This window comes from Heliomicrobium sulfidophilum (assembly GCF_057715735.1).
The window spans coordinates 520,001-577,671 of sequence record NZ_JBVTZZ010000005.1 but is presented as its reverse complement, the minus strand read 5'-3'; the positions used below and the strand labels follow the sequence as shown (position 1 = coordinate 577,671).

Sequence of the window (57,671 nt, the reverse complement as noted above, 5' to 3'; positions counted from 1 at the left end):
GGTGACCTCGGACAACACGGACAGCCGCACCGTTGTGGTGGTGAAGGAAAGCAGCGCCGCTAAAGAACAGCCAGTCGTCGTGCGGGAACTGCGCTACCAGGTGGCCGGCGTTCTCGTCGTCGCCGACGGCGCCAAAGACGCCAATGTGCGCCAGAACATCAGCCGGGCCGTTTGCACCCTCCTCGATATACCGGCTCATAAGGTGAGTGTCTTCCCACGGGAGGAAAAGCAATGAAGATCCGGAACATCAAAAAACCGTCCTGGCTGCCCAGTCCGCCCCAGCGGCCGGTCCGCAAGGTCCTCGCCTTGCTGGCGGGCGTCCTGGTCCTGTCCGCCGGTTTCTACAGCGTCTACTCGATGAGCGATCTCGTCTTTTCGGTGGCTTTACAAGAAAGCGATCGGCTCTTCAGCGATCAGGCTTCCTCCAACTCGGCATCGCCGGTTGTCCCGACATCCCCTTCGGCCTCCACGGCAACGGCGGGTCCCGCCCTGCCCAACCCCGGCCAGTTCCAAAACAAGGGGCAGGACTTTTTTTCAGAGTACCGGATGGAGCGGGAGCGCGTCCGCAGCCAGCAGATCGAGATCCTCCAGGAGATCGTCCGCAACGACCAGTCCTCCGGTGAGACGCGCAAGGAAGCGCAAAAAAAACTGCTCCAGATCAGCGAGCAGATCAAAAAAGAGATGGAAACAGAGCGGCTGCTGATCGCCAACAGCTACCGCGACGCCGTCGTCCTGATCCAGCCTAACACCGTCTCGGTGATCGTCGCCGCCAGGGAACTGACGCCGGCCGACAAGGGCAAGATCGCCGAACTGGTGGCCCGTTCGACGGGCCTCAAAACCGGTGGGATATCGGTGATGAACCGCTGACGCTAGGGCACCTCCGGCCCATTTCGACAGAGAGTCGTTTATTTGATGGGGAAAATCGGTTATTCTGTATACATGGAGAATCACGCCTTGCGTCTGAATCGTCCGAACTCTATAATATATGGTAAGTGCCTAGCATTGTCGCTAGCTTATAACTCAGGAGTTGTCACTCCAACAACGCCCTGAGTTTCTATTTTGTCCGGAAGCGGCGGAACCACGACCCGGACGCCGTGCCGCTCGGAGAGACGGAGGGAATCAAGTGCAACAGCAACGTAGGGTAAAGATCACCGAGACGACACTGCGGGACGGCCACCAGAGCCTGTGGGCCACCCGTATGCGCCTGGAAGACATGCTCCCCATCGTCGAAAAAATGGACAAGGTAGGCTACCACTCCGTAGAGGTTTGGGGCGGCGCGACCTTCGATGTCTGCATGCGTTACCTGAACGAGGATCCCTGGGAACGGCTGCGCATCCTGAAAAAACATTTCCGCCGGACACCGTTGCAGATGCTCCTGCGGGGCCAGTCCCTTGTTGGTTACACCCACTACCCGGACGATGTGGTCGAAGCCTTCGTCCACAAAGCCGTCGAAAACGGCATTGACATCATCCGCATTTTTGACGCCCTCAACGATATCCGCAACATGGAAGCGCCCATGCGCTATGCCAAAGAAGCCGGCGCCCATGTGCAGGCGGCCATCGTCTACACGATCAGCCCCGTCCACACGATGGAGCACTATGTGGAAACGGCCGTCCAACTGGCCGAGCTGGGCGCCGACTCCCTCTGCATCAAGGACATGGCCGGTCTGCTCCTGCCTTTCAAGTCGCGGGAACTGGTCACCATGATCAAGGAGAAGGTGAACCTGCCGCTCCAACTGCACACCCACTACATCGGCGGCATGGCCGTCGGCGCCCTCTTAAAAGGTGTCGAAGCCGGCGCTGACATCATCGATTGCGCCTCCCTGCCGCTGGCCTTCGGTCCTTCTCAGCCTCCGGTGGAGACGCTGGTGCGGGCCTTCGAAGATACCCCGTACGATCCGGGCCTCGACATCCACCGCATCTTCGAGATCACCCAGTACTTCGAGGACCTGCGCAAGCGCCTCGGCTACAAGCGGGGGATCACCGGCCTCAACGACATGCTCGTCTTCGACCACCAGGTTCCCGGCGGCATGATCACCAACCTGATCACCCAGTTGGAAGAGCAGAAAGCCCGCCATCGCTTGAACGATGTCTTGAATGAAATGCCCAAGGTGCGGGCCGATTTCGGCTACCCGCCCCTTGTCACCCCCACCAGCCAGATCGTTGGGACCCAGGCTGTGCTGAACGTCCTCACGGGCGAGCGATACAAACTGGTGCCCGGCGAAGTGAAGGGCTATGTGAAAGGTCTCTACGGCAAGCCGCCGGCACCGATCCGGCAGGATATTGTGACCAAGATTCTCAAAGAGGACAAACAGATCGACTGCCGTCCCGCCGACCTGCTGGAGCCGGCCATGGACCGTGTCCGTCGCGAAATGGGCCCCCTGGCCCAGAGCGAAGAAGACGTCCTGTCTTACGCCCTGTTCCCGCAGGTGGCATTAAAGTTCTTTGAATACCGGAAAAACCCGCATGCCCATGTGGTCGCCCCGGTCGTTCAGAATCAGGAAGAACCACTGGCCCCCCAGACTGGGGGGGACCCGTCCGCTCCCGTCAGAGGGAAAGTGCAGAAGGAGGATACGAAGGTGAACGTCCAAGAAATCAAAGAACTCATCCAGGTTCTGAACGGTACAGATATTGCTGAACTGCAAGTGGAGAGCGATGGCGTCAAACTCTCGATCCGCAAGGGATCGGCCATTCATGCTCCTGCCGCCGTCGCCCCCGTTGTGGTCGCCGCACCTGTCGCCGCCGCCCCCGCGCCGACGGCTGAAGCTGCCGCGCCTGCGTCGAAGCCGGACGCTGACCTGGCCAAAAATCCGAACGTTGTCGCCATCACCTCGCCCATGGTGGGCACCTTCTACCGTGCCCCAGCCCCCGATGCCCGCCCCTATGTGGAAAAGGGCAGCAAGGTGGACAACGGCACGACCGTCTGCATCATCGAAGCGATGAAGCTGATGAACGAAATCGAAGCTGAGATCAAGGGTACCATCGTCGACATCCTCGTGGAAAACGGCGCGCCCGTCGAATACGGCCAAACCCTTTTCCTCGTTGAAAAAGCCTAAGGGGGCGCCGTAATGGGATACCACCATAGCCTCTTCAATAAGATCCTGATCGCTAACCGCGGCGAGATCGCCGTCCGCATCATCCGCGCCTGCAAGGAACTGGGCATCCAGACGGTCGCCGTCTACTCCGAGGCCGATAAGGACGCCCTCCATGTGAAACTGGCCGATGAAGCCTACTGTGTCGGACCGGCGCCCTCGAACCGCAGCTATCTGAACATCCCCAACATCATCAGCGCCGCCACCGTATCCGGCGCCGAAGCCATCCACCCCGGCTTCGGCTTCCTCTCGGAAAACGCCTACTTTGCAGAGATCTGCGAAACCTGCAAGATCAAGTTTATCGGCCCCAGTTCCAAGGCCATCGAGTCCATGGGCTCCAAGGCCGTGGCGCGGGAGACGATGATCAAGGCTGGTGTCCGCGTCGTTCCTGGTTCCGAGTCCATCGTCACCTCAGAGGAAGAGGCTGAAAAGATCGCCGAGGAAATCGGCTATCCGGTCATGATCAAGGCCTCAGCTGGCGGTGGCGGTCGAGGCATGCGCATCGCCCACTCGGAAAAAGACCTTTTTAACGCCCTCCAGACGGCCCAGGCAGAGGCGGAAGCCGCCTTCGGCAACAAAGCCGTCTACATCGAAAAATACATCGAAGAGCCGCGCCACATTGAATTTCAGATCATGGCCGACCAGTTTGGCAACACGGTCTACCTGGGCGAGCGCGACTGCTCTATCCAGCGGCGCAACCAAAAGCTGCTGGAAGAAGCTCCGTCGCCGGCCCTCTCGCCGGAACTGCGCAAGGAAATGGGCGAACAGGCCGTCCTGGCCGCCAAGTCTGTCAACTACGTCAACGCCGGCACCGTCGAATTCCTGCTGGACAAGCATGGCCATTATTATTTCATTGAGATGAACACCCGTATCCAGGTTGAGCATCCGGTGACCGAGATGATCACCAGCATCGACCTGATTAAAGAACAGATCCGCATCGCCGCTGGCGAGCCCCTGGGCTACACCCAGGAAGACATCGTCATCAAAGGCCACGCCATCGAATGCCGGATCAACGCCGAAGACCCGGCCCGCAACTTCATGCCGAGCCCCGGCAAGATCACCGCTTATCATCCCCCCGGTGGTCTGGGCGTCCGCCTCGACAGCGCCGCCTACGCTGGCTACACCATCCCGCCCACCTACGACTCCATGATTGGCAAGCTGATCGTCTGGGGCCGGGACCGCAACGAAGCCATCGCCCGTATGCAGCGCGCCCTCGAAGAATTCGTCATCGAAGGCGTCAAGACCACCATCCCCTTCCAGCAAAAAGTGCTGGGCAATGCCTTCTTCCAGAAGGGTGAAGTCTACACGAACTTCATCCAGTCGAGGATGACGGGGGAGTAGGGCAGGCGAGTTGCGCTGACAGGGACAATAAATGAACAAGAAGGAACCCAGCCACGTTTTCTGTGGCTGGGTTCCTTTTTTCCTTCATACCGCGGATGGCCCGCAAGGCGCGTTGGGCCTTGGGATCCGTGCTTTCTGTGCGAAAGGCGCTGACCAGTTGGTCCATGGAGATGAAGCGCACTTTGTATCCCTTGTCTACGGCGGCGCTGCCGATCGCGACGGAGAGATGGGTCTTGCCGGTGCCGGGAGGCCCGAGAAAAAACAGGTTGAAGGCATCATCGATCCACTGCATGGTGGTCAACTGTTGGATATGCCGCTTTGAGATCGCGGCTTGAAAGGCAAAGTCAAAGTCCTCCAGGGTGCGCATGTAGGGAAAGCCGGCTTGGCGAAGGCGGGATTCCATCGCTTTCTCATCTCGGCGGTTCTTGTTACAATGGCATTGCTTTTTTTCTTGGGTACCGGCCGCAAGTGCTCGCGCTCTATTGCGTACACTTCGGCGGGTACTTTTTTTGTTATGCCGTGGATGTTGGCGTTGGCGGTGCGTTCGAGCCAAGCCAGGCATTCCTCATTGACATGATCGATGTCTTTGAACGTGCGGTGGGGGATGAAGTTGTACTTTCCGTACTTGATGAATGCTTCGATCCGGCCCTTGCTTTCCGGGTCGCTTTTTCGACAGAGGTGGACGCTGAATCCAACGGCTTGCCGGTACACCTCAAAGGTTTCCGTCAAGAGAATATCGCCGTTGTTCTCGCTGACGACCATGAGCTTGTCCTGGTCATATCCCTGTATTGCCCTAAAATATTCTCTTCATATACGCATCGATGCTATAATTTCCAAAAAAAACTAGGGGTGAAAAAATGAAACAAATTAGAGAAAAGAGACGCTCCCATTGTGTTTTTCGGATTGGAATAAGTGAAAGCGATGGCAATTTCTTGAACGGCAAAAGAGACATGTTCATTGTGATTGGCATGGCAAGCGCGTTATTAGTCTTGCTAAACCAACCTTTAGGATTATTGACGAAGATGGTTTCGAATAAGCTAACCTCGCCTGAAATAGAAGCAGATAAAAATGTGTCTTTAAAGAACGAATTCCAACGGTTTAACAAAGACTATACATTATTATGACGATCATTGGGGGATGCTATCATTGGAAAAGCATAAAGTATTGACTTTTGAAAATATACTCATAAAACGGTATTATTCAAAAAATGGATATTACAATAAAATCATAAGAACCTGCATAAAAAATGGAGGTGTTAGGCACTCTTGCAGGTGGCATCGCTCATGATTTCAACAACATATTATCTATTATAATCGGCAATGCAGAAATGACGTTGGAAGGTCAATGCTCGGATGAGAAAACCTTGCACTATCAAAAGCGAATCATTCGAATGGGCCTCCATGGTCGGGAATTGATACATCGTCTTTTGGTTTTTAGTCGTCAAGCAGAGTCTCAAAAAAAAGTTTTGCCCTTATCGAAATTAATCAATGAATGCGTTGAGTTAAGTATTTATTGAAGTTTACAGCTAAGAAATATAATCAGACTTTGATAATCATAACACATGATATAAATGTTGCTTCGATGGCAGATAGAATAATAACTATTACAGATGGCACAATTGTCTCAGATAAATATCTCGTGAAGAGCTAATATAAAGTACACGGAACCAACGAAGTGCAGTGAGGCAATAGACCACCGTCCGGTTATGCTTGTGAATCACGCTCAATGCCTTCCCAACTGACGATCAGCGTTAAAATAGCGGTGTAAATCAGTGATTCAACAACATCCACCGTCATCGAACGAATGTGTTCGAGCTTTCGGTCGCAAATGGCAAAACGGGTTTATTTAGTCCAATACTTATCTAAATGACTTCGAAACAGAGTGTAACATTCCGTTAAAAAACATTTGAGCTAACAAAAAAAGAACGCTTCTTACCATTGTAGGGATTATATTATCCGTAGCACTTATATCAACCACAGGACTTCTATTTAAAGGAATGCAGGCTGCGCAAATCGAACAAGTAAAGAATGCTGAGGGGTCTTTTCACTTAGTGTATACCAATGTAAATGACAGTCTACTCACACAGATAAAGAATAATCCTAAGGTCAGTAGATACGGGCTTCAAAATGTACGTAAAAATATTAAATTGGGAGATAATATATTTGTTGATGAAATAATAGCAACAAATAATGCTTTGGAACTCCTTACCTATAGGGCGATAGAGGGTAAATTGCCAGAAAAACAAAATGAAATTGCTATAGAAAAATGGATACTGGAGCAAATTGATAAAAATGCGAAAATAGGATATAAAATTAATTTCAATAATAATGAATATACTTTAGTAGGAATATTAGCGAATGGGGAAGGAAGTCAAAGGACTAATACCGGTGTGGTTTTATCTATAGATAATAACATTGATAAAGAAAAATCGGCATTACTGGTAGAAATTAGTCAAAAAACAAATTTTAGAACTGCTCTGCAGGAATTAAGACTACTAACGGATGAACGGTTTATACTTGAAAACGGCAGATTAATTATTGTGGAAGGTGGTGGCGATGAAGACGCTGGATCTGGATTTGATGTGCTTAACATAGTTAGTATTATAATCGGAATAGTTGTAACATGCACTGTAGCAGTGATTTACAATACATTTCAAATAAGTATTGTGGAGCGAATTAAGCAGTTTGGCCTTTTGAGAATCGTAGGTGCTACTCGCAAGCAGATTAGGGGAATCGTAGCTAGAGAAGCTACGATCATGGCAATTGTTGGGATTCCCTTAGGGTTGTTATGTAGTATTCTCTTTATTTTTTCAATAGCTATTCTCTTTAGAGTAATAGCTGTCGACTCATCTTTAACGATGAAACCAGTTATAGACTATACCGTATTAGGAATCAGTTCTGCGTTAGGTTTGGTAACTATATACGCATCTGCATTGATGCCCGCAATATTTGCGGGTAAATTATCACCTATAGTTGCGATAAGCAGTAGAGTATCCATTGTAAAGGAAAAAAACATAAGAACAAAAAATATAATTATTGAAAAATTATTTGGTTTTGAAGGAATAATGGCTGCTAAGAATATAAAAAGAAACAAAAATAAGTATAGAATTACCGTATTTTCCATAGCAATTAGTATGGTTTTATTTGTTACCTTTAACTATGCTATAGATCTAGAATCAAAGAGGTCGCTAATTTCTAGTGAAATGGAGAAGATGGATTTTTCCGTGATTCCTTCTATTACTCTTATAAAAGAGGAAAACAAAATTAATAAAGATTTAATAGATAAAATAAAAACGTTAGACTTTGTAGACAAAGTTTATGGGGATTATGGTATATACTTTTTTGATGCTGCAATAAGCAAAGATGCGGAGATTAAAGAGGTTCAGTATATGGGTGACATAAGTGATATATATAAAAAAGCAATCATTGATGGAAGTGAGAAAACAGTCATTCAAAGCATGGTATCTGTTTATGATAGAGAATCCATGGAGATTGCGAGAAAATATGTAAAATCAGGAACAATAGATTTGGAAAAGATAAACAAGGAAAACGGGGTAATTTTAGTTGAAAAAAGTTATCATTTTACAGGGGAAAAGACCTACGTTGGCCCTATGGCTAACCTAAAGCTTGGGGATGAAGTAGATCTCCAAGATAACAATCGTAAGATAGGAGAAAATAAACTTGATTTTGGCAGAGGGCAAATAAAAACGGTAAAGATTATGGCAACAGTTCAAGTTGAACCCTTTGGTTACATGGGAAATATGAGAGGAATACAGTTGATTACAACAGAAGAGGTGGCAAAAAATTTAACTAAAGATATATTGATTCAACCTGTAAGTTTAGGTATTAAGATTCATAATGGAATTATCGAGGCTCAGAGTAAAGTTTCAGAAGGCACGAAGTTTAGTATTACTTTTATTAAGTACTAAATGATGCAAATGTCAGCGACGCCTGTCGGCGGTATCCAGTAATTGAACTATCAGGTACTGAGGTCTTCCCGCATCCATATTAAAGTTTTGATTAAAAAGATTCTCTGCAACAGGAAGTTTATGGTTTGAATTCGTGGTTGCTTTATATTTCCGGGGCCGGATAGATCGAATTCTGTTTTCACGCATCAGAACGGTGTCCACGTTTTTGACTGCAAGGTTGTTCTTCCCGAATGTCTGCTAGGATCTTGTCCACTCCATAAATGCCACCGCTGGCTTGATGTCTCTCTTTAATCGCTTCGACCAATTAATCGTCCAATTGCTTTCTCTGACTGGGCTTTCGGTTTATCCAATTATAGTAATCGCTCCGTGAGACTTCAAATAGTTGGTACATCTTCTTCACCGGATGTTCGGATCTTTGTTCCCGGATAAACCGGTACGGCTTTTGCTTTTTACGATAGCCACAGCGGGAGCGCTAACTTGCTCAATTATGGGAAAGTGTGTAAATTGGAATTTGTTCGATGGAATTTACCGTCTTGAGGTGTGGAACTGGTTACGAGATGGTATGAACGCGATTGAGGAGTAGTTATCGGTTAGTCTTTTTTGCTGTAGCGGCTTACCCCTTATTGACAGAAACGCGCGTACTGTTTTTCCGCCATGTCATACCTTCCGATTACAAAGGGATAGACGCCATGTTATAATGAAAAAATAGAGCTCATCACTTGGGAAGAAGCAGCTAGAAATACAGCTTGACATCGAACGTTCCATTTATTGGAGGGAAGACAATGTCGATACTAGATAATATTATCGAGAAGGCAGAATTTTACCAATTGTTAAATCCACTTGATTCATGCATTTTTATAACAGACGAAGAAGGAACCATTGTTCATTTTGTCCCGCCGAAAACATTTCACCTTCAAGTGGCAGTTGGCTCGAAGGTTGCTCCGGAAGGCTCTGTGGCGAAAGCGCTAAAGACGAAAAGCGAAGTCCGCATGTCTCTGCCAAAAGCGCTTTACGGGGTGCCGATCAAGTCCATTTGCCTGCCCATTTTTGATGAAGGCAAGCTCGTTGGGGCGATTGCGACAGCGACCAGCCTGACAAATCAGGAGATATTAGAAAATGCGGCCCAGTCAATTGCGGCAACGTCTGAGCAGATCAGCGCATCTTCAGAAGAAGTGGCCGCGACAGCGACGGAGCTGGCCAACAATCTGTCTATGTTGTCAAAAAACGGAGACAACATTTTTAACCAAGTAAAAAAGACGGACGAAATCCTTCGATTCGTCAGTGATGTTGCGGCGAACTCGAATTTATTGGGGCTCAATGCTGCCATCGAAGCCGCAAGAGCAGGGGAGCAAGGACGAGGCTTTGCCGTTGTTGCCGAGGAGATCCGAAAAATGGCAGATAATAGCGGCAAGGCAGTGAAAGATATCAATCAAATACTCCTTTCCATTCAGAAGGATATCAAGGACATGGTCGACGTATTATCGAAAACGGCAAATTTAGGAGAACGACAAGCTGCCGCGACAGAAGAAATTGCTGCCTCCATGGAGCAATTAGTCACAACGGCAGATAACATCAAAGAAATCGCCACATTTCTTTAATGTTGAGGTCGCGACTGCCAAGTCGAATCGATTTTCATTCTCTTTTCAGGCAGATAGGGTATAACAGAGATGCCGATAGAAACAGGTTCAATAGCAAAGATTGGGGATGGAGGCGCCAGATGAAAAAAGGAACAGTGAAGGCCGTCGCCTTGTTGGCGACGGCGATTTTGAGCGCCAGCATGATCGCTGGATGTGGACAATCCACCAAAACGCCGGAAACCATAGCGAGTGAAAGCAGCAAAGGCGCACCGGGCAAAGAAAAGGGCAACATGCCAGCCCCGCCTACAGGTGGGGAAATGGAAAAAGCGAATACAGCCCACATCAAACAGAAGTGGCTCGATGTGCCCTATGCGAACCTGTCAGCGGCCCAAAAGCTGGATATCTACCTGCCCAATGAGGGGAAGGGTCCCTTTCCCGTCATTCTATCGATTCATGGCGGCGGATTCATGTTTGGCGATAAGGCCGATGGACAGCTGACGCCCATGTTGGAAGGGCTCAATCGAGGCTATGCAGTCGTCGGTGTGAACTATCGTTTGAGTGGAGAAGCTCAATTTCCAAAACAGATCAATGACATCAAAGCGGCGATTCGCTGGATTCGCGCAAATGCCGAGCGCTATCAACTGAATCCCGATAAGATCGCTGTCTGGGGAGGCTCGGCTGGCGGCAATCTCTCTGCCTTGGCCGGCACCTCTGCCCACGTCAAAGACCTGGAAGACCTTACTTTAGGCAATCCGGAACAGTCGAGCCAGGTGCAAGCCGTTGTCGATTGGTTTGGGCCAGTCGATTTTCTTAAGATGGATGAGCAATTCCGCGTCAGTGGGAAGGGAACGCCCAACCACAACAACGCCGATTCCTTTGAATCCAAGCTGATTGGGAAGCAGATTACAGAAGCGCCCGAGTTGGTGAAGGCGGCTAACCCCGAGACCTATATCACGCCGGACGATCCGCCCTTTTTCATTCAACATGGCACAGAAGACAAGATGGTGCCAACGGAACAGTCGGTGAACTTTGCAAAACGCCTGGAGAGCCTTTTGGGCAAAGAAAAGGTCACCTTGGAATTGATCGAGGGAGCTGGACATGGCGATCCCCTGTTTTCGAAGGAGCAAAATGTGAAAAAGGTTCTCGATTTCCTTGATGCCCAGTTGAAGGGCTAAAATAGGAATCAAAAACCGCCCAAAAAAACAACCCGCCCCCAGCAGCAGCAGGGAGGCGGGTTGTTTCCTGTTCAGATAGGCTCTTCCGATGGGATATCGAAAGAATGTCTTCTTTTTCGCAAATCAAAAAGATGCCTGCCTTGTCAGGGCGAGAAGAATCACGATATGATTAGGGACAAGGCATCCATGCATATTTCGATAAAAGGAGCTCATCATCATGCCGGTCTGTGAAGTTGTACACGTGGACAAGGACAAATGCACCCATTGCCTCGCTTGCATACAGGTGTGCCCGATCAAACTCTGCAATATTGTCCGTCCTGATTCGGTCGACATTGATCATCAACGGTGTATCGGTTGCGGCGAGTGCATTCGCGTCTGTCATGAAAAAGGTCATGATGCACGTACTGGCGTCGATGATATCATATCGAGAATTTTTGTCGTGACCTTGACGCCAAGACGCCCTTGGCCATCTTGTTAGCGCCTGCGGCTGCAGTCAACTATCCGGAAAAAGTACCCCAACTGATCGGCGCACTCAAACAGTTAGGTGTTCAGGCCGTCTTTGATGTAAGCCTTGGTGCCGAAATCACGACGCGGGAATATGCGAAGCTCATCCAATCGGGTGCCAAAGGGCCGATCATCGCCCAGCCTTGTCCGGCGATTGTTGCGTATATCGAAGCTTGTATGCCGGAACTGATCCCTTATCTCGCGCCAACCCAGTCGCCGGCGCTTCACCTAGCCCTTTGGATTCGCGCTCAAGACGCCTTCCGTCATCTCAAGCTGGCTTTTGTCGGTCCGTGTCTTGCTAAGCGAAAAGAGTTTCAAGATCTCCATACCCATGGATCCATTGCGTATAACATCACTTTCACCTCCCTTGATCGCCTCTTGGCGCAAAAGGGACTGTCTCTTACTCAGGCAACTGCGGCAGCTTTCGACAATCCTTCGCCGGAGCGGGCCGTCGTCTTTCCCCAGCCGGGCGGTTTGACCGAGACATTACAGCGTTTCGGCTTATCGATCCCGCCTTATGAGATCGTCCGTGTAGAAGGTTCCCCGGAGGTCTATGCGGAATATCTCCCGGCATTGAAAGAAGAGATCCGCCGTGCAGAGGCGCCGTTGCTTGTCGATATTCTCAACTGCCGTCATGGCTGTTGTGCCGGCCCAGCAGTAACTCATCAACTGGGTTTGTACGAGATGCAAAAAGTGCTCTATCAGCGACGACAGAAGCAGCAAAAGGAGCACAAGCACTCTTTTTTCAGCAAAGAGAAGGATGTTCTCGAACGGTTCTATAAGGAGCTCGATCGAAAACAAATCGACTTCTCTCGCGCGTATGGGGATGGCTCCGAGGATCGTGCGCACCAATCGCCAAGTGACAGTGAAGCGGAAGTCATTTGGATATCGATGAATAAGCTGACCGATGCGGATCGGCGGATCCATTGTGCTTCCTGTGGGTATGGCAACTGTCAGGATATGATGCTTGCCATTCACAACGGCCTGAATGATCGCAAGAACTGCAAGTATTATCTGGACAAGGAGACGGAGCGCCAGATGGCCCTCGTCGCTGAACGAGCGCAAGAAGCGGAGGTATTGGCCCAACGCTCTCAGGAAGACAAGGAACGGGTTCAACAAGTGAACCAACAAATGGTAGCGGTCAACCGGCAGATTGCGCTCACGATCGAAGAGATCACTGGTGCGAACAGCAATCTTTCAGCCAGTTTGCAAGAGATCAGCGCCAGTGCGTCTGAGGTGGCAAAACACATGGCCGATCTTGCGAACCATGCCGAGCACATTCGCGAGCAGACCCGTTTTTCAGAAACCATGATCCAGCAGATTGAGGCGATTTCCAGTCAAACTGATTTGCTCGCCTTAAATGCAGCCATTGAAGCGGCCCGTGCAGGCGAATCGGGCCGAGGTTTCTCGATTGTCGCTTCAGAGGTGCGAAAGCTGGCCGAGCAGTCGGCACAGGGAGCGCAACAGCTTCGGGACTACCTGCTGTCGATCCGCCAGCAATCGGAACAGTTCGATCAGAAAACACTAGCACTACAGGTGATTGCCGATCAGATCGAGCAAGTCATTGCGGCGACGGTTCATGACAGCCTAAACATTACAGAACAGGCGACCCAGTTGCAGGCAGAGACCCAAAAAGTTCTTCTCCGATAGAGGGAAGGATCTGCTTTGTTCATCGGGAGAAGTGATGTATCTGTGGCCGGAGGGAGATTCCCTCCGGTTATTTTTTGGAATCTGTGAGGTGTTGAAGGAGTTTCTTGTTTGTTGTTGAACTTCATATGCATACATCTTGTCGTAACGAGAACTATTTGCAACCGTAGAAGGGAACGGTGAGGTGCAGATGAATGACTCCTCGTTGCTACGGAAGACACTGGTCCTCGTCCTGTTGCCGACGTTGCTCATTTTCATCAGCTTGATCGGCTTTGTTACCTATCGATCACAATCGGTAGCCCAGGCCAATGCGGAGCAGTTGGCAGAGCATCTTGGAAAAGAAAAAGCCAATATTCTCAAAGCAGAAATGGAACTCGCCCTTGATGCGGCCCGGACGATGGCCAACTCTTTTGAGGGAGTTGGCGAAAGCCAAAACCGCATCACCCGCCAGCAAGCTAATGATATCCTTCGTGGTGTGTTGAAGAACAGCTCGAACTTTTTTGGCGTCTGGCTTTGTTTTAAACCGAATGCTTTTGATCAGCAGGACCATCTCTTTCGCAATCAGCCAGGTCATGATGCGACGGGGCGTTTCATCCCCTACTGGTATCGCTCCGAGGGCAGCCTGAAGATGGAGATGCTCGTTGACTACGATAAACCGGACGCAGGCGATTACTACTTATTGGCGAAAAATAGCGGGGAAGAGACGGTTTTGGAACCGTATCCGTATACGGTCGACGGGAAGGCCCATCTGATGACCTCGGCGGTCGTTCCGATCAAGGTGGGAGGAAAGGTTGTTGGGGTCGCTGGTGTCGATTTCTTATTGGCGTCCTTGCAAAGCCTTGTCAAAGATATTCAAGTTCCCGGTGGCGGCCATGTGATGACCTTATCCAACAAGGGGAGTTTTGTCACTTATCCCGATGAGTCTTGGCTAGGGAAAAACATTCGCGATATGGATGATTCAAAAGACGTAGCTGCAATTGTGCAGGCGATTCAATCGGGAAAAACACACAGGGCGATCAGTGAATTTTCAAATCAAAAGGGGGAGATCTTCAAGGTCTTCGTCCCGATTGAAATCGGCAGAACCCACACGCCCTGGTCTTTCGCGCTGGCCTTCCCGATGGAGGCGATTATGGCTGATTCCCGTTCGGCTGCGAAGACGGTCCTTGCTCTAAGTGCCCTAGGGATTCTGTTGATCGTCGGTGCTGTATACTTGGCGATTCGTTCGATTGTCAAACCCATTGAAGCCTGCGTGGCGTTCAATGAAACGGTTGCGGAAGGGGATTTTTCTGCTAATGTGCCAGAAGCGTTCACTGGGCGGAAGGATGAGCTCGGAAAACTGGCTCGTGCCAATCAAAAGGGAGTCGAAAATGTTCGAGCGGTGCTCCAGCAGATTCGCATGACATCTCAAACACTGTCCGAATCGTCGCGCCAACTTTCGGCGCTGGCTCAGAATTACTCTGCCATGACGGAAGAGATCATTGCTTCGACCGGCGAGGTTGCCTCATCCATGGAAGCCATGTCGGCTACGACAGAGGAAGTGGCGGCTTCCAGCGTGGAAACGCAAGGGATCATGCAGAAGATGCGCCAACTTGCCCAAGAAGGGCAGGGGAAGTCGATGGCATTCGACCAAAAAGCGCGAGAGATCGGACAGGATGTGAAGCAAGCCCATCGCAAAGCCCAGGATACCTTTGCTTCGCTCAAGCAAAAACTGGAACATTCGCTTCAGGAAGCGCGTGTGATCACCCAGATATCGGGTTTGGCTGATTCCATATCGAACATTGCCGAGCAAACGAATCTGCTCGCGCTGAATGCGGCCATTGAAGCGGCTCGTGCCGGCGAACAGGGTAGAGGTTTTGCTGTTGTCGCAGAAGAGGTGCGCAAGCTGGCCACAGCGTCAGCGACGGCTGTCGGCGGTATCCAGCAGTTGACCCACCAGGTGCTGCTTGCGATAGAAGCGCTGATCGCCAATGCGAACCAACTGCTGCAGTTTGTGAACAGCGATGTCAATGTGGACTATGAAAAGTTCCTGAACATCAGTCTCCAGTATCAACAAGACGCGCAGGAATTTTTCCAGGTCGTCCAGGCGATCGCCGACGGTTCCCACAAGGCGCAGCACGCGGTGGAAGAGGTTGCGACTGCCATAGAATCGGTGGCGGCTTCCGTTGAAGAAAGCACAGCCAGCACAATGGAAATTGCGCAGGGTTCGGAGCAATCAAAAGATTCGTTGCAAGATGTGGTCCTTGCGGTGGAGCGGTTGAGTCAAGAAGCGGAACAATTGACGATGCTGATGGGGAAATACAGGTTGTGAAGATGACGCTGCCGAAACCATAGCGAGGGAAAGCGGCAAAGGCGCACCGGCATCCAGGAAGCAAACGAGTCCAAAAGAGACACCGCAAAAAAGAAATAGCCCGCCTCCCTATAAGTCAGCAGGGAGGCGGGCTATTTTCTGTCTGCGCTTCTGAATGAAAGACGCACGGTTTCTGATACGATATAATAGATGTAGTCGAAGCAACCAACAGACCTGCCAGTTCTTTGGAGGTGAGTTCGTGAAAGGGATTTTGATTTCTGGGTTGCGCATCTTCCTATCCAGTTCGCTCGCGCTTACGACTTTTCTGGCGACCTATCTGTTGAGCGGATTTGAATTCGTGGCCGCCCTGGCCCTTGGCGGCGTGACCTATTTCGTCACATCCAAGGGGATTCAGCGCCGGTTCGCCTTGCCTCCCGCCCCGCATCCACTGACCGATGGTGCCGATCCCCATTACCTGGAGAAAACCCACAAGGAAGCCCGCCGCAAGTGGAAAATCATCGGGCGATATCGCTTTAAATTCCGATCCCTCTCCATCTGGTTCAAAGTGACCCGTCTGTATAAACTGGCCGAACAGATCCTTGCCATCACGGGGAAAGACCTCAGACAAATCAGCAAAGCGCAGGCTTTTTTCAACCATTATCTCGACGCTACCGTCACGATCTTGGAAAAATATTCGCTCCTGTCTAGTCAACCCATTTCCAACGATGAGATTCGCGGCGCCCTGGAAAAGACACATGCGGGATTGCAAGACCTCATTCACGCCTATGAAGAACAGTTAAACAATCTCCTCGCCAAAGATTTGCTGGAACTGGATGTGGAAGTCGACGTCTTGAAGCAGACCCTTGATTCGAAAGGAGAGAAAAAATGACCAGCGCCAATCCAAAAGATCCCTTTGCCATCCCAGGTCCCTTCGACCAAACCCCTGCGCCGTTGACCCCCGACGTTTTGCTGACCGACCCATTGTTGAGCGCCCCCACACCGCCCACGTCACCCGGCTTGTCCACCGCCCCAGCCTCAACGGGCAACTCGCCCGCCGCGCCTGCAGTGACGGTGGCCGCTCTGCCAGCCGCTCAGCAACAAAAAGCCCTTGCGCTGGCCAAACAGATCGACGCCAAAAATCCGCAAACACTGCTTCAGTACGGCTTGCCAGTCCAGTCCGAGCTATCCCGTTTTGCCGACAACATCCTCGATCATGTTCGGACGAAGGATGCCGGCCCCGTTGGGGAAATCATCGGCAATCTGATGGTGAAGCTCAAAGAAGCCAACCCCGATGACCTAGTGGAGTCGAAAGGCGGCTTCTTAAATAAGTTCTTCGGTTCGGCCAAACGTTCCGCCGAAAAGGTCCTGGCCCGTTATCAGACCTTGAGCGCCGAGATCGACCAGATCAGCCACCAGTTGGACAAAGCGCGCCTTCAACTCCTCCGCGACGTTACCTTGCTCGAAGCCCTGTATCAGAAAAACAGGGAGTACTTCGGCGAACTGAACATCTACATCGCGGCGGCCCAGCATAAGCTGGAGGAACTGCGCAGCCAGACCATCCCTCAACTGCAACAGCGGGCGGCTCTCAGCAACGACACCGCCGTCGTCCAGGAGTTGAATGATCACCTCCAATTTGTCGACCGGCTGGAGAAGAAGGTCCACGACCTGTTGATCAGCCGCGCCGTCACCTTGCAGACAGCGCCGCAAATCCGCCTGATTCAAAACAACGATCACGTGCTGGTGGAAAAAATCCAATCGTCCATCATGACGACGATCCCCCTCTGGAAAAACCAGATCGTGCTCACTTTGACCTTGCAACGGCAGCAGACGGCCCTGGCCATGCAGCGGCAAGTCGCCGACACCACCAACGAACTGCTCCTGCGCAACTCGGAGATGCTCAAGACCAATACCATCGGCGTCGCCCGGGAAAATGAGCGGGCCATCGTCGACATGGAGACGTTGAAAAAAACGCAGGAAAACCTGATGGAGACGCTGGAGGAAACCTTGAAAATCCAGCAGGAAGGCCGCATCAAACGCCGGGAAGCCGAGACGGAACTGGCCCGCTTGGAGCAGGATCTGAAAAACCGCATGGCTGCCATGATCACTGGCGCCCATCGGCCGAAATGACATGGTCGTGCTGCCCTTGTAGGGAAAGGTTCGCCAAAAAGAGCCTATTCGAAGTACACGTTGATGAAACCGAGTGAATGAAAAAGCGACATGAAAGAGTCAACCCGTTGCGGTTGGCTCTTTTTCATGTCGCCTATCGTTCTCATCAGTTCTGCACGATGCTACCGTCGGTGCCGATGACGACGATCTGCCAGGGGATGATTTTGCCGCTGGCGGCGAGGGCTTTTTTCACGGCGTTGACGATCCCGCCGCAACAGGGGACTTGCATCCGGAGCACCGTCAGGCTCTCAATCTCATGGGTCGCCACAATCTCCGTCAGTTTTTCGGCATAGTCGATGTCGTCCAACTTCGGGCAGCCGATCAGGGTGATCTTATTCTTCATGAAGTCCTGGTGAATTCCAGCGTAGGCGAAGGCGGTGCAGTCGGCGGCGATGAGCAGGTGGCAGTTGTCAAAGAAGGGCGCCCGCGGGGAGACGAGCTTGATCTGGCAGGGCCACTGGCGCAGTTGCGATTCGGCGGCGACAGCGGTGCCTGCTCCGGATGCAGTGCTGGCAGGGCTAGACCCAGAACAAGCAGACATGTCCGCCTTCGTTGCTCTCTCAAAAACCCTTGTCTTCATCCCGGGACAGCCGCAGGGAATCGGGACCTCTTCAGCAGGAGCAGCGCCAGACCTGCCGGCCTGTTTCATCTCTGCCAGGCGCTTTTGCACAGCCGCTTCATCAAAAGGTTCCGCCTCCCGCTCGATCAGCGTGATGGCGTCGGTGGGGCATTGGGGGAGGCAGTCGCCGAGGCCGTCACAGTAGACATCTGAGACCAGCTTGGCCTTGCCATTGACGAGTTGCAGAGCGCCTTCATGGCAGGCGGAGATGCAGAGGCCGCAGCCGTTGCATTTTTCCGCATGGATGGTGACGATTTTTCGTTTCATATCATAGATCCTCCTTCGGATTTGGTTTGCCTTTGCCTGTTCACTATAATAGAATTGAACCAAAAAATCGGTAGCCATGGCTACCGAAAACGCGCAAAGGAATGAGCCCATGGACAGGGAAGAGATTGGCCTGCTGGCCGCATGTCCGCTCTTTTACGGCCTCACACCTGAGGTGGTGAAAGAGATGCTGCAATGCCTGGAGCCGAGAATCGTCAAATACAAAAAGAATGACGTCATCGCCATTGCAGGGGAGGCTTTTGACAGCATCGGCATCCTGCTCAAGGGGGAGGCCCAGGTGATCAAGGAAACGGCGGCCGGACACCGGTCGATGATGGCATTGATCCGGCCCGGCGGCCTTTTTGGCGAGATCGTCGTCTTTTCCGGCAATGCCTTCTGGCCGGCGACGGTCATTGCCCAGGAAGAGAGCCAGGTTCTCTTCATCCCCCAGCGCAAGCTGATCGGGCAATGCGAGCGGAGTTGCCCCTGGCACCGGACGCTCATCCAGAACATGTTGCGCATCATCTCCGAGAAGGCGATGATGCTGAACAAAAAGGTGGAGTACTTGTCCATCAAGAGCATGCGGGGAAAGTTGAGCACCTTCTTTCTGGAGCAGTATAAAAAAGCCGGATCCAGCACCTTTCGACTGCCTATGAAGCGAAATGAACTGGCCGACTTTTTGAATGTGTCCCGGCCATCCATGTCCAGGGAGATGGCGCGCATGCGTGAAGAAGGGCTGATCGACTTTCACCTCGAAACGGTGCGGATTATCGATGCGGCGGCATTGCGGGAGACGGCGGAGTAATGCGCTTGCCGCCAGAATCACTCATTCAAATATTTTTTTCTCTTTTTCAAGAAAATCAGAAGGAATTTTCTGAATTTTGAAGAAAATCTATCTCCATCTTGATGGAGGTGATGTCATGTACGAGCAACAGACGATTCCGACGGTGGTGCGGGTGCCCTCGGCCCAACATCCGCCCATTCCCCATGGTCTTGTCGAGGCGGCTTCCTGGGGGCCGGACACGGGCGCATCGAGCCCCACCAATCCGGTGATCCGCTGGGGCGCAACCACCTACTGGGCATTCAACCTGGTTGATCGATACGGCATGGGCATCGTAGCCTATGATGAGGCGGGCAATATCGTGGGGCAATGGGAAAAACCCGGCGTCAGCCACATCTGGCAGATCACCGTGGAAGCCGATGCCCAGCGGGTCGTCTTCTGGGGGCAGAGCAACTATCGGATCGTCATGGGCTGGCATGAGTTGTTTATCGCTCCTATGGCGGCGTCCCCCTCGGCGTCTGCCTTCCTTTCGGCCAACTGACAAGGCAAAAGCCCGAAGCCCGGCGATGATCCGCCGGGTTTATTTTTTGTGTGAGCAAAATCGAGTCGGCAAAACGCCCTTGGAGAATCCCTTTTTTCAAAAAATTTAGATATATATTGGTGGAATTTGTATTATAATAAAACTGAAGTTCCAATATCTTTCATAAAAAAACGACACTGACATTGGAGGGGGGAAGTCGATGCAAGGAGATCCGTCTGAAAAAGGCTGCGATCAGATCCTAAATTGCTGCTTTCGTATTCCTCCACCTTTTGTAGCTGAAGATAAGCCCGCTCAGGATGCTCTCCGGTTTTCCGAGGAGCGTTTCGGCAAAGCCTTCAATCTAAGTCCGAGCATCATGTCGATCAAGGATTTGCGAACCCGTCGCTATGTCGATGTGAACGAGAGCTTCATCGATATCATCGGCTACCGTCGTGAGGAGATCATCGGCCGTACAGCAGAAGATCTGGGCATCTGGCCGGATGAATCGAAGATCATCGATACTCTGCTGAAAAAAGGCGCTCATCGCAATCTAGAAATCGTCTTTCGGACTCAATCCGGCGCTGAACGGATCGGCCTCATCTCAATGGAACCCATCGTCATCGACGGGCGGGAACATCTGTTGACGGTGACCAACGATATCACGGAACAGCGGCGCTTGGAAAAGGAACTGCAGCGTTTGGACCGGTTGAATCTGGTGGGACAATTGGCCAGCGCCTTCGGCCACGAGATCCGCAACCCCTTGCAGACGGTGCGCGGTTTCCTCCAGATCCTGCAGCGAAAAGAACAGTATCATAGGGACGGCGAATACTTTGACCTGATGATATCCGAGCTCGATCGAGCCAATCAGATTATCACTGAGTATTTGAATCTGTCTCGAAAAAAAGCGGTCAGTTTTGCCCGCCACAATATCAACGAAGTCGTTCAAAAGCTGGCGCCTCTTTTGGAAGCGCAAGCCTTCAATGTCCATAAGGACATTGAGTTTGTGCTTGTTCCCGTGCCAGATATTTGGATGGACGAAAAACAGATCCGCCAGTTGATCCTGAACCTGTTGAACAACGGCCTCGAGGCCATGGCGCCGCGCCAGGTGATCACGATCCGCACTGGCATGGAGGGCGGTCGGGTCATGCTATCGGTGGCTGATCAGGGGCCTGGGCTCGCGCCGGAGATCCTCAAGAAGCTGGGAACCCCCTTTGTGAGCAGCAAGAGTGACGGCACTGGTCTAGGTTTAACCGTCTGTTACGGCATTGTGGCGAACCATAAAGCGGTGATGGAGGTCCATTCAAGCGAGCGGGGCGCCGTCTTTTCCGTTCACTTTCCCCCTTTGGAAAGTGAAACTGCTGGTCTTGAAGAGGGATAGACGGTCTGGTTAATTTTTCTTTGCTTTCATTCTTGCAAGGATTGACATTTGCAAAATACGTAATAATATAAGGTTAGGTCAACTTTTGAAGAGGGTGTTTCGAACATGAAAATCACAGACATTCGGATTCGCAAACTGTATGTGGACAGCAAGATAAAAGCCATCTTCTCCGTGACCTTCGATAACGCCTTTGTCGTTCATGACGTGAAGGTGGTTGAAGGGCCGAACGGACTGATTGTCGCCATGCCCAGCCGCAAGCGGCCCGATGGAAAGTACTGCGATATTTTTCACCCGATTTCCTCTGATGCCAGAGAGGTGGTCTCTTTCGCCATCATGACCGCTTACAACGAAGCAGTTTCGCAGAACAGCCAGGATGGCGTTACGGCCTAAGAGGCTTTTTATCTCTACAGGCATTGCGCCTTCCAGCCGAAAGGCAGTTACACCAAAATTGAGTCAACCGTTGCGTCATGTGCAGCGGTTTTTTCTTTTCTAGCCGTCGATGCCGGGAAAGAAGGTGTGCACTCTCTGACAGCCTATGCGTATAAAGATAGAAATGGCCGAGCGTCGCCGATTTCTTCGTTGTCGAATGGCACTTGGAAAGGGCGAACGTGCGATGGCAAGTTATAGGTTGCTGTTTGTGCTGCTGTGATAACGATTGCCGTGGAAGGGTGAGGGAAATGGCGGAGTATTCTGAGATCTTGCAGCCGATCCTGGCAGTGGCCGACGTAATCCATGCCCTTTTCGAAGGGCGCAATTTCCTGGGCATTGCCGACCGGGAAAAGTTCATCTATCTCCGTGACGGCAGCGAAATCCAGTTTCAACTCCAACTCGGCGACCCTTTGAAGCCCGGGATGCTTACATACGATGCATTGCAACAGAGGAAGTCACTCATCCGTTCCATCGACAAGGGGCAGTCCTTGTTTGGTTTTCCCTATCGCGCCATCGCAGTCCCCCTTTTCGAGGGTTCCCAGGTCGTTGGCGTCGTGTCCATGACGACGGCGAGAAAAAAAGAGATCATCATGAATGAGATGGTGGCGGGCCTGGAGGTTTCGACTCATCAACTGACCGAAAAGGGGAAATCGATTGCGGGCTCGGCCAGCGAACTGGCGCGAGAGATCGATACGATCACTAAGGCGAGCCGGCGTCTGACGGAAGGCTTGAAAATCATGGATGACGCCATCGAACTGGTCGACCGTGTGGCTTCCCAGACCCAGTTGCTCGGTTTGAATGCGGCCATCGAAGCGGCCCGCGCCGGCGACCTCGGTCGCGGTTTTTCCATCGTGGCGGATGAGATTCGCTCCCTCGCCCTGACCACGTCACAGAACGCCAAGCTGATCCGGGAAGGTCTGAAGCGGATGGCCGAAGACGTGAAGGTGAGCAATCGCCATCTGGCCGAACTGGAGAACCTGGCCCAGCAACAAGCTGCAGCCACCGTCGATGTTGATGCTGCGCTGACGCAGATGCAGGAGGGTGTTGAGAACCTGAACAACTTTGCCAAAGATGTGTAGCAAAGCGGTGGCCAGCTGCGTCTGATCGGCAGGCGTTTTTTGCGTGGGTTATCATAGAGATGGATATGTTTTCCTTCAAAAGAAAAGGAAAAAGGGATTTGTTGTTTTATGTCGAAGTTAGTTTAATAATCCAAATGGAAATGGAGAGAACTGCTCAAAGATGAAAAGAAAACTCCTGGCTTCCTGTACGGCAGCGATGGTTTTTGTCTGTTCCTGTCTTCCCCCTGCGATGGCCGACGACTTGCCCGGTGAAACCAGCGCTGTGGCGTTGTCTTCCACAACGGAACTCATGACCGAAGAAATGCGTGCGCAACCCCAGCAAGCGCCGGTGATCGAACGAGGGCAGTTCTTTTCCCGGCTGGCTGCAGTCCTGGGCATCCAACCGCTCCTTCCCAGGGCGGCCTCCTTTGCCGATGTCCCGCCCGGTTCTCAAGATTACGGCCCTGTGGAAGCTCTGGCCAGACTGGGCCTGATCGCTGGCGTCTCGCCGGGCCGCTTGGGCGTTGCTGAACCGCTATCGCGGCAAGATGCTGCCCTGATTCTCTGGCGTGTCCTGGGAGACAAGCAGGAATTGCCTATTGGCGAGCCATTTGCCGATGAAGAGCAGATTGCCGGTTACGCCCGGCAGGCCCTTCGCTATGCTGTTCAAAAGGGCTGGTTGTCAGCCCAGGAGGGGCGGTGCCGTCCCCTCGACGGGCTGACCGTCGCGGAGACGGAGCGACTGATCGATCTGTTGAGCCAAGCCCGCAAGTACCAGGCCATGCGGGCCGTCGCGGTTACATCAAAGCGACAGGTTGGCCTGTGGCCCGATGAGACGAAGGCCGTCGAAGTCCCACCGGGCGCCCTGATTGGGTGGAAGCCGGGAGAAGGAAAACCGCTCGGTTTTACGCCTGTCTTTGGCGTTGATGAGCCCTCCTTGGGACGGTTGGACGGCGACGGCGGCTTCACCTTGACGCCCCAATCGCGCCGGAGCGGTCTGGTCACCGTCAATGCCGGTCTCTCGACCTACCCCCTTCAGGTAGACGTTTACACGGCATCCAGGTCGAAAGGGGCCGCACCGGGCAGCAGCGACAAGACGGGCGGGGATAAACCGGCTTCCCAGGAACAGTTGGACCAGGGAATAGACAAGCAGGGGAGCATAGGGCCCATCGCCGGTTCCGAGTTCACCGCCCGGATCAGCCAGTATGCCCCCGATTTGGCCTTTCAACAAAAAGAGGCGGAACTCCATCCCGGCCCACAAGGGGGCTTGGCGTCTCCCGATGAGACTTGGACAGGCTTTCTCCGCCAGGAGGGCCGCCATGTGGTCATCGATTTGCAGCGTTTACGTCCTGTCAGCGGTATTTCCCTGGATTTTCAGCAGGACTTGCAGTTGGGGATCCAGATGCCGCCCTTTTTACAAGGCGCGATCTCCCCTGATGGGCAAAACTGGTATTACCTGGGTGAGGTACGCCACAGCCTTTCCCCATCTGAACCGACGGCGCAAAAGCGTGTCTTGGCCTTACATTTTCCGGCGGTAAACACGCGCTACATAAAACTCAACTTCCCTGTCGACATCTGGGCCTTCGCGCGGCATCTGACCGTTGAGGGCGCTCCGTCGCCGGCGAAGCCGGTCGTGCTGGCCCGGGACGAGCGGGCCGCCAAGTCAGTTGGTGACTTCCTCCAGATTCCCGGCGTCAACGACATCCTGCTCGTCTACTCGGGCCACTACGGACAGGCAGGCACCTGGACGAGCGACGACTTTCTTCCCATGATCGCCTACCGGAATCACCAGGGCTACCAGGACCGCCTCTTTGACACGATCCTCTTTCTCCCCTATGGGGAAACGGGCAGCGTTAAGGAGAAGTGGAGCGCCTACCTGGATGATCTTTTCGCCCCAGGTGTCCAGTTGAACGCGCTCAACGAGTCTGTCGCCCAGATGAACCGCATCCTGGGGACGTCAGACAAGGAGAAGGTGATTCTCACCCTGCCCTACCCGGACAGCCATCAACACAACTTCGGCAGCCTTGAGCCAAAAGGCCCTTCACTCTCCTTTGATCCCGCCCAGGTAGGACGCGATCAGGCCTTGGCCAACCGCTTGGCGGCGCTGAAATGGTACTATGGGGAACTGATCAATCGCTGGAACGCCGCCGGTTTTGAGAATCTGGAACTGGCCGGGATTTACTGGTACGCTGAGGCGATCGACGCTCACATTCCCGGTGAGACGGAACTGGTACAAGGGGCGGCGCGCCTTGTCCGGGCGGACAACCGTGACTTCTACTGGATCCCCTTTTACGGCGCCAACGGCTATGAAAACTGGCGATCGTATGGTTTCGAATATGTGCTGCTGCAGCCCAACTACTACGCCGAAGACAGGAAGCCCGATGAGCGGATGGACCGGACAGTGGCGCTGGCCCACAAGTACCGTCTCGGCATGGAACTGGAGATCAGCGACAAGGTCTTTTACTCGCCTAGCCATTACGACACCTTCTACAAGCAACTCAACAAGGCCCATCAACTCGGCGCTGACGGCGCCATGACCAACGCCTACTACGCCGAGTCGAAGACGCTCGTCCGGGTGAGCAACAGCAGCGATCCGAAGGTCCGGGCCATCTACGATGACCTGTACCGCTGGATCCGGGGGACCTATCGCCCAAAGTAGCGGGAGCTTTTTCTACAACACACCGATGGAATGGAGGAAGACGATGATCAACAGGGCCGGCGTCACATAGCGGATGATGAACCGGAATAGGCCGACGATACCGGCGAGGCCGAGACGGCCCTGGTTGGTCAACTCTTGCCGCCACTGCGACGCATCAATGACATGACCGGCGAAGAGGGCGATGAGGAGCCCGCCTAAGGGCAGGAGGATGTTCGAGGAGATGAAGTCGTAGAGGTCAAAGAAGCTTTTGCCGAAGAGGGTGACGCCGCCAAGCAGACCGGTGCTGTCAGCCGAGAGGGCCGCCGGGATGCCCAGGAGGACGATGACAGCGGCGCAGAGGAGCACCGATGTCTTGCGGGAGAGGCCCCGTTCCTCGCTGAAGTAGGCCACCGGCACCTCAACGAGGGAGAGCATGGCGGTTGTGGCGGCGATGGAGGTCAGGAAGAAAAAGGCGATGAGCAGCACGTTGCCGAAGGGCATCTGGGAGAAGACGAGGGGGAGGGTCATGAAGAGCAGCCCGGGACCCGCCCCCGGTTGCATGCCGAAGGCGAAGACGGCCGGGAAGATAGCGATGCCAGCCAGCATGGAGACGAGGGTGTCGGCGAAGGCCACTTTGACGGCCGTGCCGAGCATGTTGTTATCTTCTGTGAAATAGCTGCTGTAAGTGATCATGGTGCCCATGCCGAGGGAGAGCTTGAAGAAGGCCAGACCCAGGGCCGTCAGGATGACGGCGCCACTCAATTGGCTGAAGTCGACATGGAAGAGGAACTTGAGCCCTTCCGCTGCGCCGGGCAGGGTGACGGCCCGGATGTCGATGATGAGGATGAGAAGGAATAAGAGCGGCATCAGCGTCTTGGTGATCTTCTCGATCCCCTTTTGGACGCCCATAGTCAGGATCAGAGAGACGACAGCCATGACGATGACCTGCCAGAGGATGGGCGAGACGGGGTCGGTGACGACGCTGCCGAACTGGGCTTTCGCCCCGTCAAGGGTGACGCCGGCGAAGTCGCCCCGGATCGCTTTGAACAGGTAGTAGTAGACCCAACCGGCGACACAACTGTAAAAAAACATGATCAGTCCCGAGGCGGCGACGCCCATGGTGCCGATGTGCTTCCAGGGCGAACCTGGCTTCAGTTGCTCGAAAGCGCCGATGGCGTTTTTGCGGGTCTTGCGACCGATGAAAAACTCGCTGGCCATGACCGGCAACCCGACGAAGAGAATGCAGAGAAAGTAGACGAACAGGAAAGCGCCGCCGCCGTTGGCGCCGACGAGGTAGGGGAACTTCCAGATGTTGCCGAGACCGACGGCGGAGCCGAGGGTGGCGAAGAAAACGGCGAGGCCTGACGAAAAGGTCTCACGGCTGTCGCGCTTCGTTGACATGGGAATCACTCCCTGATTGTTTTTGGTGAATACCCGGCGAGATAAATCCTATTGTAATGTGTAGATGTATCGTTTCTTTGCTTTTAAAAGATTGTGAAAATTAACGCGATACCATGTCGAGATTCCCCTATGCCCTAATGGCCCTCACAGGGACCGGATGGGCGCATCATTAATGCTCAAAACCCTAGTCTCCCTTCGTGAGGCCAGGGTTTTGAGCTTTTTTGAGATTATGTAGTTATTCAACCATAGCGCAACGAAGGGCTGGACAGAAGTCTGCGCTTGCGCCAGTCAGGCATCATTTTTCAGCAGAGAATCATTCCGGCCAGTTTCCGCCGGTGAGATGATCGCGCAGGTCGACAAGGACGCCTTCCTTGCGGGGGCTGTCGCCGGATGGACCGGTCGGTTCGCCAGTTCTAGCCGACGCCACGCCGTGGGCGGGAGAAGTGGCAGAGGCCGCCGCGGCCATTTTCGGCACAGTTGGTTCTGACTCAGGCAGGTCGCCGTCGCGGAACTGTCCTTTGTTCATGGCGTAAAGCTGTTTTTCCAGCCGCTCCACCCGGTCGGCCATCTTAAAGACGCTTTCAGTGACCCGGTTGCCAAAGCCTTTCATGGCAGGGGAGACAGCCTCATCAAAGAGCTTGACGGCCACCATCGTCTTTTGGGTGATCGACATCTCGACCACATTGCGCACTGTCGATTTGATCATCGATTCCAGTTCGGGACGAAGCTGTTCTAGGTTGTCGCGGGAGATGGCGTCATCGATCAATCGGTACAAGATCTCAGGAATCGGTTCACCATGTAAATCTGACTGTCCTTCGAGCCAGCGAAGCCGGTCCGGTGAAAGCTCCAAGGTGATCTTCTTTGATCTGGTCAATTGGAAAACCCCTCTCTTGTCTGTTAAGGTTCTCTTTCTCTCGGGTTTCCAGATAACGTGCACTCGTTCCCATTTTACCGGAAACGTTTTGGGATTGTCGAGGGAGATTGCCTCTGCTGAGTCATCGTTTCTTGTCCCAATATCGAAATTATAACAAAGAAATAACTATTGCAACAGATAGTTCGATTTTTCACTGCCGGAAGTCAATTTGGGATGGTAAATAATGGGCATTTGGCAGAACGGCTGATTTGCTTTTCGCAGCCCGAAAAAAGCATGTCCCCGGTCCCTTCGGGGAAAAGCTACTGTAGGGTGAAGCGGCTTGGTCGAAGAAAAGAAGCAAAGCTTTTGGGACACCTACTTATACAAACACCGCAAGGATGAGATGCCCCCGCCAGATGACCTTGCGGGGAAGGTGGAGCAAGCCTTGCCTGCGACGCTGGAAGCGACGCAGAACACCTTGAAACAGGCCCTCGGCGAGCCGAAGGATCTCTTCTTTCGCCCCATTGAAAATCCGGCGCTGGGACGTAAGTTTCTTCTGGCTGCCATCGAGGGCTTGGTCGATAAAAAAGAGCTCGCTCTTCATGTGATTGAACCGCTGCAAAACGCTCCGCCCCAGGACGAATCTTCCGATGTTTTCGAGACGCTCGGTCGGATGGTCATCTCTGTCCCCAACTGGAAAAAGATTAAAACACTCGATCAGGCCAAAAGCCAGCTCCTTGACGGCAATACGCTGCTCTTTGCGGAAGGCTTGTCGTCAGGACTTGTCATTTTCAACCACCAGTACGAACACCGGACGGTCGGCGAACCGATCACGGAACAGGTCATCCGCGGCCCCATCGAGGGGTTTGTGGAATCTATCCGCGTCAATACGGCGCTGCTGCGCAAGCATATCAAAGACGAACGTTTGCGCTTTGAGTCGATGACGATCGGGCGTCGGAGCAAGACGAAGGCGGTAGTGGCTTATGTAGAGGGGATCGCCTATCCGCCCCGGATCGACGCCGTCAAGGAAGATCTGAAGAGCCTTGACATCGATGTGGTCCATGATGTGGCCGAACTGTCGCTGCTGTTGCAGAAGCGTTCCAGCAACATCTTTCCGCTGAGCCTGACGGTTGAGCGGACGGACCGGGTGACGGCGAGTCTGATGGAAGGCCGCATCGCCGTCTTCATCGACAATTCGCCGGCGGCGATGGTGGTGCCAGCCATCTTTATCGATTTCTGGCGCGCACCGGAGGACTACTACTATTCGCCCGTCCTGGCCACCTTCTTCCGTATTTTGCGCATGATCGTCGGCAACCACCTGACCATGATGCTGCCGGCCTTGTACATTTCCTTCACCGAGTTCCCCACAGGGATCATCGGTTCCCAACTGATCATGAACATGGCCGCCTCCCGCGAGGGGATCGCCTTTCCGCCCACGGTGGAGGTGCTGCTCATGCTGCTCATGCTGGACATCATCCTGGAGGCGAGCCAGCGGCTTCCACGCATTGTCGGCGGCGCCGTCACCATCGTCGGCGGCCTGATCCTCGGCCAAGCGGCTGTCCAATCCAAGTTGGCCTCCAACATTATCGTCATCATCGTGGCTGTCACGGCCATCACCAACCTGACCGTGTCCAACCTGTCCATGCTGCAAGCCATGCGGCTCTTAAAGTACTACTTCATGCTCTGGGCTTCTTTTTTTGGCGTCGTTGGCGTCGTCTTCGCTGCCACGACTGTGCTAGCCTATGTCGGTTCCCTGAAATCCTACGGCGTACCTTATCTGAGCCAGATGTCGGCCATCCACCTTCGCGACCTTACCGATACGATTTACGTCTTTTCTCCCAAGTGGCGGACGAATCGCCCGCGCACCTTCAAGGCCGAAGATGGTCAGCACTGGGACACCAAGTCGATGAAATACAACGAAGACAGCCTGGATGATGTGTAACCGAGGGATGGCGAACAGGCCAAGAGAGCAAGCCTCCCTATTTCAAAGAGAATCGCGAGTGCATCTGTGAGATGAACGGTTGGAGAGGGTAACGTGTACAGGGAAGAAATCTCTATGATCCAGATCGGTCTCCTCATGAGTTCCTTTTTTGTCTCCGGGGCCGGTCTCTATTACCACGGCTTTTTGCTACACAGCGTAGCTTACAACCCATGGGCGCCCCTCTTGTCGGGGGTTCTCCTGTCGTTGATTCCCTCGGCCCTCGCCTGGCGTTTTTGCGGCCGCTTTCCCCGGGATAATATCGTAGGAGTCGCGCAAAAACTGGCAGGGCGCTGGTTTGGCATTATCATCACACTGCCGCTCGTTCTCTTTCATCTGGCCTTGCCTTTGCCCGTCTTTCGCATTGCCGCGGAGCTGCTTGCGGACGTACACCTGAACCAGACGCCGCCCATTGTTCTTTCCACGATCCTTTTATCCATCGCCTGCTGGATCGCCTTGATGGGAACGGAGGTGGTCACGCGGACAAACGACGAGCATCTGGTGATCATCTTTCCGTTGACGGTGGTCATGTTTTATCTCTCCATCGCCGACATCCGGCCTGAACTGGCTCTTCCGGTGACCCAGTTTGATTTTTCTTACTGGGGGCGCCTTGATTTTTATGCCTCCATGATGGTCTTTTTTGGCTTTAGCCTGCCCTTGTTCCTCAATGACGCACTGGGTCACAGTAAAAAAATGTACTGGGTGATTCTCGTCGTGACCATCGTCGGGGCCTTTTATCTGTTATTCACCCTCTTTTTGATTATCGGAACCTTGGGGATGGAGATGGCCTCCAGTTTTGAACAGCCCCTGAAAGTAAAGATGACCACCTTGCGCCAGATGGTCTTTTTCGAACGCGTCGACATCTTTTTGGTGTTGCTCTGGATGTTCCCGACGATGACGGCCATGGGGGCCATGATCGTTACCGGGGCGCGTGCCGTCGGGCAGTGGCTAAACCTGGCCAATTACCATCCTGTCATCTATGTTTACTTTGTTCTCGCCCTGCTTGTCCGGCCGTGGTTTGAAGCCTTCCAGCACTCGACACAGTTTCTGCGTTGGCTTGGCCCGTTATGGGGCATTTTTATGATCGCCACGGTAGGGCTCCTGCTGATTTTGGCTCGCTTTCACTGGAAAAGCACGTCCCCATCGGGCGAGACCGGGGGCGTCAAAGATGGGTAAAGGCCGGCCTTTGAAGGCGCTGCTGGCAGTAATGCTCATCCTTTTCCCTGTTCTTTCCGGTTGTTGGGACAAGATGCCGATTGAACGGCGTCTAATGGTGATGAACATCGGCTTTGATCTTGGTGACAAAGAAGCGCTTGCCCTGATTCCGGATATCCATAATCCAAAACAGTCGGAAGCCAACACCCAGCCTACCCCGGAGAAAACGGCCGGTCCGCCCACGCTTTCGCCGCGGCTAGAGGGAGAGACTATTGACGATTGTATCGAATACTCCAAAAGAATCATGCCTCGCCAATTGGATTTCGGCTTGGCCGGCACGATCGTCATCAGCGAACGGGCAGCCAGGGAGGGCATCTTTCCCTTCCTTTCGTGGAGCATGTTCCAGGCGCAGGTGCGCCATAACGCCTATGTGTTGGTGTCGGAATCGGATCTGCAGACCCTGTTTTCCTCGAAGACGATCACCTTGGAGGGAACCCAGGGTGGAAACATATTAGTCAGTCAACTGAACGCGGAAAACCGCTCGGCTGGGATCGCCCGGACCTTTCTATGGGATGCTTACCGGACGTATCTGGACAAGACGGGCTGCATCACCGTCCCTTATATTCAGGCCGAAGGGGGACGCATTATTTACGATGGTTCCGCCGTCTTTCACTACGATAAGATGGTCGGCACATTGAACAACCTAGAAACGGCGCTCCTCACCATGATCAGGGAAGGGCGGACCCCCTATTTGTATACTTATCGCTTTGAAGCGCCGGGGGGAGCCGGTGAGCAAAGCGGCGGCGGCGGCGGTGGGCGGGACCCTCAGACGAAAGGCCAGATGGAACCGCGTGATGACAAGATCAGTGATATCACCGTGCGTATTCAGGAAATTAAAAGATCCTACCGCGTTCGCCGGGAGGGTCCGGGCCAGTATGCGGCGACGATTCGCATCGATATGACGGGGATGCTCTCCGACGCCAACCCGCCTCAAGTCCGCTATACGATGGACGATTTCGACGCCATGGGTGCTCAGGGGAGCCGTGCCATCGTCAGCGATATGAATCGCCTGCTGGAAAAGACGCAAAAAATGAGCGCCGATGTGTTGCACATCGGCCGCTACATCCGGCCTATCAATATCGAGGAATGGCGCGACCTGAACTGGTTTGAGATTTATCCCAAGGTGCCGGTTACCTTTGAAGTGACGCTCCAGGTGCAGGGGGCTACACGTTGATCGATTTGCTTCAGGATGCTGCGAAGTGCCTGGGGCGCCTGTCTCGCTGAGGTTTTGTCATCGGCTGAGACAGGCACCCAGGAGCACGATGGCGGCAAGGCCGTGGCCGGGACGGTCGCCGGCGTGATCGCTCTGCCAGGTGAAGGCCTGCTGGAGGATATGAAGAGTCGATGGAAGGGAGAATAGGAGATAGAGCGTCTTTAACCCGAAAAAGTAGGGGAGGGGGATGAGTACCGCCGATAAGGCGAGGACATTGCGGGTGAAGCGGCGCGCTCTCGCCAGGGAAAGGGCCGGCAATGTCTTCAGGCGTGTCCGGTCGCCCTCGAGATCTCGCTCGTCGCTGATCGTCCGTGTGGCCAGGTGCAACACGCCGATCGCCTCTCCCAGCAGGAACAGGCGGGGGGAGAGGGCGCCCGGCGCCGCCGCTGAACCGAGGAGGAAAGCCGAGAAGACGAAAGCGAAGACGGAGAGCCCCCGGCCGATCCAGTGGCGTTCTGTCAGCTGGTGCGCCTGTGGAATCGCCACAAAGGCGGCTAGCGTGGCCAGCGCCATCGCTCCCGAGCGGTCAGGCAGGGCCGAGGCGATGGCGACGGACAGGATCAGGCAGGCGATGCCGAAGGTGCGTACGGCCGGTACGGTCAGTCGCCCAGAGGGAAGGGGTCGCTCGGGATGGTTGATCCGGTCTTCCGGGAGGTCTTCGATGTCGTCGAAGGCGTAGACGCCGGCCACCAAGAAGGCGCCTGCCAGACCGGCGAGGACGAGGGAGAGGGCGGAGCCCCCTTCAATAAACCCGGCAGCGATGGCAGTCACGCCGTAGCGCAGGGCGACAGGGGGTCGGCTCAGCTTCCAAAAGTCGATCCAATGCATCAGCAAACTCCTTTCATCACCAATAGCCTGCCCTTTGTTGACACCGATTTTTCGCCTCTGCTAATATATAGGAGCCACAGGGCGGGCGAACCAAAACTTCAATGAAGAAGGGGACGCCGCCGTGCTGGAAAAACTGTTTCACTTAAAAGCCAAAGGAACCGACGCCACCACAGAGATCACCGCCGGGATCACCACCTTCATGACCATGGCCTACATCCTGGCCGTCAACCCGGGGATCCTCTCCGCTACCGGAATGAGCAAGGATGCCGTCTTTTTTGCCACCTGTGTCGGCGCCGGGCTCGTCACCATCGCCATGGGGCTTTTCGTTAACTTTCCCGTCGCCCTGGCGCCAGGGATGGGGCTCAACGCCTACTTCGCCGTCGTCGCCTCCCAGCGGGGCGGTATCCCCTGGGACGTAGCCCTTGGGGCCGTCTTTATCTCGGGACTCATCTTCATCGTGCTCACCGTCACCCAGGTGCGCCAACTGCTTATCGAGGCGGTGCCTACCTCCCTGAAAAAGGCGATCACCGCCGGCATCGGGCTCTTCATCACCATCATTGGATTGAAGCTCGCCCATCTGACCGTCGCCAGTCTCCACCTGGGACCGTCGTTCAGCAACGTGACCGGTTCAGGCGGCTACGGCCAACTTCTGTACTTCGAATGGGACCTCACCATCGGCAGTTTCCTGAAACCGGACACCATGCTGGCCCTCTTCGGGTTGCTCCTGACGGCGATCCTGATGGCGATGCGGGTCCGAGGGGCACTCCTGATCGGGATTGTGACGACCACCCTGCTGGGGGTACCGATGGGCGTCACCAAGATCGGCGACTTCGACTTCACCTGGCCCGCCTTCAACGACCTGGCCGTAGGTTCCTTGAACATCGCCGGCGCCCTCGAGTTGGGTCTCATCTCCGTCGTGCTCACCTTCACCTTCGTGGAACTCTTCGATACCTTCGGCACCCTCGTCGGCACGGCTGGGCGGGCGGGACTGCTTGATGAAAAAGGGCGCTCTCCCCAGATCGGCAAAGCCATGCTCGTTGACGCCGGCGGTGTCAGCCTCGGCGCCTTCCTCGGCACCTCAACGATCACCGCCTACGTCGAATCGGCCGCCGGCGTCGGCGAAGGCGGGCGGACCGGCCTTACTGCCGTCACCACCGGCGTCCTCTTCCTGCTGGCCCTCGTCCTGGCGCCCTTCTTTCGTCTCATCCCCGACGCCGCCACCGCACCAGCCTTGATCATCGTTGGCGTCCTCATGATCGGCGTCGTCCGCGACATCGACTTCGATGATTTCAGCGACGCATTCCCCGCCTTCCTCACCTTCACCCTCATGCCCTTTACCTACAACATCGCCAACGGCATCGCCGCCGGCATCGTCTTCTACACGATCCTCAAAGCCGTCACCGGCAAAGCCCGCCAGGTCCACTGGCTCATGTACTTGCTGACGATACTGGTCGTCTGGCGGTATGTGACGCTGGGGGGGCACTAGAGCGGCATTCGTGTGGATTAAAACGGGGGTGATTCGTTGCAAGGCAGCCTGAAATGGTTTGGTTTGCAACAGAATTGAACCCTTTTGAAAAAGTCAGGGGTGGATAGGGTCGGGCGCGGTTTGAGCGGAGCGGCGAAAAGCAAGCGCAGGCGGTGGAGCGTCAAGGGCGCCACGGTTCACATGCAGAAAAGCCCAGAGGTTTGGCGCCCGAGCGGAACCGCCGGAGCGAGCCGCCGCGGAGCTCTTAGCGCCCGGCCCTAGCCACCCCGCGACGAAGCGGATAGAGTTCCTAATATTGCGATAACCAGATCACGAAAGCAGCGACTAACGCCCTAAATCCAGGGCGACAAACATAGGGAGGATAACATGAGCCAGTTAAACAACAAACCCCTCGTCGGCATCATCATGGGCAGCGATTCTGACCTGAAGGTCATGAAAGATGCTGCCGAAGCCCTCGAAGAATTCGGTGTCAAGTCCGAAATGATTGTCGCCTCGGCCCACCGCACGCCCGATCGCGCTGCCCGTTACGCCCAGACGGCGGAAGAGCGCGGCCTGGAGGTGCTCATCGCCGGCGCCGGCATGGCGGCCCACCTGCCTGGTGTCATCGCCGCCTTCACCGTCCTGCCTGTCATCGGCGTTCCCCTGCAATCGGGCGCGCTCCGCGGCTGGGACAGCCTCCTCGCCATCGCCCAGATGCCCCCTGGCGTCCCTGTGGCAACGGTAGCCGTCGATGGCGCCAAAAACGCCGGACTGCTGGCCGTCCAGATCCTCGGCGGCAAACACCCCAACCTGCGGGAGAAATTCAAAGCCTACAAGGAAAAAATGGTCCGCCAAGTGGAAAAGAAAGATGCAAATTTGGGGGAGCCGAGACCGGTTTTTTAGGGTATAATAGAGTTTGGGATTGAACGATTGTTTTTCAAAACTTGAGGGAAGTGCAGCTCAGGGTTCCGCGTGATACGGTCTGGACCGAGCGCTGCAAAAAGGGGTCAACGGACGATGTTTACCCTTTTTACACCGGAGGGAGAAAAGCCCAGGCGGATAGGTTCCTTGCATTGGCAAGGCGGGAATCTATCTGCCCGGGCTTTGCTTTTTGCAAAAATGTAGCGCCAAGCAGGCAGAGACCGTCCTTTCAGAGGAGGACGGCGCAGAAATCAGGAGGGGTACAAGGATGATCGAACGTTATACACTCAAAGAAATGGGCGCCATCTGGGCCGACGAAAACCGCTTTCGCAAATGGCTCGACGTCGAGGTGGCTGCTTGCGAGGCCTTGGCCGTGCTGGGCAAAATCCCCCAGGAGGCTTTTGAAGCCATCCGCGACAAAGCCGACTTTAACGTCCAGCGCATCCTCGAAATCGAAGAAGTGACCAAACACGACGTGCTCGCTTTCCTCACCAACGTGGCCGAGTATGTCGGTGAGGAATCGAAATACATCCACATGGGCATGACCTCTTCCGACGTACTCGACACCTCCCTGTCCTTGCAGATGCGCGAGGCCGGCGAGATCATCCTCCAGAAGCTGAAGAAGCTGCGCGAGGTCATCGGTGAGCGGGCCAAAGAGCACAAGTACACCGTCATGGTTGGCCGCACCCACGGCATCCATGCCGAGCCGGTCACCTTCGGCCTCAAGCTGGCCCTCTGGTATGACGAGGTGGGCCGCTGCATCAAGCGGATGAACCACGCCATCGACACGATCAGCGTCGGCGCCATCTCTGGTGCGGTAGGCACCTTCGCCCAGATCGATCCCTTTGTCGAAGAATACGCCTGCCGCAAGCTGGGTCTTCGCCCCGCCCCCATCTCCACCCAGGTCATCCAGCGGGACCGCCACGCCGAATACATGACCACACTGGCCGTTATCGGTTCGTCGCTGGACAAGTTCGCTACGGAGTTTCGCAACCTGCAGCGCACCGACATCCATGAAGTGGAAGAAGCCTTCTCCAAAGGTCAAAAAGGCTCCTCGGCCATGCCCCACAAGAAAAACCCGATCACCTCGGAGCGCGTCGCCGGCCTGGCCCGGGTGCTTCGCGGCAACGCCTTGGCGGCCATGGAGAACGTGGCCCTCTGGCATGAGCGGGACATCACCCACTCTTCGGTGGAGCGCGTTATTATTCCCGATTCGACGATCCTCCTTGACTACATGCTGGCCAAGATGATCGACATCGTCGCCAACCTAAACGTCTTCCCTGAAAACATGCAAAAGAACCTGGAAAAAACCCTCGGCCTCGTCAACAGCCAGCGGGTCATGCTCGCCCTCGTCGACAAGGGCGCCCTCCGCGAGACGGCCTACCACTGGGTCCAGCGCAACGCCCTCAAGGCCTGGGAAGTCAAGCGGCCCTTCAAAGAACTTGTTCTCGAAGACAGCGAGATCATGGAAAAACTGAGCCCCGCTGAAGTGGAAGGCCTCTTCGATTACGACTACCACATCAAGCATGTGGACACCCTCTTCAAGCGGGTCGGTCTGTAAGTCATACTGATATCGTAACAAGCGGCGAGACAAAGACGACATGAAATGTAACCATACCGTAACCTTAAAATACGCGACAACGGAAAGGTAACCATAGGCAGTGTGGTTGTGCAGAAGCGAAGAAAGGGGAGTCAGGTCCATGTCCGAACGGAGCAAACTGGAGCAGATCTATGAAGGAAAAGCCAAAAAGGTATTCCGGACCGAAAGCCCGGACATCTATTGGATCGAGTACAAGGACTCGGCGACAGCCTTCAACGGCGAGAAGAAGGCGGAGATCGAGAACAAAGGTGTTCTCAACAACCGCATCTCGGCCCTCTTTTTTCAATACCTGGCCAAGCAAGGGGTTCCCTCCCATTTCGTCGAACTGATCAACGACCGGGAGATGCTCGTCAAATCCCTCCAGATCATCCCCGTCGAGGTGGTCGCCCGCAACATTGTCGCCGGCTCTTTGGCCAAGCGTGTTGGTCAGCCGGAAGGCACGCCGCTGGCGAAACCGGTCCTCGAGTTTTACTACAAGGACGACGCCCTCGGCGACCCCATGATCAACGAATACCACATCGACGCCATGGGATGGGCCACATCGGAGCAGATGGATGCCGTCAAGGCCATCGCCCTCAAAGTCAATGACATCCTCAAGGAATTTCTGGCCGGTTTGAACATCGACCTCGTCGACTTTAAGCTCGAGTTTGGCCTCCATAACGGCGAGGTGCTCCTGGGCGACGAAATCTCGCCCGACACCTGCCGCTTCTGGGACAGTCGGACGAAGGAAAAGCTGGATAAGGACCGTTTCCGCCGCGACCTGGGCGGCCTCGAAGAGGCCTACCAGGAGATCCTGAAACGCCTGGAGAGCAAACTGAAAGGGTAACCCATGGTTAAAGCGAAGATCGTTATCACCGTCAAAGTCGGCTTTCGCGATCCCCAGCGCGAGGCGCTTGAAGCGCGGCTCCGGGAGGCGGGCGAGGAATCGGCGGAGCCCACTGTGCCAGCCAAATCGACGCGTCCTGCCAAGTCGGCGTTACCGGCGATATCTGCTGCCCCAACTGCGCAGAACAGACAGACCCCGTCAGCCGCGCCGACCATGCCGTCCGCGCAAGCCGTGCCGACCGGACTCCGAACAGGTCGCTATGTCGAGTTTCTCCTCGATACGGATGATGTGGAGGCGGCTCGGCGACAGGCGGAAGACTTCTGCCGCCAACGGTTGATCAATGAGGTCTTGGAAGCTTTCACCTGTGAGATTGAACCCTTGTCAAACTAAAACCACCGGCGGGAGGCCTATCATGTCATACGAATGCACCCACGAGCTTCCTTGGGACAAGATGGAGGAAGAGTGCGGCGTTCTCGGGATCTATGGGCCCGGCAAAGACGTGGCCCGGTTGGCGTACTTCGGCCTCTTCGCCCTCCAGCACCGCGGGCAGGAGAGCGCCGGCATCGCTGTCGGCAATGACCAGGAGATCCTTTTCCACAAGGGCATGGGCCTGGTCACGGAAGCCTTTGACGAGCGGAAGCTGAAGGAACTGCAAGGGAACGTGGCCATCGGCCATGTGCGCTACTCGACGACCGGTTCGAGCCTGCTCGCCAACGCCCAGCCTCTGATCTTCCGCTACAGCAAGGGCATGATGGCGGTGGCCCACAACGGCAACCTGACCAATGCGGCAGAGATGCGCCACAACCTGGCTGGCACTGGCGCCATCTTTCAGACGACGACCGACACGGAGGTTGTCGTTAACCTGCTGGCCCGCTACGGCCAGTCTTCCCTGGAAGAAGCCTTGATTAAAACGATGATCGACATCAAAGGCTCCTACTCGCTGCTGGTCATGACGGAAAAACGGCTCCTGGCCGTCCGCGACCCCCACGGCGTCCGCCCCCTCTGCCTCGGCCGCCTGGGCGACGCCTATGTGGTCGCCTCCGAGTCCTGCGCCCTGGACACCCTGGGCGCCGACTTTGTCCGTGACATCGAGCCGGGCGAGATCATCTCCATCGACGAAAACGGCCTCGTCTCCCTGAAGGCGTTGACCCAGCCGCGCCGGGCCGCTTGCATTTTTGAATACATCTACTTCGCCCGCCCTGACTCGGTCATCGACGGTATCAGCGTCAACCAGGCCCGCCGGGCCATGGGCCGCCAACTGGCCCGGGAGTGCAAGATCGACGCCGACATCGTTATTGGCGTTCCCGACTCGGGCACAGCGGCCGCCATGGGCTACTCCCTCGAATCAGGCATCCCCTTTGACCAGGGATTGATGAAAAACCGCTATGTGGGCCGCACCTTTATCCAACCCACCCAGGAGATCCGCGCCCAGTCGGTGCGCCTCAAGCTGAACGCCATCGCCAAGGCGGTGGAAGGCAAGCGGGTGATCATGATCGACGACTCCATCGTCCGCGGCACCACGAGCGGCAAGATCGTCCAGATGCTGCGCCACGCCGGGGCGAAAGAGGTGCACATGCTCGTCTCCTCGCCGCCGATCACCCATCCCTGCTACTATGGCATCGACACGTCCGTCCGCAAGGAACTAGTAGCGGCCACCAAAACGATTGACGAGATCCGCCAGATGATCGGCGCCGAAAGCCTGCACTACCTCTCCCAGGAGGGGCTCCTGCGGGCCATGACGGAACAGAACCCCGACATCGCCGATGAAAATTACTGCATGGCTTGTTTCTGCGGCAGTTACCCCATTGAAATCCCCATCGGTTTGGACAAGTATGCTATGGAAGGCTGCGGCTGCTAGGAGGTACCCATGACGGAGCAACAAAAACAGGCAGGCCTGACCTACGCCCAGGCGGGTGTCGATATCACCGCCGGCAACCGGGCTGTCGAACTGATGAAAGGCCAGGTCCGGAGCACCTTCCGGCCTGAGGTACTGACCGACATCGGCGGTTTCGGCGGCCTCTTCGCCCTCAACGCCCGCAAGTATGAAGAACCGGTTCTCGTCTCTGGCACCGACGGTGTGGGCACCAAGTTGCGCGTGGCCATGCTGATGGATCGCCACGACACGATCGGCATCGACTGTGTGGCCATGTGCGCCAATGACATCCTCGTCCAGGGCGCCGAGCCGCTCTTTTTCCTCGACTACCTGGCTGTCGGCAAACTGGTTCCCGAAAAGGTGGCCGCCATCGTCTCCGGCGTCGCCGAGGGCTGCCGCCAGGCCGGCTGTGCCCTCATCGGCGGCGAAACGGCCGAGATGCCCGGTTTTTACGCTGAAGAGGATTATGATGTGGCCGGTTTTTGCGTCGGCGTGGCTGACCGCAAAAAGCTGATCGACGGCTCGGCCATCCGCCCCGGCGATGTGATGCTCGCCATCCCCTCGTCAGGCTTGCACAGCAACGGCTACTCACTGGCCCGCAAGGTCTTTTTCGACCATGCCGGCCACAGCGTTGACACCTTCCTGCCCGAACTCGGCAAAACCGTCGGCGAGGAACTGCTGACGCCGACACGCATCTATGTCAAACCGGTCCTCGCCCTCCTCGAAAAGGTGGCCGTCAAGGGCATGGCCCACATCACCGGCGGTGGTCTGACGGAAAACATACCCCGTGTCCTGCCGGCAGGAACCCAGGCCGCAATTGAAATGGGAAGCTGGCCCGCGCCACCCGTGTTTTCAGTGCTCCAGGCCAAGGGCAATGTGGCTGGCGCTGAGATGCTGCGCACTTTTAACTGCGGCATCGGTTTCGTCCTCGTCGTCTCCCCCGAGGAGGCGGATCAGGCTGTCAATATCTTGACGGCGATGGGGGAAACCTGTCACCGTATCGGCGTCATCGAAGCGAGCGCCCGTGGCGTCGAGGCCGCGCCGGAGGTTGTCTACCATGGCGCGATGGCTTGGGAGCGGGGGGAGGCCGAATGACGCTGAAGCTCGGCGTCCTCGCCTCCGGTCGGGGCTCCAACCTGCAAGCCGTCCTCGACGCCATTGACGCTGGACGCCTTGACGCCCAGGTCGTCATGGTCCTCTCCAACCGCCAGGACGCCTTGGCGCTGGAGCGGGCGGCGTCGCGCGGCATCCCTGCGGTTCACCTGCCGCCGTCAGACTACCCCCGACGGCCCGACTATGACCGCAAGCTGGCCGAACTGCTGAAAAGCGCTGGCGCTGATGCGCTGCTGCTGGCTGGCTACATGCGGCTGATCACGACAGAACTGCTGGAGGCCTTCCCCGGCCGGATCATCAACATCCACCCGGCCCTGTTGCCCGCCTTTCCCGGCCTGCACGCCCAGCGCCAGGCCATCGAGCATGGCGTGCGCTTTTCTGGATGCACCATCCACTTTGTCGATGAAGGCCTTGACTCGGGGCCGATCATCCTCCAGGCGGTCGTCCCCGTCCTCTCTGACGACAATGAAGATACCTTGGCTGCCCGTATTTTAAAGGAAGAGCACCGCATCCTGCCGGAGGCGTTGCAACTGATGGCCGAAGACCGGCTGAAGATCGAAGGTCGGCGGGTCATCATCGAGTAAAGGCTGTTTTCTTTTAGCCGCACAAGATGATCTTTCGCAGTCATCCCGGATTTTACCGGTCCATTCAGCCCTTTCTCTGACCGAAACAAGGGAGGTAAACCATGAACCGTCGCGCCCTCATCAGTGTCTCCGACAAGACCGGCGTCGTGGAATTCGCCCGGGGCTTGGCGGAGCTCGGTTTTGAAATCGTCTCCACCGGCGGTACATACAAGACGATCAAGGCCGCCGGCGTTCCCGTCACCTATGTCACGGAGATCACCGGCTTTCCCGAGATCCTTGACGGCCGTGTCAAGACGCTCCACCCCAAAGTGCACGGCGGCATCTTAGCCCGCCGGACGCCGGAACACCTGGGCCAGCTGGAGACCCACGCCATCGTCCCCATCGATGTGGTGGCCGTGAACCTCTACCCCTTCCGGGAGACCGTCGCCAAACCGGGCGTGACCCGGGAAGAGGCGGTCGAGAACATCGACATCGGCGGACCGGCCATGGTCCGGGCGTCGGCGAAAAACCACGAGTCTGTGGCCATCGTCGTCAACCCCGCCCGCTACGCCGCTGTGCTTTCTGAACTGCAACAGAAGGGCGCTGTCTCCGAAGCGACTCGCCGCGCCCTGGCCCGGGAAGCCTTCGCCCACACGGCCGAGTATGACGCCGCCATCGCCGCTTATCTGGCCGCCGAAGAGGGGGAGGGCGATCCCTTCGCTGGCATCTTCGCTCCTGGCAAGGTGGAAAAGGTGCAAGACCTGCGCTATGGTGAAAACCCGCACCAGAAGGCCGCCTTTTACCGCGAAAGCGATTATCAGGGCGCCGGCGCTGGAACGGCGAAGCAACTCTGGGGCAAGGAACTGTCTTTCAACAACCTTCTCGACCTGAACGCTGCCATGGAATTGGCCCGCGAATTCGACGGGCCCGCTGCTGCCATCATCAAGCACAACAATCCCTGCGGCGTCGCCGTCGCAGCTACTTTAAAAGAAGCCTATGAAAAGGCTTTCGCCGCCGACCCCGTGTCCGCTTTTGGCGGCATCATCGCTTTCAACAGCGCCGTCGACGCCGACACCGCCGCTGAGGTCGTCAAGACCTTCATGGAGGCCGTCATCGCACCCGCCTTCACGGAAGCGGCGCTGGAGATCCTCCAGCAGAAAAAAGGCCTGCGCATCATGGAAGTCGGTCCTCTCGCCAGCAGCGACCCGGCCACAGCCGATGTGAAGAAGATCCGTGGCGGCTTCCTCGTTCAAGAAGCCGACCTGGGCACAGTTTCCGCCGACCAGCTCCAGGTCGTCACCGAACGAGCGCCTGAAGACGGGGAATTGGCTGACCTCCTCTTCGCCTGGAAGGTCGTCAAGCACGTCAAGTCCAACGCCATCGTCATCGCCAAAGACGGCGTGGCCATCGGTGTCGGCGCCGGCCAAATGAACCGCGTCGGCTCGGCTCAGATCGCGCTGGAACAGGCGAAGGCCTCACAAGCGCTCGGCGGCGGCAGCAGCGAGGGCGACAACGATCGCCCGGCCTCGCAAGGCGCCGTACTCGCCTCAGACGCCTTCCTTCCCTTCAAAGACACGGTGGAAACGGCCGCCCAGTACGGGATCCGCGCTGTCATCCAGCCGGGCGGTTCGGTCCGTGACGCCGAATCGATCGAAGCCTGCAACCGTCTCGGCGTCGCCATGGTCTTCACCGGAATGCGCCACTTTAAGCACTAAGGGGGTAGACAGGTGAAGCAATTAAAATCAAAGGGACTGAAAGTCCTCGTCGTCGGCGGCGGCGGCCGTGAACATGCCCTTGTCTGGAAACTGAAGCAGAGCCCTCGCGTCGCCGAAATCTATTGCGCTCCCGGCAACGCCGGCATCGCCCAAATCGCGCACTGTATTGACATCAAAGCCGATGACGTAACGGGACTGCTGACCTTTGCCTGGGAAAAGCGTATCGACCTGACCGTCGTGGGACCGGAAGCGCCCTTGTCGGCAGGAATCGTCGATGTCTTCAACGACCATGAGATCCCCATCTTCGGCCCCACGAAAAAGGCGGCCGAGATCGAGGGCTCCAAAGCCTTCGCCAAGGATCTGATGGAGAAGTACAACATCCCGACAGCCGCCTACGGCGTTTTCACTGAGATCGAGCCGGCTCTCCAGTTCATCGATGAACTTGTCGCCACCCGCCCGGCGAAAACGGGCTGCCCTTGTGTCGTCAAAGCCGACGGCCTGGCCGCCGGCAAGGGCGTCATCGTCGCCGCCGATGTGGCCGAAGCGAAAGACGCCGTCCGGTCCATGCTGGAAGGCAACGCCTTCGGCGACGCCGGACGGCGCGTCGTCATCGAGGAATTCATGGAAGGCGAGGAAGTGAGCATCCTGGCCTTCACCGACGGCGACCATGTAATCCCCATGGTGTCGGCTCAGGACCACAAGCGCATCTTCGACGGCGACCAGGGGCCGAACACGGGGGGCATGGGCGCCTACTCGCCAGCGCCTGTCTATACGGAAGAACTGGCCCACGAGGTTGAAAAGACCATCCTGCTGCCCACCATCCAGGCCATGAATGCAGAAGGACGGCCATATCGGGGTGTCCTCTACGCCGGATTAATGATCACCGCCCAGGGGCCGAAGGTGCTCGAATACAACGCCCGTTTCGGCGACCCCGAGACCCAGCCGGTGCTCATGCGCATGCAGACCGACCTGGTCGACGTCATCGAAGCCATCCTGGCCAAGCGCCTTGATCAGCAGCCTGTTGACTGGATTGGAGACGCCACCGTCTGTGTCGTCATGGCGGCCGGCGGCTATCCGGGGGATTACGAAAAAGGCAAAACCATCTCGGGGCTCACTGAGGTACTGCCTGGCGTCGAGGTCTTTCACGCCGGCACCGTCGCCAAAGACGACCAGATCGTCACAGCCGGCGGCCGCGTCCTCGGCGTAACAGCGAAAGGTCCGACCATCCGGGAAGCCATCGACCTGGCCTACCGGCAGGTGGAGCGGATCCAATTTGAGGGTGTGCAGTTTCGCAGGGACATCGGCCGTCGCGCTCTGGAGCGACTGTAAGAGCTGGCAGGGATGAAAAGGCGCAGAAAGAGCCATCCTAATCTTCGAAAGCAATCGAAGGAGGGATGGCATTGCGTCCTCTGCGCGAGATCATGACCCGCAGCATTTCCGCTGCCCGACCTGACGAAACCGTCATCGAGGCCGCTCGCATCATGTCCAAGCTCAATGTCGGCGCTGTCCCTGTCGTGGAAGGTCAGAAGTGTGTCGGCATTATCACCGACCGGGACATCGTCCTGCGCGTCGTCGCCAAAGGAATGGATCCCCGCGGCACGACCGTTCAGACAGCGATGACCAAAGATCCGCTCACCGGCACGCCTGACATGGATGTCCACGCCGCCGCCGATCTGATGTCAGAGAAACAGATCCGTCGTTTGCCCATCATTGAAAACGACCGGCTTGTCGGCATCGTTTCACTGGGCGACCTGGCCGTGAAGAACATCTATCGCAATGAAGCCGGCGACGCCCTCGGTGAGATCTCCGAACCGTCAAGGCCGATGTGACGCAAGACTGTCTGTGAGACACCTATGCCGTTGATGCGGAACCGACGAATTATAGAAACAAGCAATCGAAGCATATAAAGCACTGAAGGAAAAGCCGGCCAAGCAGCCGGTTTTTTCGCGCAAAAAAACCTCCGTGATACTGCGCGGAGGCTTATCTCAGACCAGAGAGAGCAATTGTGGTCACAATTTTTCGGCCAATTGAGCCAGCTTTCTGCCGGCCTCGTTGAGCACCTCGACCATGCCGGCGATGTCTTGCGTGGCTCTGGCTTGTTCCTCGGCAACAGTGCTGTTTTGCAGAACACCGTCGGAGACCTTTTCAATGTTGCCTTTGAACTGCGACAGCAGGGCGTTGATTTCGCGGGCAGAACCGCCGCTTTCCTCGGCGAGCTTGCGAACCTCATTGGCCACCACTGCGAATCCCCGGCCTTGTTCGCCGGCACGAGCCGCTTCGATAGAGGCGTTGAGGCCGAGCAGTTTTGTCTGGTTGGCGATGCGCTGGATGAAGCCGATGATGTTGGTCGTTGCTTTGACATGTTCCAGCGTCTCTACGGTCACATTGGCCAAGGCCTGGCTGTTAGCGGCCAACTCCTGCGACGAGGCGGTGATCTGTTGAACCGCTGCCATGGCCCGTTCTAACGATTCGGTGATTTCGCCGATGACCGTCAGCAGTGTCCTTTTCATCTCTTCATCATGGATCATACTGGCGAGCAGCCCCGAGGCCACCTTCGCGATAGGCGTCACCAATTCCAGTTTGCCACCGATGCCGAAAGTGCCGATCTTGACGCCGTCTACCTTGACGGCAAGATTAATGCCTACCTTGACAGTGCCGCCCGAGTTGATCTCGTCTTCCTTAGTGATGGCGATGGAATCGATGTCGCTGGTCATGATTTTCTTGGAACCGGCATGGATATTGCCTACTCGGGTATGGCTGGAATCAGCGATGATGCGACCCGTAGTGTCACAGACGATGGAATGGAATCCGGTCTGCCGGTGAATGAATTCAGTAAGTTCGACGGCTGTTTGTTCAGTCAGAACCATCGGTGCACGCTCCTTTTAAAAGCAAACCGGTCTAGACCGGTCCACAAAAAGACCTTTTTACGATATTTCGACAATATAGCGATTGATCCCTCTATCACTATGGGAAAATCGATGATCTTCTCGTATGTATTTGATGCTATCGGTAGGCCTTAATTGCGGAAGGGTAGGACCCGGTTGCCTTCTTTAGGAGAACCGGGTCCTTTTTTCTCAATGAACAGAAGAAATATCACCCTTTGCCTGGAGAAAGCCTTCGCTGGAGAACAGGCATGATGAAGCGGTCCAGGCCGATCGCCCAGGCGACGGGACTGGCGGTGAGCAGGAGAAGCTGCAAGCACGAACAAGCAACCTGAACAGCGCCATGTTCGACCGTCTGAGGATATCCACTTCAGGAAGTCTCCTTTCGTCATATGATCTCTGGGGATGTTCCCGATGAGGAGCAGTGCGTGACGGAACAAGCCATCATGGTTAGAATGCGCTCCCCCGAAAAAAACATGTAAAAAAAATCTGCCGGTTTTCCATCGTGTCTGCCGGCTGCGGCCCCGGTGCCGTGACCATGTCGGCTGGTTCGCCCCGATCATCTTCCTGATGCCCCCATCCAGGCCACAACCATTCCAGGAAGGTCTTCTTCACCGGCGCCTGATGGACGTATTGAACAACACCGTCGGCAATTTTTTGGGCGAGGGCGTTGCGGAAATCATGCTTTACGAAGAGCGCCCGGTCCTGGGGGCTGGTGATAAAACCCATCTCCACGATAACCGACGGCATCTTGACATATTCAAAGACGAAGTAGTCGCCGGCGTAGGGTTGATGGCGGTAGATCTCGCCCCGCTTGGCATAATCGGCGTAAAAGCCGTTCAACTCCTTTTGCAGGATATGGGCCAGTTCCTTGGAGTGGTCAGTATAAGGCGTTTTAGGATGGTAGAGGAGGATGGCGCCGCGCATTTTGGGGTCGCGGGCGGAGTTGATATGCAGGCTCAAGAGCAGATCCGCCTTTTGGTCATTGGCCCAGCGGACCCGGTTGGTCAGATCAGTCCGATAACGCTGGGGGTGATCGGGCGCTAGACCGCTGAGGTCGACATCACTCTCGCGGCTGAGCAGGACTGTAGCCCCTAATTCTTCTAAGCGGGGTTTCAGGGCGAGGGCCATGTCGAGGTTGACCGTCTTTTCCAGGAAGCCTTCCTTGGTGTTCGTGCCGCTGTCGATCCCGCCGTGGCCCACATCGATGAGGAGCTTTTTGCCATCAAGGGGCAGTTTTTCCGGCGATGGTCCAGGCGGCTGCTCGCTGGGGTGAAGGTAGACGTAGGCGCCTGCAGCCGCAATCAAGCAGGCGGCAATGACAAAGAGGAGAAAAAGTGTTCTCCGCCGGACCAGCAAAAATCGAGTCATGCCGAAGAGGCGACTGATCCGACCCATCCGACCCATCCGACCCATCCGACCCATCCCGATGCCTCCCATCGCGCAAACTGGATCGTTTAGGGCGCCAGCTTGAACACGCCTATGGCGGGATTAAATATAAACTCTAAACTCCGCCTAGAAAAAATTACGCCCTACAGGAGTAACAAAGACTAAAAAAACAACAGCCCCCCAAGTGATCGGCTTGGGGGGCATACTTATCGGCTGACCGGTGTGGCGATCCTCCCTTCGTCATCATGATGGCGGCAATGGCCATTCTCTTCATGGCCGTCCGGTTCCCCATCCAACTCGTAGAGGAAACGCCGCAATTCCTCGTCCCAACTGCGTAGAAGGACCTGCTTTCCGATGTAGGCGCCGTCCTTGCCGGTAAACTTCATCACCGTCACCTCCTGGTTACAGGCTTATGTGACGGCGAGACCCTTTAAGGCAGGAAAAAAAGCAAAAAAAAACGCTCCTCCCGCGTAAGCGGAAAGAACGAGTGGGGGAAGCGTTACGAACAGGCAGCCACGCTTTCGTTGTTGTTTTCAGATGCAGGAGCGGAAACAGTGGAAGCGGCGATGGCAACCTTAGCAGCGGCGGCAGACGTCGGGGCAACCTTGGCGCCTCTCGATACACGGGTCACCTTTGCGGCGGCCTTGGCGCTCCGGACGCGCTTCAGGAAGGGCTGCACATTGTGCATATTCGTCTCGTCACTGGACTCTGCCGTGACAGGAGTGACTTTTCGGCGCAGGCGTCCATACTCACGGGAGCCCCATCGGCTCAAGGCGTCATCTTCGTGGACGCTCAAGGTCACGTTGTGGATATTGGGGTAAATCTTCTTCAGGCGACGCTGGATCTCATATTTTACGTCTTCCGCTTCCGCGACAGACATGTCTTCCGGCAGTTCGATCGTGCCGTCCACATCAAGGTACGAGCCTTCCTGGACGACATCCAGTTCATAGAGGTCTTCTACACCCTCGACCTCCATGATCGCTTCGCCGATCTCATCGACAACCTCTTCTGGCGCCGTATAGCCGATGAGGCCTTTGGCATTCTCCCAGGCGATCTTGAGGGCGATCCCGAAGAGCAGAACGCCGATGGCGACGCCGGCCAAACCATCGCCCCAGGGAGCGATGCCCAGATGGGAAAGGGTGATCCCGGAACTGGCAATGACGATGGCCACCGTGGCCAGGAGATCTTCGAAGAAGACGAGGCGCGTTTCCGGCGAGGCGAGGTGGTATTTGGCGAAGGACAGGCGGACGAGGGCGAAGCCCCGGGCATCTGATTCCGCCTCCCGGCCGATGTCTTTCATGGCCTGGTAGAGCACAAAGCCGTCCACTAGCAAAGAGGCGAAAAGGACAGCCTGGTTCCACCAGAAGCCGGAGACAGGGTGGGGGTTCACGATGGCGCCGTAGGCCGACTGAATCGTGCGTAAGGCGTTGAAGGCCATGAAGAGGGCAACGAAGAGAACGATCAGGTTGGACAGGCGGCCGAAGCCGTTGGGGAAAGTGGATGTGGGCTTGCGGGCGGCAAAGACAGATCCGGTGAAGACGGCCGCCTGGGCGGAACCGTCGTTGAAGCTGTGGACCGCTTCCGCTTGCATGGCCGGGGAACCGGTCGCCGTAAAGGCGACCCATTTGAGCAGGGCGAGAAGGTAGTTTCCAAGGGCGCTCTGGAGCGCCGTGAAGTTGGCCTGTTTCAGCAAGGCAACTGCTTGCTTACCCAAGTAGTTTTTTCCTCTCCTTTTACCTGTGGGGAGGACGGACAACGACGGGTGATGCCTGAACCAGGAGGAAGGGAGACGGTTCGTTGTCTGCGCCCGTTGAAAGAACAACAAAAATGACCGGTATGGTATCAATGTATTGATAGCGGTTCACTTTTAATCCCTATTGTAAACGATTTTTGCTGTCTCTTCCATCGGCCGAATCGGGCAAGAAAGCGACAGATGGCGGAATTCCGGCGTCTGGAAGCATTCCGCACAGGTGAAGGCGATCTTCTTGCCTGCTAGCGAGGAATCTCTAGGTCTCTCAACGTTTTACTAATAAAAGGTGTTGACAAAGGCCGTGTATTTTGTATAAAGGGCGGGTTTTTCTGTGGAATGCCGGAACAGCAGGGTGCCCCCGGCAGGGATCTAGACTTCGCCCAGCCAGCATATTGGGATCTCTGGCAGGCGCTGGGCGCTTTTCCGCAAAGACATCGCTGGTCGCCGATTGTACCGAATAGTACAATTGCATTGTGTCGATAGTTCTTACATTATCTCACAGGAAAACAAAAGTACAGTAAGGAGCAATGCGACAATGTCCAAACTGAGACAAAAGGCGATCGCCGCCGCCTTGGCCGTGATCGTCCTGTCAGGGGCCGGATACGGATACTATGCTCGTGAGTCGGCTGCCCGGGAGAACGCCCAAGCCGTCCAGTACAGCCTTGTCGAGCGGGGGGATGTGACAGAAACCATCTCCGCCTCCGGCACGATCCAGACACCTCAGCAGATCAAGCTGAGCTTCACCTCCGGCGGCGCCCGACTGACGTCTGTCACCGTCAAGGTGGGTGACCGTGTCCAGGCCGGACAGACGCTGGCCACCCTTGATGACGCCAATGCCCGCGCCCAACTCGCCAGCGCCCAGGCGAACGTGGCTTCGGCCCAGGCCAAGTTGGAACAAACGCGCCGCGGCGCCGCAGCCGAGGCGATCGCCCTCCAGCAGGCCAACGTGGACAAGGCGAAGGCCTCCTGGGTCGGCGCCAAGCAGGCTTACGAAAACCAACTCGTCCTCTATAATGACCGCAGTGCCGCCCAGCAGGCCGTCGTCAACGCCCAGAACCAGGTTGACACGACGGCGATTCAATTGCGCAACGCCCAGGCCGGCCTGGACGCCGCCAAAGCGAAATTGGCCGCCGCCCAGGAGGGACCCTCTGATGCGACCTTGAACGCCGCCCGGACCGCCGTCGAGGTGGCCGAACGTCTCTTGTCCATCGCCGAGGAACAGTTGGACAACGCTCGTGATCAGTTGAATGACGCTTACGGCGTGCCGGGGCCGAGCGGTCCGGACGGGTTGCCCACAGCCAACACGGCTGCCATTCGTCAAGCCGAATCGGTCTATCACCAGGCCCAGTCCTCTTACAACCAGTCGAGAGTCAATTTGGCCAACGCCAAGAAGCAACTGGACGACCTGCAAGCCGGTCCGGACGCCAACATGCTCGCCCAGACGCAGGCCGCTGTCAACCAGGCTCAAGCCTCGGTGGACCAGGCTCAGGCCAGCCACAACGCGGCCAAACAGGCCTTGACCTATGCCCAGCAAAACTATGAAAACCGCAATCAGGCTAAGGCCCAACTCGATCAGGTCAAAAACAGCCTCGAGCAGGCCGAAGCAGCCTACAACGCGACAGTGGCCCAGATGAACCAGACCCTGGCGCCGCCTGATAGTGCCGCCGTTTCGGCTGCCCAGGCGACGGTCGCCCAGGCTGTCGCTTCGCTCCGCCAGCAGGAGGTGGCCCTCAACAACCTGAAATTGACGGCCCCCATCGACGCCATCGTCGCCCAGGTGAACGGCAATGTGGGCGAGCTTCCCGCCGCCACAACGCCCCTCATCGTCCTAAACGACGCCAACGGCGACAACCTGCAGGTGATGGCCCAGATCAGCCAGAGCGATGTAGGCAAGATTCAGGGAGGTCAGCCGGCGGAATTCACCGTTTCCACCTACCCGGACAAGATCTTTAAAGGCGCCGTGCTCAAGGTGTATCCGGAAGCCGTCACGACCAACGGCGTCACCAGCTACAACGTGCAACTCTCTGTGGACAATGCGGAAGGTCTCCTCAAGCCCGGCATGACCACAAGCGTCACCATCACCACGGGCGCTCATAAAAGTGTCATCTTTGTTCCTGCTCAGGCGCTGAAGGAGCAAAACGGGGTCACTGGCGTGTACGTCGCGCCGGACAGCATCGTAGGGGGGCAGGACGCTCAAGCCGCTCCGGCGGATCAATCCGCCCAGAATAGCCGCTCAAACAAAAACGCCGCCCCGGTCTTCCGCCCCGTCGCCACCGGCCTCTTCTCCACCGACCGCGTGGAGATCATCTCGGGCCTCACTGAAGGCGAGCGATACGCCCTCTCCATCGCCACGACGGAGAAAAAAGCCTCCACCGGCGCCATTAACTTCGGCGCGGCGAAGTCGACGAGCGTCGGCACCGCCGCCGTCAAAACCGGGGGAGGGAAGTAGCCATGCACCCCGTCATCCGCCTTGAGGACATCGAAAAACACTACCGCATCGGCGATCAGGAGATCCGGGCGTTGCGCGGCGTCAGCCTCGAGATCCAGGAGGGCGAGTTCGTCGCCATCATGGGCCCCTCCGGCTCGGGCAAGTCGACGATGATGAACGTCATCGGCTGCCTGGACAAGCCTTCTGTCGGTGAATACTACCTGGACGGTCAAGCCGTTTCCCAAGCCTCTGAGGACGAACTGGCCCATATCCGCAACAAAAAAATCGGCTTCATCTTCCAGAGCTTTAACCTGCTCGCCCGGACCGAAGCTGTCGAAAACGTGGAACTGCCCATGCTCTATGCCGGCGTCAGCGCCAAGGAGCGGCGTCAGCGGGCGCTGGACGCCTTGGAAGCGGTGGGCCTCGCCAACCGGATCCACAACAAGCCGAACGAGCTTTCCGGCGGCCAGCAGCAGCGCGTCTCCATCGCCCGTGCCCTCGCCAACGACCCTGTCATCCTGCTGGCTGACGAGCCGACGGGCGCGCTGGATTCCAAGACGACGACAGAGATCCTGAGCATCTTTCAGCAACTGAATGACGCCGGCAAGACCGTAATCGTCGTCACCCACGAAGCCGAAGTGGCCGAACACGCCAAGCGGGTCGTACGCTTCCTTGACGGTCAGATCATCGAGGACAGCCCCGTCGCCCAGCGTCGGCTGGCCGGCAATGGGGAAATTGGGGGCTGGGACACTGGAAGCGGGGACGCCGGCAGCAGGAAGGCTAGCAACGGGGAGGTGGCCTGAGCATGAACATCGGGGAGACACTCCGCCTGGCCTTTCGCAGCGTCAAAGTGAACAAGATGCGTTCTTTCCTAACAGCCCTTGGCATCATCATCGGCGTTTCCGCCGTAATCACCCTCGTCGCCATCGGCCAGGGCGCTTCCAGCAGCATCACCGACCAGATCGAGGGCCTCGGCAGCAACCTCTTGATCGTCACCCCCGGCCAGGCCTCCCAGGGCGGCGTCCGCATGGGCGCCGGCACACTGAACACCCTGACGCTGGAAGACGCCAACGCCATCGCCAAGCTTCGCACCGTGTCTGCCGTCTCCCCCAGCGTGACCAAACAGGCGCAGCTGGTCTACCGCAACCAGAACATGAGCGCTACCGTCGAGGGCACCAGCGCCGACTATCCCCGTGTCCGCAGCACGGAACTGCAAGCGGGACGCTTTTTCACCAAGTATGAGGCTCAGGGGCAGTCTAATGTGGCCATCGTTGGCGCCAATGTGGTGGAAAACCTCTTCGGCGACCGCGACGCCAGCGTCATTGGTCAGAAGATTGAGATCAAGCAGATCCCCTTCGCCATCGTCGGCGTCCTGGAGAGCCAGGGCGGTGGCATGACCAACAACGATGACCGCGTCTTTGTTCCTGTCACCACGGCCATGAACCGCCTCTTTGGCTTGACCAAGGTCAACACCATCTACGTATCGGCACAGTCAACGGACGTCATCGACCAGACCCAGGCAGAAGTGACATCGACCCTGCGCATCCAGCACAACCTTTCAACCAAAGAGGACAGCGACTTCTCCATCACCTCCCAAGCCCAGATCCTGAACACCGCTCAGGGGATCACCGGCATCATGACATCACTGCTAGCCGGCATCGCCGCCATCTCCCTCATCGTCGGTGGCATCGGCACCATGAACATCATGCTCGTCTCCGTCACCGAGCGCACCCGTGAGATTGGCATCCGCAAAGCCATCGGCGCCACCCGCGGCGTTATCCTGCGCCAGTTTCTGATTGAGTCCATCGTCCTGAGCCTCGCCGGCGGCATCATCGGCATCCTCATCGGTGTTGGCGGTTCCCAACTGATCGGCAGCGCCACCGCCTTGACGACCAAAGTGACATTGACGCCGGTGCTCTTCTCCTTCTTCTTCTCCATGCTCGTCGGCGTCGTCTTCGGGGTGTACCCGGCCAGGAAGGCGGCAAGTTTGCATCCGATTGATGCATTGCGGTATGAGTAAAGCAGTATCAAGCTTTGTGTTACGCTCTGTCCTCTCTTAAGGGCAGGCAGTTGCATCATGGTTTAGTCGAATTGCATTAGAGACGCAAAAACGCCCGCAAGGTAATTTCCTGCGGGCGTTTTTATTCATGGGCCGAAGCGATGACAGGGCTTTTCGTCTTGACATCGTCGTAGTATCGGTATAACTGATTCCCTGCCGATTGCTCCCTGTGTGGAAGGAAACCTGCTGCCGCGGGTCGAAACCTGTAGGGGGCGTCCAACCCGAGGCTCCTATGATTTTTTGTTCCATCGACCACGTTCTATTTGACAACAGGCGATTTCAACCCTGCTGGATTTAGTTTTAATTTTTCAACTCACTAATGTTTAATATAATTCCAGGTTTTTTTGAAAAAAATATAGTCAAAACCTAACGTGTTATGGTACGCTTTCACTAGCCTTTCAGTGTTCTTTTTTTAATCTTTTACTTGACTTTTCTAGCGCTGTTTGGACCTTACCCCCACCGAAATGCCAATAAACAAAGCCAGAGGCGATGGTAAAATAAGATTGCCGGGGATGATCCGCATGATTGAAAGCAAAGTGAGTCAGAGTTGCAGTGGACCGGATCAATTTGCGGAAGAAGAACTGCGCGCGATTGCGGAAAGCACTTTTGACGCCATATTCATCTGCTCACTCGACGGGGTGCTCACCCGGATAACGCCCAGCGACGCCAGGCGAAACAGCCGGCTCGACGGGTTATTGGGCTGTTCGGTAAACGATGTTGTCCACCCTGACGATCTGCCTGCCGTCAAAGCTTTTTTCAGCAAGGTCAAGCGTCTGGGCGCTGTTCGGCCTGGTCCCGAGTTTCGATTGCGCCAGCCCGATGGCGGGTGGCGGTGGTATCATGCCAACGCCGCGCTGGTCTGGGGCGTTGACGGGGAACCACTCTACATTACTGGTGTCGCTAGGGACTTGAGCGAATTAAAAGACACGGAAAAGCACCTGAAGCACCTGGCCACCCATGATTACCTGACGGGCATCCCGAACCGCTACTTCTTCGACGGCGCCCTCTCCCGGGCACGGCGGATGGCGAGGGAGGGAACTGCCAGTTCCCTGCTGCTCATCGATGTCGATAAATTCAATCTCGTCAACGACCTGCTCGATCATGACATGGGCGATCGGATGTTGATCAACCTGTCGCGGTTGCTAAAGAGTCAAATCCAGCGCGACGATGTGCTGGCCCGCCTGAGCGGCGACGAGTTTGGCCTGTTGCTGCATGGTGTTGCCGAAGCGGAGGCGGAACAGGTGGCCCGGCACCTCTGCCGCCTTGTGAAGGACCGCGATCTCTGCCCTGTTCTCGAGGGGTGCGATCTGCGCTTCACCGTCAGTATCGGCGTCGCCGAGCTTAACGGTCACCAGGATGTGCGTCAGGTTTTGAGCCGGGCCGGGGCGGCGTTGCACATGGCAAAAATGGCGGGGCGCAGTCAGGTCGTTGTCGCCTTCGCCAATGAGCGCATGTTTTCCCGCTTGGAAGAGACGAGCCGCCTGATCCAGATTGTTCGCGACGCTGACCGCGAGGGACGGTTTCAGCTTTTTTTCATGCCGGTCGTCCGCAGCATCGATGGCATGGTCGAACATTATGAAGCGCTCCTGCGGCTGCGTGACGGAAACGGTCAGTTGATCTTGCCATCCACCTTCATCCCTGTAGCCGAGAGTTTCGGTTTGATGGGCGACATCGAGCGATGGGTCGTCACCGAGGCGGTTTGTTTTTTGGAGAAAAGTCCCCAACTCCGGCTTTATGTCAACCTTTCTGGGGAAAGTCTGGGGGATAAGGAGATCTTGATTTTTATCGAAGAGATCGTCCAGAAAACGCCGGCGATTCATGGCAGGCTCGGCTTTGAAATCACCGAGACAGCCGCCATCCGGGACCTCATGTCGGCGGAACAGTGGGTGCAGAAGCTGCGCAGTCTGGGATGCCGCTTTGCCCTGGACGACTTCGGCAGCGGCTACTCCTCGATCGCCTATTTGAACAGATTGCCGGTGGACTTTATCAAGATTGACGGCTCTTTCGTCCGGTCGATCGATCAGGATCCGCAACGTTGCGCCTTGGTCAAGGGGATCAATCAACTGGTCCATTCCCTCGGGAAGATGACCATCTGCGAGTGCGTCGAGAACGACCGCATCTGGCAACTCATCCGCGAGATGGGCATCGAGTACGGTCAGGGCTTTTTCCTAGGCGAACCGTCGCCGCTGCCTCAGGACATGGTCAGCGAGTCGAACCCCTTGGAAATGAGCCCTTCAAGCATGGAATAATCAGAACGATGCCTAACAGGCCCGCCTTTTTCCGCGAGGATTTCGGCGGGCTTCGTTTTTCTCTGAGAAATCGCTGTGCATGCAGGAGCTTGAGCGGTGGGGAAGAATAATGGTGAATGAACGATCAAAGAAAGAATGGAGCAATCTTTATGAACCAAGCCAAAGCACAGGGCTCTGTTGCGCCGTTGTGGACCAAGAGCTTCATTTTTATCTGCCTGACGAACCTCTTCATGTTCACGAGCTTCTATTTTCTCTTGCCCACACTGCCTGTGTTCGTTACCAGCGGTCTCGGCGGCGATGAGAGCAGCGTAGGGTATATCATCGGCATCCTGTCTTTGACGGCGGTCATGGTTCGTCCCCTTTCCGGCTACTTGCTCGACGCCATCGGTCGAAAAAAAGTGCTCTTTCTGGCGCTCAGCGCCTTTTGCCTGGCAACAGCGGCCTACCAGATCGTCGCCGGTCTGACAGCGCTTTTTCTGCTGCGGGCGCTGCACGGAATGACCTGGGGCTTCACCACGACCGGCGCCGGCACGGTGGCTGCTGATGTGGTCCCGGCCCAGCGGCGGGGGGAGGGTTTGGGCTACTACGGGCTTTCCAACACGCTGGCCATGGCCGCCGGTCCCAGCCTGGGGCTTTTCGTTCTCGACAAGGGCGGCTTTCCGGCGCTTTTCGGGGTCAGTCTTCTATTGGCCGTCTTGGGGTTGCTCAGCTTAGCTGGCGTTTCCTATGAGGCGCCCCGTGGAGAGGCGCTACGAGGGCAGGCGGGTGAAGCAGGACGCGTCCAGAAAGGGAGATCCGAAGAAGGAACTGAGGAGGCGAACAAAAAAAAGGCCGGCCTGTCCCTGGCCAACCTTTTCGAACCGGCCGTATTTTCTTTATCCGGTGTGATGGGCGTTATCGCCATCGTCTACGGTGGGATTGTTTCTTTCATTACGTTGCTGGCGAAGGAGATCGGCGTGCCCAACGCTGGCGTCTACTTCCTTATCTACGCCTTGACCCTGCTGGTCATCCGCCCGTGGGCTGGACGGGCCTTTGACCGCCAGGGGCCGAAACAGATCATGATGATCGGTTTTATCGCCATGGTCATCGCTTTCCTGTTGCTCTTTTTTGCCAAAGGAATCGGACTCTTTGTGCTTTCCGCCGTGGCCATGGGCGTTGGCTTCGGCATCGTTCAGCCGACCTTGATGGCCATGGCCATCAACCGGGTCCCGCCCTTCCGGCGGGGCGCGGCAAACGGCACCCTCATGAGCGCCTTCGACTTGGGCATCGGGCTTGGCTCCATTGTGCTCGGCTATGTGTCCAAACTGGCGGGCCTTTCCGGCATGTACCTGGCCTGCGCCGCCATCATCGTGATACCGGCGCTGCTCTTTTTCCGACTTGGCGAAGAAGTGACTGCGAAATAACGAAGATAATGAAGCCCGCCCATTGGCGGGCTGATTTGCTGGTAGCTGTTAATCCCGTCTGAGTTCCTCCACCATCGGTTGAAGACAGCGCAGTTGGAAAGCCTTTTGCGCAGTCTCTCCGAGATCGCCGGTCAGGGAGTAATTGGCCCAGGCGTTGACAGGGGCGCCGACGACAGGCAGGAAGCCGAGCAGTTTACGCGTGTCGATGCCGTCGCGATATTCCAAATAAAATCTTCGCCAGTTGAAGGCGCTGTTATCTGGGCTTAGGGTGGTCACCGGCAGGCGGTCCCAGCGGCGGACTGTCTCGTAGACTTCGCGCTGCACATCGCCGGAAGCGAAGGCCAGGAGAAAAACATGGACCAGGTAATTTCGTTCCTGGGGCGTGCGCGCATCGTAACCGTAGAGCCAAGCCATCTCTTGCAGCATCTTTAGCTTAATGGTGATCAGGGCAGGGAAGTCGATGGCGGATAGGACGGCGCCGCCCATGCCGGTGCCTGCGCCTTCTACGGCAGCGATCTTCTTATATTTATCGATAATGCGCTTC

The 57,671-nt window shown here is 55.8% G+C and carries 50 protein-coding genes and 1 pseudogene (2 of these 51 running past the window's edge); 41 read left to right on the top strand and 10 right to left on the bottom strand.

Going from position 1 to position 57,671, the window contains the following annotated elements:
• The 4 genes from AC0CW1_RS08445 to accC form a co-directional block, all read left to right on the top strand.
• Positions 1 to 235, top strand: partial view of a stage III sporulation protein AH gene (locus AC0CW1_RS08445; protein ID WP_488182624.1) — the 3' portion only. 365 nt of this gene lie to the left of the window's left edge; 235 of the gene's 600 nt are visible here — the last part of the coding sequence; its start codon lies off the left edge, out of view; the stop codon is at positions 233 to 235.
• Positions 232 to 867 (top strand): SpoIIIAH-like family protein, encoded by a 636-nt coding sequence (locus tag AC0CW1_RS08440; protein WP_488182623.1) that lies wholly within the window; start codon positions 232 to 234, stop codon positions 865 to 867. The genes AC0CW1_RS08445 and AC0CW1_RS08440 overlap by 4 nt, the downstream gene beginning before the upstream one ends.
• A gap of 256 nt (positions 868 to 1,123) precedes the next feature.
• On the top strand, positions 1,124 to 3,055 hold the full coding sequence (gene accB / locus AC0CW1_RS08435) for an acetyl-CoA carboxylase biotin carboxyl carrier protein (RefSeq protein ID WP_488182622.1): 1,932 nt from the start codon (positions 1,124 to 1,126) through the stop codon (positions 3,053 to 3,055).
• 12 nt (positions 3,056 to 3,067) lie between these two features.
• The gene (accC, locus tag AC0CW1_RS08430; protein WP_488182621.1) at positions 3,068 to 4,432 is read left to right on the top strand and encodes an acetyl-CoA carboxylase biotin carboxylase subunit; all 1,365 of its coding nucleotides are present in this window, start codon (positions 3,068 to 3,070) and stop codon (positions 4,430 to 4,432) included.
• Here accC and AC0CW1_RS08425 read toward each other — a convergent pair.
• Complete coding sequence (locus AC0CW1_RS08425) at positions 4,404 to 4,994, bottom strand: ATP-binding protein (RefSeq protein WP_488182620.1); 591 nt, start codon at positions 4,992 to 4,994, stop codon at positions 4,404 to 4,406. The genes accC and AC0CW1_RS08425 overlap by 29 nt on opposite strands.
• Between AC0CW1_RS08425 and AC0CW1_RS08420 the strand changes: the two genes are divergently transcribed.
• The 12 genes and pseudogenes from AC0CW1_RS08420 (at position 4,901) to AC0CW1_RS08365 (ending at position 17,677) form a co-directional block, all read left to right on the top strand.
• On the top strand, positions 4,901 to 5,293 hold the full coding sequence (locus AC0CW1_RS08420) for a hypothetical protein (protein WP_488184186.1): 393 nt from the start codon (positions 4,901 to 4,903) through the stop codon (positions 5,291 to 5,293). The two genes, AC0CW1_RS08425 and AC0CW1_RS08420, sit on opposite strands and share 94 nt — an antisense overlap.
• The gene (locus AC0CW1_RS08415; protein ID WP_488182619.1) at positions 5,290 to 5,556 is read left to right on the top strand and encodes a hypothetical protein; all 267 of its coding nucleotides are present in this window, start codon (positions 5,290 to 5,292) and stop codon (positions 5,554 to 5,556) included. Before AC0CW1_RS08420 ends, AC0CW1_RS08415 begins: the two co-directional genes overlap by 4 nt.
• 122 nt (positions 5,557 to 5,678) lie before the next feature.
• Positions 5,679 to 5,948 carry a histidine kinase dimerization/phospho-acceptor domain-containing protein gene (locus tag AC0CW1_RS08410; protein WP_488182618.1) on the top strand — a complete coding sequence of 90 codons (270 nt, stop codon included), beginning with the start codon at positions 5,679 to 5,681 and terminating at the stop codon, positions 5,946 to 5,948.
• A pseudogene (locus tag AC0CW1_RS08405) lies at positions 5,942 to 6,082 on the top strand (ABC transporter ATP-binding protein); the annotation flags it as partial. The gene AC0CW1_RS08410 and the pseudogene AC0CW1_RS08405, both read left to right, overlap by 7 nt.
• Before the next feature lie 286 nt (positions 6,083 to 6,368).
• Positions 6,369 to 8,360, top strand: coding sequence for an ABC transporter permease (locus tag AC0CW1_RS08400; RefSeq protein WP_488184117.1), 1,992 nt, complete (start codon positions 6,369 to 6,371; stop codon positions 8,358 to 8,360).
• Positions 8,361 to 9,142: 782 nt separating this feature from the next.
• Complete coding sequence (locus AC0CW1_RS08395; protein WP_488182617.1) at positions 9,143 to 9,958, top strand: methyl-accepting chemotaxis protein; 816 nt, start codon at positions 9,143 to 9,145, stop codon at positions 9,956 to 9,958.
• 119 nt (positions 9,959 to 10,077) lie between these two features.
• Positions 10,078 to 11,112, top strand: coding sequence for an alpha/beta hydrolase fold domain-containing protein (locus tag AC0CW1_RS08390; RefSeq protein WP_488182616.1), 1,035 nt, complete (start codon positions 10,078 to 10,080; stop codon positions 11,110 to 11,112).
• A 217-nt stretch (positions 11,113 to 11,329) separates the two neighbouring features.
• Positions 11,330 to 11,590: a 4Fe-4S binding protein gene (locus AC0CW1_RS08385; protein ID WP_488182615.1), complete on the top strand. Its 261-nt coding sequence runs from the start codon at positions 11,330 to 11,332 to the stop codon at positions 11,588 to 11,590.
• Positions 11,575 to 13,266, top strand: coding sequence for a [Fe-Fe] hydrogenase large subunit C-terminal domain-containing protein (locus AC0CW1_RS08380; protein ID WP_488182614.1), 1,692 nt, complete (start codon positions 11,575 to 11,577; stop codon positions 13,264 to 13,266). The genes AC0CW1_RS08385 and AC0CW1_RS08380 overlap by 16 nt, the downstream gene beginning before the upstream one ends.
• 232 nt (positions 13,267 to 13,498) lie before the next feature.
• The gene (locus tag AC0CW1_RS08375) at positions 13,499 to 15,571 is read left to right on the top strand and encodes a methyl-accepting chemotaxis protein (RefSeq protein ID WP_488182613.1); all 2,073 of its coding nucleotides are present in this window, start codon (positions 13,499 to 13,501) and stop codon (positions 15,569 to 15,571) included.
• 238 nt (positions 15,572 to 15,809) lie between these two features.
• Positions 15,810 to 16,439, top strand: a complete 630-nt coding sequence (locus AC0CW1_RS08370; protein ID WP_488182612.1) for a 5-bromo-4-chloroindolyl phosphate hydrolysis family protein — start codon at positions 15,810 to 15,812, stop codon at positions 16,437 to 16,439.
• Positions 16,436 to 17,677 carry a toxic anion resistance protein gene (locus tag AC0CW1_RS08365; RefSeq protein WP_488182611.1) on the top strand — a complete coding sequence of 414 codons (1,242 nt, stop codon included), beginning with the start codon at positions 16,436 to 16,438 and terminating at the stop codon, positions 17,675 to 17,677. The genes AC0CW1_RS08370 and AC0CW1_RS08365 overlap by 4 nt, the downstream gene beginning before the upstream one ends.
• Before the next feature lie 145 nt (positions 17,678 to 17,822).
• Here AC0CW1_RS08365 and AC0CW1_RS08360 read toward each other — a convergent pair whose 3' ends face one another.
• Complete coding sequence (locus AC0CW1_RS08360; RefSeq protein ID WP_488182610.1) at positions 17,823 to 18,602, bottom strand: ATP-binding protein; 780 nt, start codon at positions 18,600 to 18,602, stop codon at positions 17,823 to 17,825.
• Between the two features lie 109 nt (positions 18,603 to 18,711).
• Here AC0CW1_RS08360 and AC0CW1_RS08355 point away from each other — a divergent pair, with 109 nt between their 5' ends.
• The 6 genes from AC0CW1_RS08355 (at position 18,712) to AC0CW1_RS08330 (ending at position 25,424) form a co-directional block, all read left to right on the top strand.
• The gene (locus tag AC0CW1_RS08355; RefSeq protein WP_488182609.1) at positions 18,712 to 19,404 is read left to right on the top strand and encodes a Crp/Fnr family transcriptional regulator; all 693 of its coding nucleotides are present in this window, start codon (positions 18,712 to 18,714) and stop codon (positions 19,402 to 19,404) included.
• A 115-nt stretch (positions 19,405 to 19,519) separates the two neighbouring features.
• Complete coding sequence (locus AC0CW1_RS08350; RefSeq protein WP_488182608.1) at positions 19,520 to 19,921, top strand: hypothetical protein; 402 nt, start codon at positions 19,520 to 19,522, stop codon at positions 19,919 to 19,921.
• A 199-nt stretch (positions 19,922 to 20,120) separates the two neighbouring features.
• The gene (locus tag AC0CW1_RS08345; protein WP_488182607.1) at positions 20,121 to 21,278 is read left to right on the top strand and encodes an ATP-binding protein; all 1,158 of its coding nucleotides are present in this window, start codon (positions 20,121 to 20,123) and stop codon (positions 21,276 to 21,278) included.
• Positions 21,279 to 21,383: 105 nt separating this feature from the next.
• Complete coding sequence (gene spoVG, locus AC0CW1_RS08340; protein ID WP_488182606.1) at positions 21,384 to 21,668, top strand: septation regulator SpoVG; 285 nt, start codon at positions 21,384 to 21,386, stop codon at positions 21,666 to 21,668.
• A 287-nt stretch (positions 21,669 to 21,955) separates the two neighbouring features.
• Complete coding sequence (locus tag AC0CW1_RS08335; RefSeq protein ID WP_488182605.1) at positions 21,956 to 22,786, top strand: methyl-accepting chemotaxis protein; 831 nt, start codon at positions 21,956 to 21,958, stop codon at positions 22,784 to 22,786.
• A gap of 160 nt (positions 22,787 to 22,946) precedes the next feature.
• Positions 22,947 to 25,424: a DUF4855 domain-containing protein gene (locus AC0CW1_RS08330; RefSeq protein WP_488182604.1), complete on the top strand. Its 2,478-nt coding sequence runs from the start codon at positions 22,947 to 22,949 to the stop codon at positions 25,422 to 25,424.
• Positions 25,425 to 25,436: 12 nt separating this feature from the next.
• Here the strand turns inward: AC0CW1_RS08330 and AC0CW1_RS08325 are convergent, their stop codons facing one another.
• Positions 25,437 to 26,804, bottom strand: coding sequence for a sodium-dependent transporter (locus AC0CW1_RS08325; RefSeq protein ID WP_488182603.1), 1,368 nt, complete (start codon positions 26,802 to 26,804; stop codon positions 25,437 to 25,439).
• Between the two features lie 313 nt (positions 26,805 to 27,117).
• Positions 27,118 to 27,678, bottom strand: coding sequence for a hypothetical protein (locus tag AC0CW1_RS08320; protein WP_488182602.1), 561 nt, complete (start codon positions 27,676 to 27,678; stop codon positions 27,118 to 27,120).
• A gap of 319 nt (positions 27,679 to 27,997) precedes the next feature.
• On the opposite strand from AC0CW1_RS08320, the gene AC0CW1_RS08315 reads away from it, so the two are divergent.
• The 3 genes from AC0CW1_RS08315 (at position 27,998) to AC0CW1_RS08305 (ending at position 32,024) form a co-directional block, all read left to right on the top strand.
• Complete coding sequence (locus AC0CW1_RS08315) at positions 27,998 to 29,599, top strand: spore germination protein (protein ID WP_488182601.1); 1,602 nt, start codon at positions 27,998 to 28,000, stop codon at positions 29,597 to 29,599.
• A 114-nt stretch (positions 29,600 to 29,713) separates the two neighbouring features.
• The gene (locus AC0CW1_RS08310) at positions 29,714 to 30,811 is read left to right on the top strand and encodes a GerAB/ArcD/ProY family transporter (RefSeq protein WP_488182600.1); all 1,098 of its coding nucleotides are present in this window, start codon (positions 29,714 to 29,716) and stop codon (positions 30,809 to 30,811) included.
• Positions 30,804 to 32,024, top strand: coding sequence for a Ger(x)C family spore germination protein (locus AC0CW1_RS08305; RefSeq protein WP_488182599.1), 1,221 nt, complete (start codon positions 30,804 to 30,806; stop codon positions 32,022 to 32,024). The genes AC0CW1_RS08310 and AC0CW1_RS08305 overlap by 8 nt, the downstream gene beginning before the upstream one ends.
• 57 nt (positions 32,025 to 32,081) lie before the next feature.
• On the opposite strand, the gene AC0CW1_RS08300 is transcribed toward AC0CW1_RS08305, so the two are convergent.
• Positions 32,082 to 32,891, bottom strand: coding sequence for a UbiA family prenyltransferase (locus AC0CW1_RS08300; protein WP_488182598.1), 810 nt, complete (start codon positions 32,889 to 32,891; stop codon positions 32,082 to 32,084).
• Positions 32,892 to 33,012: 121 nt separating this feature from the next.
• Here AC0CW1_RS08300 and AC0CW1_RS08295 point away from each other — a divergent pair, with 121 nt between their 5' ends.
• From AC0CW1_RS08295 to AC0CW1_RS08245, 11 genes are all read left to right on the top strand, one after another.
• A complete protein-coding gene (locus AC0CW1_RS08295; protein WP_488182597.1) occupies positions 33,013 to 34,377 on the top strand; it encodes an NCS2 family permease in 1,365 nt (454 codons plus the stop codon).
• A gap of 366 nt (positions 34,378 to 34,743) precedes the next feature.
• Positions 34,744 to 35,259 carry a 5-(carboxyamino)imidazole ribonucleotide mutase gene (purE, locus tag AC0CW1_RS08290; RefSeq protein ID WP_488182596.1) on the top strand — a complete coding sequence of 172 codons (516 nt, stop codon included), beginning with the start codon at positions 34,744 to 34,746 and terminating at the stop codon, positions 35,257 to 35,259.
• A gap of 286 nt (positions 35,260 to 35,545) precedes the next feature.
• Complete coding sequence (purB, locus tag AC0CW1_RS08285) at positions 35,546 to 36,838, top strand: adenylosuccinate lyase (protein ID WP_488182595.1); 1,293 nt, start codon at positions 35,546 to 35,548, stop codon at positions 36,836 to 36,838.
• A gap of 139 nt (positions 36,839 to 36,977) precedes the next feature.
• Positions 36,978 to 37,703 carry a phosphoribosylaminoimidazolesuccinocarboxamide synthase gene (purC, locus tag AC0CW1_RS08280; RefSeq protein WP_488182594.1) on the top strand — a complete coding sequence of 242 codons (726 nt, stop codon included), beginning with the start codon at positions 36,978 to 36,980 and terminating at the stop codon, positions 37,701 to 37,703.
• Positions 37,704 to 37,706: 3 nt separating this feature from the next.
• Positions 37,707 to 38,093, top strand: a complete 387-nt coding sequence (locus tag AC0CW1_RS08275) for a phosphoribosylformylglycinamidine synthase subunit PurS (RefSeq protein WP_488182593.1) — start codon at positions 37,707 to 37,709, stop codon at positions 38,091 to 38,093.
• A gap of 22 nt (positions 38,094 to 38,115) precedes the next feature.
• Positions 38,116 to 39,561, top strand: a complete 1,446-nt coding sequence (gene purF / locus AC0CW1_RS08270) for an amidophosphoribosyltransferase (protein WP_488182592.1) — start codon at positions 38,116 to 38,118, stop codon at positions 39,559 to 39,561.
• A 9-nt stretch (positions 39,562 to 39,570) separates the two neighbouring features.
• A complete protein-coding gene (purM, locus tag AC0CW1_RS08265) occupies positions 39,571 to 40,671 on the top strand; it encodes a phosphoribosylformylglycinamidine cyclo-ligase (protein ID WP_488182591.1) in 1,101 nt (366 codons plus the stop codon).
• Positions 40,668 to 41,273 carry a phosphoribosylglycinamide formyltransferase gene (gene purN, locus AC0CW1_RS08260; RefSeq protein WP_488182590.1) on the top strand — a complete coding sequence of 202 codons (606 nt, stop codon included), beginning with the start codon at positions 40,668 to 40,670 and terminating at the stop codon, positions 41,271 to 41,273. Before purM ends, purN begins: the two co-directional genes overlap by 4 nt.
• A gap of 101 nt (positions 41,274 to 41,374) precedes the next feature.
• A complete protein-coding gene (gene purH / locus AC0CW1_RS08255) occupies positions 41,375 to 42,967 on the top strand; it encodes a bifunctional phosphoribosylaminoimidazolecarboxamide formyltransferase/IMP cyclohydrolase (RefSeq protein ID WP_488182589.1) in 1,593 nt (530 codons plus the stop codon).
• A gap of 36 nt (positions 42,968 to 43,003) precedes the next feature.
• Positions 43,004 to 44,296 carry a phosphoribosylamine--glycine ligase gene (gene purD, locus AC0CW1_RS08250; protein ID WP_488184116.1) on the top strand — a complete coding sequence of 431 codons (1,293 nt, stop codon included), beginning with the start codon at positions 43,004 to 43,006 and terminating at the stop codon, positions 44,294 to 44,296.
• Between the two features lie 65 nt (positions 44,297 to 44,361).
• Positions 44,362 to 44,796, top strand: coding sequence for a CBS domain-containing protein (locus AC0CW1_RS08245; protein ID WP_488182588.1), 435 nt, complete (start codon positions 44,362 to 44,364; stop codon positions 44,794 to 44,796).
• 180 nt (positions 44,797 to 44,976) lie between these two features.
• Here AC0CW1_RS08245 and AC0CW1_RS08240 read toward each other — a convergent pair whose 3' ends face one another.
• The 4 genes from AC0CW1_RS08240 to AC0CW1_RS08225 all read right to left on the bottom strand — a co-directional run bounded on the left by AC0CW1_RS08240 (position 44,977) and on the right by AC0CW1_RS08225 (position 48,952).
• Entirely contained in the window at positions 44,977 to 45,834 is an 858-nt protein-coding gene (locus AC0CW1_RS08240; RefSeq protein WP_488182587.1) for a methyl-accepting chemotaxis protein, read from the bottom strand.
• Between the two features lie 465 nt (positions 45,835 to 46,299).
• On the bottom strand, positions 46,300 to 47,274 hold the full coding sequence (locus AC0CW1_RS08235) for an N-acetylmuramoyl-L-alanine amidase family protein (RefSeq protein ID WP_488182586.1): 975 nt from the start codon (positions 47,272 to 47,274) through the stop codon (positions 46,300 to 46,302).
• A 170-nt stretch (positions 47,275 to 47,444) separates the two neighbouring features.
• Positions 47,445 to 47,624, bottom strand: coding sequence for a hypothetical protein (locus AC0CW1_RS08230; RefSeq protein ID WP_488182585.1), 180 nt, complete (start codon positions 47,622 to 47,624; stop codon positions 47,445 to 47,447).
• A gap of 113 nt (positions 47,625 to 47,737) precedes the next feature.
• The gene (locus AC0CW1_RS08225; protein WP_488182584.1) at positions 47,738 to 48,952 is read right to left on the bottom strand and encodes a cation diffusion facilitator family transporter; all 1,215 of its coding nucleotides are present in this window, start codon (positions 48,950 to 48,952) and stop codon (positions 47,738 to 47,740) included.
• Positions 48,953 to 49,523: 571 nt separating this feature from the next.
• Here AC0CW1_RS08225 and AC0CW1_RS08220 point away from each other — a divergent pair.
• From AC0CW1_RS08220 to AC0CW1_RS08200, 5 genes are all read left to right on the top strand, one after another.
• Complete coding sequence (locus tag AC0CW1_RS08220) at positions 49,524 to 51,437, top strand: hypothetical protein (protein WP_488182583.1); 1,914 nt, start codon at positions 49,524 to 49,526, stop codon at positions 51,435 to 51,437.
• 2 nt (positions 51,438 to 51,439) lie between these two features.
• Positions 51,440 to 52,219, top strand: a complete 780-nt coding sequence (locus tag AC0CW1_RS08215; protein ID WP_488182582.1) for an ABC transporter ATP-binding protein — start codon at positions 51,440 to 51,442, stop codon at positions 52,217 to 52,219.
• A gap of 2 nt (positions 52,220 to 52,221) precedes the next feature.
• On the top strand, positions 52,222 to 53,436 hold the full coding sequence (locus AC0CW1_RS08210; protein WP_488182581.1) for an ABC transporter permease: 1,215 nt from the start codon (positions 52,222 to 52,224) through the stop codon (positions 53,434 to 53,436).
• A 560-nt stretch (positions 53,437 to 53,996) separates the two neighbouring features.
• Complete coding sequence (locus AC0CW1_RS08205; RefSeq protein ID WP_488182580.1) at positions 53,997 to 55,724, top strand: putative bifunctional diguanylate cyclase/phosphodiesterase; 1,728 nt, start codon at positions 53,997 to 53,999, stop codon at positions 55,722 to 55,724.
• 149 nt (positions 55,725 to 55,873) lie between these two features.
• Entirely contained in the window at positions 55,874 to 57,127 is a 1,254-nt protein-coding gene (locus AC0CW1_RS08200) for an MFS transporter (protein WP_488182579.1), read from the top strand.
• Between the two features lie 48 nt (positions 57,128 to 57,175).
• On the opposite strand, the gene AC0CW1_RS08195 is transcribed toward AC0CW1_RS08200, so the two are convergent.
• Positions 57,176 to 57,671 carry the 3' portion of an EcsC family protein gene (locus AC0CW1_RS08195; RefSeq protein WP_488182578.1) on the bottom strand. It continues 284 nt past the right edge of the window, so only the last 496 of its 780 coding nucleotides appear in the window; its start codon lies off the right edge, out of view — the gene reads right to left on this strand; its stop codon occupies positions 57,176 to 57,178.

Bases quoted from the DNA above. Each gene is read 5' to 3' on its own strand.
- AC0CW1_RS08425 (WP_488182620.1), bottom strand. From the start codon at position 4,994: ATGCCTGGCTTGGCTCGAACGCACCGCCAACGCCAACATCCACGGCAT.
- purE (WP_488182596.1), top strand. From the start codon at position 34,744: ATGAGCCAGTTAAACAACAAACCCCTCGTCGGCATCATCATGGGCAGC.
- AC0CW1_RS08440 (WP_488182623.1), top strand. From the start codon at position 232: ATGAAGATCCGGAACATCAAAAAACCGTCCTGGCTGCCCAGTCCGCCC.
- AC0CW1_RS08215 (WP_488182582.1), top strand. From the start codon at position 51,440: ATGCACCCCGTCATCCGCCTTGAGGACATCGAAAAACACTACCGCATC.
- purH (WP_488182589.1), top strand. From the start codon at position 41,375: ATGAACCGTCGCGCCCTCATCAGTGTCTCCGACAAGACCGGCGTCGTG.
- AC0CW1_RS08220 (WP_488182583.1), top strand. From the start codon at position 49,524: ATGTCCAAACTGAGACAAAAGGCGATCGCCGCCGCCTTGGCCGTGATC.
- AC0CW1_RS08235 (WP_488182586.1), bottom strand. From the start codon at position 47,274: ATGGGTCGGATGGGTCGGATGGGTCGGATGGGTCGGATCAGTCGCCTC.
- AC0CW1_RS08245 (WP_488182588.1), top strand. From the start codon at position 44,362: ATGGCATTGCGTCCTCTGCGCGAGATCATGACCCGCAGCATTTCCGCT.
- AC0CW1_RS08205 (WP_488182580.1), top strand. From the start codon at position 53,997: ATGATTGAAAGCAAAGTGAGTCAGAGTTGCAGTGGACCGGATCAATTT.
- AC0CW1_RS08360 (WP_488182610.1), bottom strand. From the start codon at position 18,602: ATGAAACGAAAAATCGTCACCATCCATGCGGAAAAATGCAACGGCTGC.
- AC0CW1_RS08395 (WP_488182617.1), top strand. From the start codon at position 9,143: ATGTCGATACTAGATAATATTATCGAGAAGGCAGAATTTTACCAATTG.
- purB (WP_488182595.1), top strand. From the start codon at position 35,546: ATGATCGAACGTTATACACTCAAAGAAATGGGCGCCATCTGGGCCGAC.
- AC0CW1_RS08275 (WP_488182593.1), top strand. From the start codon at position 37,707: ATGGTTAAAGCGAAGATCGTTATCACCGTCAAAGTCGGCTTTCGCGAT.
- AC0CW1_RS08325 (WP_488182603.1), bottom strand. From the start codon at position 26,804: ATGTCAACGAAGCGCGACAGCCGTGAGACCTTTTCGTCAGGCCTCGCC.
- AC0CW1_RS08230 (WP_488182585.1), bottom strand. From the start codon at position 47,624: ATGAAGTTTACCGGCAAGGACGGCGCCTACATCGGAAAGCAGGTCCTT.
- AC0CW1_RS08350 (WP_488182608.1), top strand. From the start codon at position 19,520: ATGTACGAGCAACAGACGATTCCGACGGTGGTGCGGGTGCCCTCGGCC.
- AC0CW1_RS08365 (WP_488182611.1), top strand. From the start codon at position 16,436: ATGACCAGCGCCAATCCAAAAGATCCCTTTGCCATCCCAGGTCCCTTC.
- AC0CW1_RS08200 (WP_488182579.1), top strand. From the start codon at position 55,874: ATGAACCAAGCCAAAGCACAGGGCTCTGTTGCGCCGTTGTGGACCAAG.
- AC0CW1_RS08385 (WP_488182615.1), top strand. From the start codon at position 11,330: ATGCCGGTCTGTGAAGTTGTACACGTGGACAAGGACAAATGCACCCAT.
- AC0CW1_RS08240 (WP_488182587.1), bottom strand. From the start codon at position 45,834: ATGGTTCTGACTGAACAAACAGCCGTCGAACTTACTGAATTCATTCAC.
- AC0CW1_RS08330 (WP_488182604.1), top strand. From the start codon at position 22,947: ATGAAAAGAAAACTCCTGGCTTCCTGTACGGCAGCGATGGTTTTTGTC.
- AC0CW1_RS08310 (WP_488182600.1), top strand. From the start codon at position 29,714: ATGATCCAGATCGGTCTCCTCATGAGTTCCTTTTTTGTCTCCGGGGCC.
- purM (WP_488182591.1), top strand. From the start codon at position 39,571: ATGACGGAGCAACAAAAACAGGCAGGCCTGACCTACGCCCAGGCGGGT.
- spoVG (WP_488182606.1), top strand. From the start codon at position 21,384: ATGAAAATCACAGACATTCGGATTCGCAAACTGTATGTGGACAGCAAG.
- AC0CW1_RS08410 (WP_488182618.1), top strand. From the start codon at position 5,679: ATGGAGGTGTTAGGCACTCTTGCAGGTGGCATCGCTCATGATTTCAAC.
- AC0CW1_RS08210 (WP_488182581.1), top strand. From the start codon at position 52,222: ATGAACATCGGGGAGACACTCCGCCTGGCCTTTCGCAGCGTCAAAGTG.
- accC (WP_488182621.1), top strand. From the start codon at position 3,068: ATGGGATACCACCATAGCCTCTTCAATAAGATCCTGATCGCTAACCGC.
- AC0CW1_RS08305 (WP_488182599.1), top strand. From the start codon at position 30,804: ATGGGTAAAGGCCGGCCTTTGAAGGCGCTGCTGGCAGTAATGCTCATC.
- AC0CW1_RS08345 (WP_488182607.1), top strand. From the start codon at position 20,121: ATGCAAGGAGATCCGTCTGAAAAAGGCTGCGATCAGATCCTAAATTGC.
- AC0CW1_RS08355 (WP_488182609.1), top strand. From the start codon at position 18,712: ATGGACAGGGAAGAGATTGGCCTGCTGGCCGCATGTCCGCTCTTTTAC.
- AC0CW1_RS08415 (WP_488182619.1), top strand. From the start codon at position 5,290: ATGAAACAAATTAGAGAAAAGAGACGCTCCCATTGTGTTTTTCGGATT.
- purC (WP_488182594.1), top strand. From the start codon at position 36,978: ATGTCCGAACGGAGCAAACTGGAGCAGATCTATGAAGGAAAAGCCAAA.
- AC0CW1_RS08390 (WP_488182616.1), top strand. From the start codon at position 10,078: ATGAAAAAAGGAACAGTGAAGGCCGTCGCCTTGTTGGCGACGGCGATT.
- AC0CW1_RS08335 (WP_488182605.1), top strand. From the start codon at position 21,956: ATGGCGGAGTATTCTGAGATCTTGCAGCCGATCCTGGCAGTGGCCGAC.
- purN (WP_488182590.1), top strand. From the start codon at position 40,668: ATGACGCTGAAGCTCGGCGTCCTCGCCTCCGGTCGGGGCTCCAACCTG.
- purF (WP_488182592.1), top strand. From the start codon at position 38,116: ATGTCATACGAATGCACCCACGAGCTTCCTTGGGACAAGATGGAGGAA.
- AC0CW1_RS08300 (WP_488182598.1), bottom strand. From the start codon at position 32,891: ATGCATTGGATCGACTTTTGGAAGCTGAGCCGACCCCCTGTCGCCCTG.